58 protein-coding genes and 1 tRNA gene (2 of these 59 only partly in view) are annotated in these 55,795 nt (G+C 65.0%); 20 read left to right on the top strand and 39 right to left on the bottom strand.

Features of this window, described 5'->3' with window-relative positions; genetic code table 11:
* The 5 genes from NP825_RS04820 to NP825_RS04800 all read right to left on the bottom strand — a co-directional run.
* Positions 1–743: the 5' end (the start) of a TonB-dependent receptor gene (locus NP825_RS04820; protein WP_257548972.1), read on the bottom strand. It extends 1,801 nt beyond the left edge of the window; 743 of the gene's 2,544 nt are visible here — the first part of the coding sequence; its start codon is at positions 741–743; its stop codon lies off the left edge, out of view.
* Between the two features lie 610 nt (positions 744–1,353).
* Entirely contained in the window at positions 1,354–2,283 is a 930-nt protein-coding gene (locus NP825_RS04815) for a 3-keto-5-aminohexanoate cleavage protein (protein ID WP_011415056.1), read from the bottom strand.
* A gap of 13 nt (positions 2,284–2,296) precedes the next feature.
* Positions 2,297–3,088, bottom strand: a complete 792-nt coding sequence (locus NP825_RS04810) for a cyclase family protein (RefSeq protein WP_011415055.1) — start codon at positions 3,086–3,088, stop codon at positions 2,297–2,299.
* 16 nt (positions 3,089–3,104) lie between these two features.
* Positions 3,105–5,255, bottom strand: a complete 2,151-nt coding sequence (locus tag NP825_RS04805; protein WP_231729059.1) for a TonB-dependent receptor — start codon at positions 5,253–5,255, stop codon at positions 3,105–3,107.
* A 238-nt stretch (positions 5,256–5,493) separates the two neighbouring features.
* Positions 5,494–6,912, bottom strand: coding sequence for an amidohydrolase family protein (locus NP825_RS04800; protein ID WP_058454905.1), 1,419 nt, complete (start codon positions 6,910–6,912; stop codon positions 5,494–5,496).
* A 122-nt stretch (positions 6,913–7,034) separates the two neighbouring features.
* Here NP825_RS04800 and NP825_RS04790 point away from each other — a divergent pair, with 122 nt between their 5' ends.
* Positions 7,035–7,742 (top strand): TetR/AcrR family transcriptional regulator, encoded by a 708-nt coding sequence (locus NP825_RS04790; protein WP_058454906.1) that lies wholly within the window; start codon positions 7,035–7,037, stop codon positions 7,740–7,742.
* Positions 7,743–7,961: 219 nt separating this feature from the next.
* Here NP825_RS04790 and NP825_RS04785 read toward each other — a convergent pair whose 3' ends face one another.
* The 9 genes from NP825_RS04785 to NP825_RS04745 form a co-directional block, all read right to left on the bottom strand.
* On the bottom strand, positions 7,962–9,470 hold the full coding sequence (locus tag NP825_RS04785) for an integrase arm-type DNA-binding domain-containing protein (protein ID WP_232003457.1): 1,509 nt from the start codon (positions 9,468–9,470) through the stop codon (positions 7,962–7,964).
* 7 nt (positions 9,471–9,477) lie between these two features.
* Positions 9,478–9,554, bottom strand: a tRNA-Met gene (locus tag NP825_RS04780).
* A gap of 406 nt (positions 9,555–9,960) precedes the next feature.
* Positions 9,961–10,710, bottom strand: a complete 750-nt coding sequence (locus NP825_RS04775) for an alpha/beta fold hydrolase (protein ID WP_257548959.1) — start codon at positions 10,708–10,710, stop codon at positions 9,961–9,963.
* A complete protein-coding gene (locus tag NP825_RS04770; RefSeq protein ID WP_257548958.1) occupies positions 10,710–11,852 on the bottom strand; it encodes a hypothetical protein in 1,143 nt (380 codons plus the stop codon). Before NP825_RS04770 ends, NP825_RS04775 begins: the two co-directional genes overlap by 1 nt.
* Positions 11,853–11,891: 39 nt before the next feature.
* The gene (gene mltG, locus NP825_RS04765) at positions 11,892–12,830 is read right to left on the bottom strand and encodes an endolytic transglycosylase MltG (protein WP_257548957.1); all 939 of its coding nucleotides are present in this window, start codon (positions 12,828–12,830) and stop codon (positions 11,892–11,894) included.
* A 190-nt stretch (positions 12,831–13,020) separates the two neighbouring features.
* A complete protein-coding gene (gene fabF, locus NP825_RS04760; RefSeq protein ID WP_257548956.1) occupies positions 13,021–14,280 on the bottom strand; it encodes a beta-ketoacyl-ACP synthase II in 1,260 nt (419 codons plus the stop codon).
* 170 nt (positions 14,281–14,450) lie between these two features.
* On the bottom strand, positions 14,451–14,687 hold the full coding sequence (locus tag NP825_RS04755; protein ID WP_003039428.1) for an acyl carrier protein: 237 nt from the start codon (positions 14,685–14,687) through the stop codon (positions 14,451–14,453).
* A 235-nt stretch (positions 14,688–14,922) separates the two neighbouring features.
* Positions 14,923–16,671, bottom strand: a complete 1,749-nt coding sequence (locus NP825_RS04750; RefSeq protein ID WP_257548943.1) for a M48 family metallopeptidase — start codon at positions 16,669–16,671, stop codon at positions 14,923–14,925.
* A gap of 507 nt (positions 16,672–17,178) precedes the next feature.
* Positions 17,179–17,706: a DUF3617 domain-containing protein gene (locus NP825_RS04745; RefSeq protein WP_257548941.1), complete on the bottom strand. Its 528-nt coding sequence runs from the start codon at positions 17,704–17,706 to the stop codon at positions 17,179–17,181.
* Positions 17,707–17,809: 103 nt separating this feature from the next.
* On the opposite strand from NP825_RS04745, the gene uvrB reads away from it, so the two are divergent.
* Entirely contained in the window at positions 17,810–19,996 is a 2,187-nt protein-coding gene (gene uvrB / locus NP825_RS04740; RefSeq protein ID WP_257548938.1) for an excinuclease ABC subunit UvrB, read from the top strand.
* Positions 19,997–20,091: 95 nt separating this feature from the next.
* Positions 20,092–21,606 (top strand): S10 family peptidase, encoded by a 1,515-nt coding sequence (locus NP825_RS04735; RefSeq protein WP_257548936.1) that lies wholly within the window; start codon positions 20,092–20,094, stop codon positions 21,604–21,606.
* Between the two features lie 32 nt (positions 21,607–21,638).
* Here the strand turns inward: NP825_RS04735 and NP825_RS04730 are convergent, their stop codons facing one another.
* Positions 21,639–22,076: a hypothetical protein gene (locus tag NP825_RS04730; protein ID WP_257548934.1), complete on the bottom strand. Its 438-nt coding sequence runs from the start codon at positions 22,074–22,076 to the stop codon at positions 21,639–21,641.
* Positions 22,077–22,208: 132 nt separating this feature from the next.
* Between NP825_RS04730 and NP825_RS04725 the strand changes: the two genes are divergently transcribed.
* Complete coding sequence (locus NP825_RS04725; protein ID WP_257548932.1) at positions 22,209–22,904, top strand: NRDE family protein; 696 nt, start codon at positions 22,209–22,211, stop codon at positions 22,902–22,904.
* A 137-nt stretch (positions 22,905–23,041) separates the two neighbouring features.
* Here NP825_RS04725 and infC read toward each other — a convergent pair whose 3' ends face one another.
* Both infC and NP825_RS04715 read right to left on the bottom strand, forming a co-directional pair.
* Positions 23,042–23,578 (bottom strand): translation initiation factor IF-3, encoded by a 537-nt coding sequence (infC, locus tag NP825_RS04720; protein ID WP_257548930.1) that lies wholly within the window; start codon positions 23,576–23,578, stop codon positions 23,042–23,044.
* A 170-nt stretch (positions 23,579–23,748) separates the two neighbouring features.
* Entirely contained in the window at positions 23,749–24,933 is a 1,185-nt protein-coding gene (locus tag NP825_RS04715) for a penicillin-binding protein activator (protein WP_257548928.1), read from the bottom strand.
* A gap of 10 nt (positions 24,934–24,943) precedes the next feature.
* Here NP825_RS04715 and rsmI point away from each other — a divergent pair, with 10 nt between their 5' ends.
* From rsmI to NP825_RS04695, 4 genes are all read left to right on the top strand, one after another.
* Complete coding sequence (rsmI, locus tag NP825_RS04710; protein ID WP_257548926.1) at positions 24,944–25,804, top strand: 16S rRNA (cytidine(1402)-2'-O)-methyltransferase; 861 nt, start codon at positions 24,944–24,946, stop codon at positions 25,802–25,804.
* On the top strand, positions 25,801–26,151 hold the full coding sequence (locus NP825_RS04705) for a YraN family protein (RefSeq protein ID WP_257548924.1): 351 nt from the start codon (positions 25,801–25,803) through the stop codon (positions 26,149–26,151). Before rsmI ends, NP825_RS04705 begins: the two co-directional genes overlap by 4 nt.
* Positions 26,152–26,306: 155 nt before the next feature.
* Positions 26,307–27,257, top strand: a complete 951-nt coding sequence (gene gshB, locus NP825_RS04700) for a glutathione synthase (protein ID WP_257548922.1) — start codon at positions 26,307–26,309, stop codon at positions 27,255–27,257.
* 24 nt (positions 27,258–27,281) lie between these two features.
* Positions 27,282–27,881, top strand: coding sequence for a DedA family protein (locus tag NP825_RS04695; protein WP_257548920.1), 600 nt, complete (start codon positions 27,282–27,284; stop codon positions 27,879–27,881).
* 6 nt (positions 27,882–27,887) lie between these two features.
* Here the strand turns inward: NP825_RS04695 and NP825_RS04690 are convergent, their stop codons facing one another.
* From NP825_RS04690 to NP825_RS04665, 6 genes are all read right to left on the bottom strand, one after another.
* Positions 27,888–28,778, bottom strand: a complete 891-nt coding sequence (locus NP825_RS04690) for a tyrosine recombinase XerC (protein WP_257548919.1) — start codon at positions 28,776–28,778, stop codon at positions 27,888–27,890.
* Between the two features lie 108 nt (positions 28,779–28,886).
* Positions 28,887–30,032 (bottom strand): radical SAM family heme chaperone HemW, encoded by a 1,146-nt coding sequence (hemW, locus tag NP825_RS04685; protein WP_257548918.1) that lies wholly within the window; start codon positions 30,030–30,032, stop codon positions 28,887–28,889.
* A 51-nt stretch (positions 30,033–30,083) separates the two neighbouring features.
* Positions 30,084–30,599, bottom strand: coding sequence for a DUF2239 family protein (locus NP825_RS04680; protein WP_257548917.1), 516 nt, complete (start codon positions 30,597–30,599; stop codon positions 30,084–30,086).
* A gap of 48 nt (positions 30,600–30,647) precedes the next feature.
* Positions 30,648–31,274 carry an RdgB/HAM1 family non-canonical purine NTP pyrophosphatase gene (gene rdgB, locus NP825_RS04675; RefSeq protein ID WP_257548916.1) on the bottom strand — a complete coding sequence of 209 codons (627 nt, stop codon included), beginning with the start codon at positions 31,272–31,274 and terminating at the stop codon, positions 30,648–30,650.
* Between the two features lies 1 nt (position 31,275).
* On the bottom strand, positions 31,276–31,992 hold the full coding sequence (gene rph, locus NP825_RS04670; protein ID WP_257548915.1) for a ribonuclease PH: 717 nt from the start codon (positions 31,990–31,992) through the stop codon (positions 31,276–31,278).
* A 46-nt stretch (positions 31,993–32,038) separates the two neighbouring features.
* A complete protein-coding gene (locus NP825_RS04665; protein WP_257548914.1) occupies positions 32,039–32,839 on the bottom strand; it encodes a dienelactone hydrolase family protein in 801 nt (266 codons plus the stop codon).
* A gap of 259 nt (positions 32,840–33,098) precedes the next feature.
* Here NP825_RS04665 and hrcA point away from each other — a divergent pair, with 259 nt between their 5' ends.
* Both hrcA and grpE read left to right on the top strand, forming a co-directional pair.
* On the top strand, positions 33,099–34,145 hold the full coding sequence (gene hrcA / locus NP825_RS04660) for a heat-inducible transcriptional repressor HrcA (RefSeq protein WP_257551304.1): 1,047 nt from the start codon (positions 33,099–33,101) through the stop codon (positions 34,143–34,145).
* 4 nt (positions 34,146–34,149) lie between these two features.
* The gene (gene grpE, locus NP825_RS04655) at positions 34,150–34,692 is read left to right on the top strand and encodes a nucleotide exchange factor GrpE (RefSeq protein ID WP_257548913.1); all 543 of its coding nucleotides are present in this window, start codon (positions 34,150–34,152) and stop codon (positions 34,690–34,692) included.
* A gap of 167 nt (positions 34,693–34,859) precedes the next feature.
* Here the strand turns inward: grpE and def are convergent, their stop codons facing one another.
* The 3 genes from def to recR all read right to left on the bottom strand — a co-directional run bounded on the left by def (position 34,860) and on the right by recR (position 36,239).
* Positions 34,860–35,393, bottom strand: coding sequence for a peptide deformylase (def, locus tag NP825_RS04650; protein WP_257548911.1), 534 nt, complete (start codon positions 35,391–35,393; stop codon positions 34,860–34,862).
* Between the two features lie 31 nt (positions 35,394–35,424).
* The gene (locus tag NP825_RS04645; protein ID WP_257548908.1) at positions 35,425–35,577 is read right to left on the bottom strand and encodes a hypothetical protein; all 153 of its coding nucleotides are present in this window, start codon (positions 35,575–35,577) and stop codon (positions 35,425–35,427) included.
* Between the two features lie 65 nt (positions 35,578–35,642).
* The gene (gene recR, locus NP825_RS04640) at positions 35,643–36,239 is read right to left on the bottom strand and encodes a recombination mediator RecR (RefSeq protein WP_257548906.1); all 597 of its coding nucleotides are present in this window, start codon (positions 36,237–36,239) and stop codon (positions 35,643–35,645) included.
* Between the two features lie 225 nt (positions 36,240–36,464).
* On the opposite strand from recR, the gene fmt reads away from it, so the two are divergent.
* Positions 36,465–37,385, top strand: coding sequence for a methionyl-tRNA formyltransferase (gene fmt, locus NP825_RS04635; RefSeq protein WP_257548904.1), 921 nt, complete (start codon positions 36,465–36,467; stop codon positions 37,383–37,385).
* Positions 37,386–37,500: 115 nt separating this feature from the next.
* Positions 37,501–38,241: a tRNA pseudouridine(38-40) synthase TruA gene (truA, locus tag NP825_RS04630; RefSeq protein ID WP_257548902.1), complete on the top strand. Its 741-nt coding sequence runs from the start codon at positions 37,501–37,503 to the stop codon at positions 38,239–38,241.
* 119 nt (positions 38,242–38,360) lie between these two features.
* Here the strand turns inward: truA and NP825_RS04625 are convergent, their stop codons facing one another.
* Positions 38,361–38,891: a CarD family transcriptional regulator gene (locus NP825_RS04625; RefSeq protein WP_257548901.1), complete on the bottom strand. Its 531-nt coding sequence runs from the start codon at positions 38,889–38,891 to the stop codon at positions 38,361–38,363.
* 316 nt (positions 38,892–39,207) lie between these two features.
* Between NP825_RS04625 and NP825_RS04620 the strand changes: the two genes are divergently transcribed.
* Positions 39,208–40,020 (top strand): SDR family NAD(P)-dependent oxidoreductase, encoded by an 813-nt coding sequence (locus NP825_RS04620; RefSeq protein ID WP_257548898.1) that lies wholly within the window; start codon positions 39,208–39,210, stop codon positions 40,018–40,020.
* 96 nt (positions 40,021–40,116) lie between these two features.
* Here the strand turns inward: NP825_RS04620 and NP825_RS04615 are convergent, their stop codons facing one another.
* The 5 genes from NP825_RS04615 to hisG all read right to left on the bottom strand — a co-directional run bounded on the left by NP825_RS04615 (position 40,117) and on the right by hisG (position 46,087).
* The gene (locus NP825_RS04615; RefSeq protein WP_257548896.1) at positions 40,117–42,231 is read right to left on the bottom strand and encodes a sodium-translocating pyrophosphatase; all 2,115 of its coding nucleotides are present in this window, start codon (positions 42,229–42,231) and stop codon (positions 40,117–40,119) included.
* Between the two features lie 246 nt (positions 42,232–42,477).
* Positions 42,478–43,410 (bottom strand): thiamine-phosphate kinase, encoded by a 933-nt coding sequence (gene thiL, locus NP825_RS04610; protein WP_257548894.1) that lies wholly within the window; start codon positions 43,408–43,410, stop codon positions 42,478–42,480.
* Positions 43,411–43,565: 155 nt separating this feature from the next.
* Complete coding sequence (gene nusB, locus NP825_RS04605) at positions 43,566–44,015, bottom strand: transcription antitermination factor NusB (RefSeq protein ID WP_257548892.1); 450 nt, start codon at positions 44,013–44,015, stop codon at positions 43,566–43,568.
* A 136-nt stretch (positions 44,016–44,151) separates the two neighbouring features.
* Entirely contained in the window at positions 44,152–45,444 is a 1,293-nt protein-coding gene (hisD, locus tag NP825_RS04600; RefSeq protein WP_257548881.1) for a histidinol dehydrogenase, read from the bottom strand.
* Entirely contained in the window at positions 45,431–46,087 is a 657-nt protein-coding gene (gene hisG, locus NP825_RS04595; protein WP_257548879.1) for an ATP phosphoribosyltransferase, read from the bottom strand. Before hisG ends, hisD begins: the two co-directional genes overlap by 14 nt.
* A 38-nt stretch (positions 46,088–46,125) precedes the next feature.
* Here hisG and NP825_RS04590 point away from each other — a divergent pair, with 38 nt between their 5' ends.
* A complete protein-coding gene (locus NP825_RS04590) occupies positions 46,126–47,208 on the top strand; it encodes a DUF2332 domain-containing protein (RefSeq protein WP_257548877.1) in 1,083 nt (360 codons plus the stop codon).
* A 91-nt stretch (positions 47,209–47,299) separates the two neighbouring features.
* On the opposite strand, the gene NP825_RS04585 is transcribed toward NP825_RS04590, so the two are convergent.
* The 3 genes from NP825_RS04585 to NP825_RS04575 form a co-directional block, all read right to left on the bottom strand.
* Positions 47,300–47,755 (bottom strand): hypothetical protein, encoded by a 456-nt coding sequence (locus NP825_RS04585; protein ID WP_257548875.1) that lies wholly within the window; start codon positions 47,753–47,755, stop codon positions 47,300–47,302.
* Positions 47,756–47,824: 69 nt separating this feature from the next.
* Entirely contained in the window at positions 47,825–48,292 is a 468-nt protein-coding gene (locus NP825_RS04580) for a DUF1465 family protein (protein ID WP_257548873.1), read from the bottom strand.
* Positions 48,293–48,486: 194 nt separating this feature from the next.
* On the bottom strand, positions 48,487–48,684 hold the full coding sequence (locus tag NP825_RS04575; RefSeq protein ID WP_257548871.1) for a YdcH family protein: 198 nt from the start codon (positions 48,682–48,684) through the stop codon (positions 48,487–48,489).
* A gap of 140 nt (positions 48,685–48,824) precedes the next feature.
* Between NP825_RS04575 and NP825_RS04570 the strand changes: the two genes are divergently transcribed.
* Positions 48,825–48,983, top strand: coding sequence for a YdcH family protein (locus NP825_RS04570; protein WP_105998073.1), 159 nt, complete (start codon positions 48,825–48,827; stop codon positions 48,981–48,983).
* A gap of 49 nt (positions 48,984–49,032) precedes the next feature.
* Here NP825_RS04570 and NP825_RS04565 read toward each other — a convergent pair whose 3' ends face one another.
* From NP825_RS04565 to NP825_RS04550, 4 genes are all read right to left on the bottom strand, one after another.
* Positions 49,033–49,416 (bottom strand): PilZ domain-containing protein, encoded by a 384-nt coding sequence (locus NP825_RS04565; RefSeq protein ID WP_257548869.1) that lies wholly within the window; start codon positions 49,414–49,416, stop codon positions 49,033–49,035.
* A 94-nt stretch (positions 49,417–49,510) separates the two neighbouring features.
* Complete coding sequence (dksA, locus tag NP825_RS04560; protein WP_257548867.1) at positions 49,511–49,972, bottom strand: RNA polymerase-binding protein DksA; 462 nt, start codon at positions 49,970–49,972, stop codon at positions 49,511–49,513.
* Positions 49,973–50,240: 268 nt separating this feature from the next.
* On the bottom strand, positions 50,241–50,582 hold the full coding sequence (locus tag NP825_RS04555; RefSeq protein WP_257548864.1) for a hypothetical protein: 342 nt from the start codon (positions 50,580–50,582) through the stop codon (positions 50,241–50,243).
* A 60-nt stretch (positions 50,583–50,642) separates the two neighbouring features.
* The gene (locus tag NP825_RS04550; RefSeq protein ID WP_257548862.1) at positions 50,643–51,641 is read right to left on the bottom strand and encodes a hypothetical protein; all 999 of its coding nucleotides are present in this window, start codon (positions 51,639–51,641) and stop codon (positions 50,643–50,645) included.
* Between the two features lie 29 nt (positions 51,642–51,670).
* Between NP825_RS04550 and NP825_RS04545 the strand changes: the two genes are divergently transcribed.
* The 5 genes from NP825_RS04545 to NP825_RS04525 all read left to right on the top strand — a co-directional run.
* Positions 51,671–52,015, top strand: coding sequence for a helix-turn-helix transcriptional regulator (locus tag NP825_RS04545; protein WP_257548860.1), 345 nt, complete (start codon positions 51,671–51,673; stop codon positions 52,013–52,015).
* Positions 52,012–52,473, top strand: a complete 462-nt coding sequence (locus NP825_RS04540) for an SRPBCC domain-containing protein (protein WP_257548857.1) — start codon at positions 52,012–52,014, stop codon at positions 52,471–52,473. The genes NP825_RS04545 and NP825_RS04540 overlap by 4 nt, the downstream gene beginning before the upstream one ends.
* 144 nt (positions 52,474–52,617) lie before the next feature.
* Entirely contained in the window at positions 52,618–53,892 is a 1,275-nt protein-coding gene (gene serS, locus NP825_RS04535) for a serine--tRNA ligase (protein WP_257548855.1), read from the top strand.
* A gap of 108 nt (positions 53,893–54,000) precedes the next feature.
* On the top strand, positions 54,001–54,777 hold the full coding sequence (gene surE / locus NP825_RS04530) for a 5'/3'-nucleotidase SurE (protein WP_257548853.1): 777 nt from the start codon (positions 54,001–54,003) through the stop codon (positions 54,775–54,777).
* A gap of 33 nt (positions 54,778–54,810) precedes the next feature.
* Positions 54,811–55,795 carry the 5' portion of a TrkA family potassium uptake protein gene (locus NP825_RS04525; RefSeq protein WP_257548840.1) on the top strand. Its footprint extends 113 nt past the window's final position, so only the first 985 of its 1,098 coding nucleotides appear in the window; it begins with the start codon at positions 54,811–54,813; its stop codon lies beyond the right edge, outside the window.

The following is a 55,795-nucleotide window of genomic DNA, read 5'->3' as shown; positions in this document are numbered from 1 at the left end:
CCCCATGGATCGTCCTTCGCGGCATAGAGCTTCAAATTGATGTCGAGATCGGGATCGGGCCGGAAGCGGATCGAGATGCGACCGCCGATCGTATCGGTGGTCCCTAGGTCGCGCTCATTCCCAGGCAGTACATTGCGCTGCCAACCATCCCCTTTTGCAAAAGTACCGGCGACGCGGACGCCCAAGATGTCGGGAACCAGCGTCGCTTCAGCGGCGCCCTGCACCGTGAAAGTGTCGTAATTGGCATAGCCGGCGGTCAGATAGCCATTGGCCTCTCCCAGATCCGGCTTGCGCGTGAAGAAGCTGATCGCGCCACCCGTGGTGTTGCGACCGTAGAGTGTTCCTTGCGGTCCGCGCAGTACCTCGACCCGGTCGATGTCATAGAGTTGCAGGCCATGGCTCGCCCGGAAGCTCTGATAGACTTCATCGACATAGACGCCAACCGGCGACGCAGTGGAGGCGGAAAATTCGTTCGCCACTGAAATCCCGCGCAGCGAGAAATTCGGTTGGGTGCGACCATAGGGAGTGGTGACTTGCAGGCTGGGGATCGCGCCCATCAAGTCTGAGGTCTCCGTGATGCCGCGCGTGCGCAGCGTCTCGCCGCCTATGGCGGAAACGGCGGCCGGAACATCCTGCAAATTCTGTTCGCGCTTCTGCGCCGTGACGACGATTGTCTCAAGGCCACCTTCCTGCGCCTCGGGCTTTTCGCCCTGCGATGCAGCGTCCTGGGCATGTGCCGGCACTGCAAGCGCACACGCGATCGATAGCGCGGTGGCACAAAGCAAATTTGTCCTAAAGGCTGTGACCATGACTGTCCTCCCCACGGCATTTTTTGATTTGGCGCCATTTGCCGCGCCTTGGGGCTCATCGTCCAATTCAATTTGTTGGCGAACTATTCCTTCCACTCATTGATTGAGGATTGTTGAGCCTGCACCGGCGACGTCTCGTGGCGGAGCAAATGACCCCATACACTTCATTGGAATAGTCACGCTGAGCGCGCCCAGCGGGACGGATGCGCGCGCGCGAGGCGTTCCAATCCAGCTTTTCCAAACGGTGTATCGGTGTAATCGGCGGTGCCAACGGTTTTCCCTTGCCGAGTAGCAAAGGAAATCAGCTATTCGGGTGACCGTGAATGCACCATCTCTGTCGCCGTGAGCGGCGACAGCGCGCCTTGAAAGCAGCCCCGTCGACATCCGCGTATACGGGGCTGTGCATTGTGCCGTTGTTGGATCATGAAGATGAGGTACGAATTCATCTGGCGATACGGATTCTCAGGCACGCCAAAGGGCCGTGTCTGGACGGCCGAATCGGTCGATGACCGAAGCCCTCATTCGCTTGCTTCCTGTGCACGGCTCAGAAGGCGACGCGGTCACTGCCCTTGAGACCGAGGATTTCCCTCGCTTCGGCGGGGCTCGCGGGTTCGTGACCCATTTCGGCGAGGATGCGCTTGATCTTCTCGACCTGCTGGGCATTCGAAGCCGCAAGGACGCCGCGTTCGATGAAAAGGCTGTCCTCGAGCCCGACGCGGACATAGCCGCCGAGCAACGCCGCCTGCGTCAGAAAGGGCATCTGGTGCCTACCCGCGGCGAGCACCGACCAGCGGTAATTGCCGCGTCCGAAGAGGCGATCGGCGGTTTCCTTCATATAATGAAGATTTTCGAGATCGGCACCGATGCCGCCCAATATGCCGAAGATCATCTGGACGAAGAAGGGTGGCTTCACCAGGCCGCGATCGACGAAATGGGCGAGATTGTAGAGATGGCCGACGTCATAGCATTCATGCTCAAATTTGGTACCCGCCTCCGCCATCGTCGTGAGGATCGTCTCGATATCGCGGAAGGTGTTGCGGAAGATATAGTCGTCGGAGCCGGTGACATAGTCCTTCTCCCACGCGTATTTCCAGTCGGCGATGCGCTTCGCGGCGGGGAAGAAGGCGAAATTGAGCGAGCCCATGTTGAGCGAGCAAAGCTCGGGCTTGAAACGCGCAGAGGCGGCGAGGCGCTCGGCGACCGGCATGGTGGCCGCACCGCCCGTCGTGATGTTGATGACGGCGTCGGTGCGCTGCCGGATCACGGGCAGGAAGCGGGCATAGACCTCGGGATCGCCGGTCGGCCTACCGTCCTCGGGGATGCGGGCATGGAGATGCAGGATCGCCGCGCCCGCTTCGGCGGCGGCGATCGACTGCTCGGCGATCTCCTCGGGCGTGACCGGGAGCGCGTCCGACATCGTCGGCGTGTGCGCCGATCCCGTCACCGCGCAGCTGATGATGACCTTGTTGCTCATGGCCAGACTCCATTCAATCGTCGAGGACGGCGACCGCGCGGGTCCAGCCTGCCGAAGCGCCTTTGATCTTGGTCGGGAAACACATCACGGTGAATCCGGAGGATGGAAGCGCTTCGAGATTATGCAGCTTCTCCAGATGGCAATAGCCGATTTCCCGACCCGCTTTGTGCCCCTCCCAGATCAGGTCGGCATTCCCGGTTTCGGCATATTTCTGCGCCGTGTAAGTGAACGGCGCGTCCCATGACCATGCATCGGTCCCTGTCACCCGGACACCGCGCTCAAGCAGGTGAAGCGTGGCTTCGCGGCCCATTCCACACCCCGCGTTGACATAGTCATCCGTGCCGTAGGCCGAACCGGCCCGCGTGTTGATGACCACGATGGTCAGCGGGCTGAGCTTGACGCCGATCCGATCGAGTTCAGCCCGAACATCCTCGGCGGTCACCACATAGCCATCGGGGAAATGCCGGAAATCGAGCTTGACGCCTGGTTGGCAGCACCAGTGGAGCGGAACCTCGTCGATCGTGATCGCCCGCTTGCCCCCATCCATCGTCGAATGAAAATGGTAAGGTGCGTCGAGATGCGTGCCGTTGTGCGTGATCAGCTCGACATGCTCGATCGCCCAGGCCTCGCCATCGGGCAGGTCGCTGGCCGTCATTCCGGGGAAGAAGGCCAGCATCTGTTCTCGTGTATCATCGTGCCCGAAATATCGGACCCGTGGACGAAAGGCCGCCGGATCCGATACGATATCATTCTCGATGGGCATCGAAATGTCGATGATGGACTCGGCGGTGGGAATCGTGATCATGAGAATATATTCCCGGCTAGAACTTATACCCGATGGTCACGCCATAGGTTCGCGGCTCCTCGAGGAAGCCGTTGACGCCAAATCCCACGATGCTGGAGCTGACAAAGGCGTTTGAGATGTACGTCTTGTTGGCGAGATTCTTGCCGTAGACGGTCACGCTCCAGCGATCGCCCGGATCGGTGTAGATCAGCGAGGCATTGAGCTTGGTCTTTGCCGGCTGCGACACCTGCGGAACGTTGAAGGCACTGAAATAGACCTTATCGACCCACAAGACCTCTCCGCGAAGGGCAAAGGATCCATGGTCCGAGCGCACGGTATATTGTGCCATGGCGTCGACCGTCCATTTGGGGGCTTGCGGCAGGCGGTTGCCGGCGTTGTTGAAAGCCGGTGCGCCGGTCGCCGGGTCGACGGTGCGCCCGTCACCTCCGGGTCGCGCGGGATCGATACTGATGAAACTGTCGAACTTGGCGTTGAGATAGGAGCCGGTCAGACCCAGTTCTAAGTCGGGCGTGGGGCGCGCGCGCAACTCGAGCTCGGCACCGTAGATCGTCGCTGTCGCCGCATTCTCCAGCGCGAGTGACGCGTTGACCACCTTGCCGACCTGGAGATCCTTGTAATCATAATAAAAGCCGGCAAGATTTATGCGGAGCCGCCGATCGAGGAATTCCGATTTCAGGCCCCCTTCATAGGCCGTGACCTTCTCCGGCTTCACGGGCGGCTGCACGCCGCCGACATTGTAGGTGCCGCTTTTGAAGCCTCGCGAAACCGAGGCGTAGAGCAAAGCGTCGGGCGTGATTTGATACTCGAGCGCCACTTTCGGCGTGAAGGATCGGAAGGTCTTGTGCGGTTGGCAGGTCGGGACCGATGGGATATCGGCTCCGCACTGGGCGAGCGGCGCGACGGGATTGGCGGGCGAATAGGGTCGCGCGAGGTCGAACTGAAGCTGTTCGGAAATGCCTTTTCGCTCGATGCTGTAACGGCCACCGACGACGAGGTGAATCTCCGGGGTCAGATTGTAGGTCGCTTGCCCGAAGATGGCGCCGGCATCAGTCTCGAGACGCCCGCCGGCATAATAGCCCTGGCGGATGACGCCGGGACCGCCGAAGCCAATATCATTGTAGGGAATGATGATCGCGCCGGCGTCATTTTCGTGGAAATAAAATGCCCCCAGCAGCCATCGGAACCGGTCGGATTCGGACGAGAGCTGAAACTCCTGGCTGAACTGTTTGTCGTCTTCGTTCTGGAAGATCGGCGCGAGACGAAAACTGGTGGAATCGAGGTCCGATCCGGTAATGTATTTCGTGCTGCGATAGGCCGTGATCGACTTGGCTGTGACGCCGCCGAATCGATATGCAATCTCGCTGCTGACACCCCAGATCGTGCGCCGGTTGAACGGATCGGCTTCGTTTGCGATATCGCGCGGATTGCTTGCGGTGACGCCGCCGAACTGAATGCCGAAAGGTGTGATTGTCTGGCCGCTGGCAGTCTGGCCCGCGGGTCCGAAATAATGATAGCCGTTCGCGTTGTCATTTTCTCGATGATAGTCGGCGATCAGAGTGATGGTGAGATCGTCGGCGGGTAAAAGCTTCAGCGTACCACGGATCGAACGGGCATTGGTGTCGTCGATCCTAGTGCCGGTCGTGATGTTTCGGCCATAGCCGTTGCGGTCGTCCGTCGAGAAAGCGATCCGCGCGAGCACTTTATCAGAGACAATCGGGCCGCTGACGGCGCCGTCGAACGCCAAACGACCATAGTTGCCGACCGTGACATCGCCATAACCCGAAAACGTGTCGGTGGGCTGGCGCGTTATGAGGTTGATTGAGCCGCCGGTCGCGTTGCGGCCATAGAGCGTGCCCTGTGGCCCGCGCAGAACTTCCACGCGATCGACGTCGTAGAATGCGCTGAGCGCTGCGGCGCCGCGCGAAATGAACGCGCTGTTGAGGTGGAAAGCGATACTTCCCTCGGCGCCGGTGCTGAGGTTGTCGAGGCCGATGCCGCGCAGCGAGATTCTCGCGACGCCGAGCTGCTGGCCGAGGTTGAGATTGGGGACGGCGGCCTGCAGACCCTCGATGCTGTTGATGCCCGCCTTCGCGAGGTCATTGCCGGATAGGGCCGTCACCGCGAGAGGAATTTTCTGCACCGACTCGCTGCGCTTCTGCGCAGTCACGATGATGTCCTGAAGACCGGCGCCCTGATCCTGTGCGGCGGGCGTCGATACGGCCTCCGGCTGCGGAGTGCTCGCAGCCGATGAAGCCGGCTCAGTCTGTGCGTAAGCGCTTGTGCCAACGACCGCAGGCAAAAGAAGTCCGATCCGCGCGGCGCGCGGCCAAAGCTTATCCATTTCGTAATCCCCTCCTCGTTGGACGCCGACGCGGTTCATGCGGCGCCTTTGGTTTCCTACCCCGCTATGCGGCCAGGTTCTGGCGCGCGGTCTCCTCCATCTCTGCCATTGCCGTGGTGTTGGGCGGCGGAACGAGCGGACCGCGACGCAGGGCCTGCTCCATGATCCGCTCGCGCGAGCCCTCCGCCATGCGGAGCAACTGCTTGAAGTCGACGCCAGTCAAGCGACCGTGGCGCTTCACGACCTCGCCGCGCAGGACCACCGTATCGATGTTGGAAACGTTAGCCTGCAGCACGACCGCGCCCACCATGTCGTTCAGCGGCATGAGGTTGAAGTCGTTGGGCGCGATGAGAACGATATCGCCATCCTTGCCCGGCGTGAGCGATCCCGTGCGATGATCAAGACCCATCGCTTCCGCGCCGTTGATCGTCATCCACGCGATCGCGTCACGTACCTTGAATGGGATATCCTCAGGCATCCGACCTTGCGCATTGACCGGATCGTTGGCCAGGACGCGCGCGTCTTGAAGACCGAGGCGTGCCTGCGTGAGTAGGTCGCCACCGTTGCAGGAGATAACGTCGGCCCCAAGTGTAGGCTTGATGCCGACATCGTGGGCGCGGCCGATCAAGGGGTGGCCCATGCCCATCTGCAGTTCCGTATCGGGCGTGCATGAAACCTTGGCGCCATTATCGGCGAGCAGGCGAAGTTCGTTGTCTGTCACGGAATTGCAATGCACATGGACCTGGTCGGGTCCAAGGAGTCCGGCCGCCGCGAGTTCCTCTATACCGCTGCAAAAAGCGGAGCCCCAGAAACAGTTCGTGTGAATTGTTTGCTGCACGCCAAGTCGGCGGCCTGTCATGATCTCCTTACGCGTCGAATCGAACGGATACATCCCGACCTCGGTGATCGCGACCGCCATGCCCAGCCGCTGATCGTCCGACGAAAAATGCTGCGTCCTTATCCGTTCCGCATCGGCGATGCGTTGGTCGACGCTCGTAAAATAAGGCCGGTCGACCGGTGCTGGATAGAAGCCGTAGGCATAGAGGCCAGCAATCCGGGCGTCCCGCAGGCCGCGGATGGCCTCATCGGCATGTTCCGGACTGTGCGACGTATGTGAGAAGTCATAGAGCGTCGTGATCCCGGCGTTCAGAGCTTCTAGGGCGCCGATATAATTGCCCACATAGACATCTTCTGGCGTATAGACGGGCGAGATGTTGAAGCGGATGCAGCGCATATACTGCATGAGGCTCATGTCGGCGCAAATCGCGCGTAGCTGAGTCTGCCAAGTATGCCGATGCGTATCGACCATGCCTGGCATTACAATCGTGCCGGTCGCGTCGATCTCCTCTGCCTCATCATGGTGAAGGTTTTGACCGATCTCAGCGATGCGTCCGTTCACGATCAAAACATCCCCACTGGGCACGTCGCCGATCGCAGGATCGCCGGTGATGACATAGCCGTTACGGATCAGGATCGGTCTCACAGTTTCGTTCCCCTACCATCTATTTTTGTGACGGAAGCCAGCGTAGGCTGCGCGTCCTTGATCGAGTGATACGAACGTTCCACTCACATGTCAATTCGGGGCGCTTTTGGGGGAGAAGATGATTGAAATTACCAGATATTAAGCCAAAAAAGGCAATCTCCAAGCCGCAAACGGAACGACCGGATCTGCGCGAGCAGATCCTGGACGCCGCCGAGTCGCTGTTCGCGGACCGGGGCTATTTCGGCGTTTCGGTGCGAGAAATAACGGATGCAGCGTCCACACGGCTCGCCGCTGTGAATTATCATTTTGGAACCAAGGAAGCGCTGTTCACGGAAGTCATAGAACGCCGCAGCGCGTGGTTGAACGAAGAGCGGCTGCGAAGGCTTGCGGAGCTGGACCTCGATCCAGATCGCCCGGAAGCATCGGCTCGACTTCTCATCCGCGCATTTTACGGCCCCCTCTTGAGCCGTTTTGAATCCGGTGAGCCGGGGTGGATGAATTATTGTCGCCTCATCTCACAGATAGCAGGCGTGCAACTCTGGATGGACGAAATAGTTGCACCGCTATTTGATGAAATATCTCGCCGATATGTCGAGGCGATGATATCTATCAAACCAAAGTCATCGCGCGATGATGCCTTGCAGGCCTATCAGTTTATTCTGAGCTGTACGCTGTACACATTCGCCGACAATCGCCGGATCGATCACATGTCGGGTGGGCGACTTTCTTCACGGAACATCTCGGTGACCCTGAAGGCCATGGAGGACTTTTGCGTGGGGGGATTGTTATCGTGTCTTAGGGTACAGGGCATTGGCAAGCTCGATGGTTGATGCCGCTCACCGTGATTGCCTGCTTGATTGAACGAATGTCCGCCATGAGGGCGCTCTTCCGACGTAGGTGAATTTGTGACGTAGGGCATGGTAGGATATGATACGATACTGCTTCTTATTGTTCAGTCCCACTATTCACGGATGCATCTAAGTAACTGACGTTTATAATAATTATGGTGGAAAGCCGCGCTCTTAATCAGCGGTTCCGAGCCGTGACGCTTATCGCGAAGCCGCCCAACGAGGGCGCTGCCAATACGGCTGTCTCCGGTCGCTCGGCGGCAAGCGCTGGATGGGCGCAGAACAGCCCGTGAGCTGTGAGAACTCGATAGGATCCTTCTCGACATCCGACACTGCGGTTGCCGCGTCGATCACGTCGGCCCAATCTTGCAGCATCCGCCTTCGCGGGGTGAGATAGAGCGCGCTGTTATAGGCGCCGCGCACTTCGTCCTCATCCTCGTGGGCGAGCGCCATCTCGATCCAGTCGGGCTTGTAGCGTTCGGCTTCGTTCGCCCAGGTCGAGCCGAGCCCCCGAAACCCATGCACCGTCTGCCGGCCAAGATAGCCCATGCGGTAGCAGGCATAGATCATGGTGTTCTCGGAAATAGGCTTTCCAGGCTTGGCTCCGGGAAAGAGGAACGCATCGTTCGTCGCCTGCAAGCGGCGCTGAACGATCATTGCGGCCTGGCGGGACAGCGGAACAAGATGCTCACGTTCCATCTTCATGCGCTCCGGCGACAGACGCCATAGCGGGTTCGGTCCATAGAGATCCTCGAACTCGTCCCTGGCCGCGAAGCGGGTTTCGCTGGTTCGGACCCATGTGAGCAAGGTGAACAGCAGCGCGTCACGGGTGATCTCGCGGCGGCGCGGCGTGTCCTCGCCGTCATAGGCGAAGATCGCCCGCACCAGCTTCGGAAACTCCGCGAGCGGCACGCGCGCCATGTGCCTGACGGGCGGCTTGGGCTTGAGCGCATCGTTGAGGCCGAGCGTCGGATCGATGGTCGCCCAGCCGCTCGCGATCGCGAAGCGATAGATCTGGCTGACGTTCTGCTTGAGGCGACGGGCGATATCGAGGGCGCCGCGCGCTTCGACCGCGCGGATCATCTCGAGAATCTCGGGCGGGTCGATTTCCGTGATCGGACGCTTCCCGATGACCGGAAAGACGTCGCGCTCCATCCGGTTGATGACGCGCAGGGCATGGGCCGAGTCCAGCCCTTCAATACGATTGGCGTGCCAGGCCCGCGCAATCTCTTCGAACAGCTTGAGCGCGGCCCTCTGCTTCTTCGCCCGCTTCCTGGCCTCGGCGGGGTCCTCACCCTGATCGAGCAGCCGCTTGGCTTCGGTCCGCTTCTCGCGGGCGATCGCCAGCGTGACGGTCGGATATTTGCCGAAGCTCAGCAGTTTTTCCTTGCCGTCGAAGCGGTATTTCAGGCGCCAGAGCTTCGATCCGTTCGGCTGGACGAGCAGGTGCAGGCCTTCTCCATCGGACAGCTTGTAGGGGCGCTGCCGCTTGGTGGCGTATTTGACCTCAAGTTCTTTCAAAGCCATCTGGGGGTATCGCCTGTTTTGGGGACAGCCGAAAAATACCCCCAAAATACCCCCAATCCAAATCGCCGTGGGTGGCCGCAGCGGGTCGCACCGGGACGCCGGCGTACGCAACGGGACGCGAAAAATATTTGATTTTCCTCGAAAAATGTCTGCCAGTGGCCTCAGTGGGCCACCGGTGGACAATCCGGGATGGTAGCGGAGGAGGGACTCGAACCCCCGACACGCGGATTATGATTCCGCTGCTCTAACCTGCTGAGCTACTCCGCCCCGAAGGGTCGCCGCGTCGGGCGAGCCGCGCCTATAGGCAGGCTGTCCGTTCCGGTCAATATCATGTGCGCAAGCCGTGAAAATTGCAGGCAAAGGCGAGCTCCCACGGGCCGTGGATGAGCGGGAAACAGGCTCCGCAGCCAGCCGAAAGGTGTTGGGCGGTCGGCCGCGCCCATCACTGCAATCACAATGATGGGCGCGGCGCCAGAGACCCGGAAGGGAGGGGGAAAGCCCGGGTCGGTTGGCTCGAGACGGGATGGACGCGGCGATCGGGGGGAGGATGTGCCGTCGTCCATGGGACGCGCTTTCTCGTGACCGCGCCAATGACGCAAAGGCGGCGCGCGATCTAATCGATTAATATGGTCACAATGATCGGCCGCGCCGATGGGCCAAAAAAGCGCAGACTTTACAATCGACTCCAGAAAGTGCGCAGCGCCGTCGCGACTTCGGCCGGACATTCGGCGATCGCCCAATGCCCCGCCCCTTCGATCACCGTCAGCGGTACGCCGGTGCTCGCGGCGAATCGCTCAGCCACCGACAATTCGACATAGGGATCGCCCGCGCCCCAGATCAGCGCGCCGTTCGCGGGCAGCTTGTCGATGTCGCGCGCCCAATCATGTTCGAAGCTGAGCCCCTTTGCCGACCGATAGAGCTTCAGGATCGCGCGCCTCTTGTCCTTGTTTGCCCATTGAGCGGCTTCCTCCGCGGCGATATCCGCCGGCATGCCTTGCGTCGCAAGCCCTTGAGCAAGCTTCGCGGGCGCGCTCAACGCCATGAAGATTTCACCGAGGATCGGCGTGTTCCAGATTCGCGCGATCCGGTGCCCGCGATAGTCGGGATCGATCACGGCATTCGAAACCGCCCAGCTTCGGATCAGGTCGGGACGCAGCATCGCCACGCGCTGCGCGATCAGCGCGCCCCAGTCGTGGCCGACGATATCGATCGGGCCGTGCTGCGCGCACAATGCCTCCGCCTCGCCCACCGCCCAGTCGGCGTAAGCCTCCTTGGTCGCGGCAAAACCTGCGGGCAATGGCCCGGTAAAGCCGGGCAATGCAGGGACAGCGACGGGCGTGTCGCCGAGATCGAGTCGGTCAAGCAGCGGGCGCCAGATCGCCGGGCTGTCGGGTACGCCGTGAAGAAAAAGCTTTGCGGCCATCAGCTTGCCCCTTTCGGTAAATGGATGATCCAGCTGCGGTCGGTCGGCTCGATCCGCCCCTCGCGATAGCCGCCCGCGAGCAGCGCACTGCTCGCCCCCGCGCGCGCCAGCGTCATATAGTTCCACTGGCCGCCAAGGTCATAATCGAGCCGCGTTCCGCGGCCGCTCGCGAGATCGAAGATTTCGGGCGCGGCATCGCCCGCGGCGACGAGCACGCGGTTGCCGGGCAGCAGCAGCAAGCCATCGGCGATCTTGAAGCGCGGATCGGCAAGCTGCCCCGCCGGCACGAAACGGCCGGCAGCGACGTCGAACCGTTCGACCGAGCGGAGCTTTCCTCCATAATCGCGTTCGTCCGACCCGCCGACGACCAGCACGTCGCCATTGGCCAGACGAACCGCGCCATGTTTGTAGCGCGCGGTCGCCAGCGCGCCGGCGGGCTGGAAGCGTCCCTCGACCGGATCGAACAGTTCGGCGCTCGCCAGCGCCCGGCGCGGTTCGCGGTCGGGGCGTCCGCCGCCCGCGACGAGGATGCGGCCATCGGCGAGCAAGGTGCCCGTCGCGCCGCTGCGCGCGGTCCGCAGCATGCCCGTTGCCAGCAGGTGCCCCGTCGCGGGATCGAAGATTTCGGCGTCGGCGCGCACGTCGCGCCCGTCATAGCCGCCCGCCACCAGGATGCGGCCATCGGCCAACCTGGCGACGGTGGGCGCATTTCGCGGCGCCGCCATCACCGGGCCCGCGATCGATGTTCCGGTCTTCGGATCGAAAATTTCGGTCGTCGCCGACACCCGTCCGTCGACCCAGCCGCCGAGGATGAGCACGCGCCCATCGGGCAAGGCCGCCGCCGACGGCTGGATCCGTTCGGCGAGCAACTGCCCGTGGCGCGAGAGGCGCATGGCCGCGCCATCGATGATATCGACCGTCGCGCTGTCCGGCCCCGCCTCGCAATTCACGCGCACGCACCCGCCGATCGCCAGCAATGTTCCGTCACCGGTCGCGACAAGCTGATGCGTTGCACGCGGAGCGCCGAGCCGCGGCCCCGTTTCGATGCGGACATCGGCGGCGGGCCGGTCAGCCGCGCCGCCGCCGTTCATGCAGGCCGCAAGCCAGAATATCCCGGCGGAAAGCCCCAAAAAGCGACGCATCGCGTCTCCCCTCCTCGCGGCAACCGTCGGCCGCTTGTCCTACATCTCTCCGCGCTCGCGGCGCAGTTGATACCATTTCTGGACGTTCGCATTATGCTCGGCCAGCGTGCGCGCGAAGACGTGGCCGCCGTCGCCTTTGGCGACGAAATAGAGATAGTCGTTCGGTTCTGGGTCGAGCACCGCGGCGATCGACGCCTTACCGGGGTTGGCGATCGGCCCCTTGGGCAGGCCGATCATGCTGTAGGTGTTGTAATCGTTCACCGCGAGGATTTCGGAGCGCAGGATGCGGCGACCGAGCGGTTTGCCCCTGGTGATCGGATAGATGATGGTGGGGTCGGCCTGCAGCTTCATACCGACCGCGAGGCGGTTGGTATAAACGCCCGCGACGGTGCGGCGCTCGGCCGGAACCGAGGTTTCCTTCTCGACGATCGAGGCGAGGGTCATCGCCTCATTGCGATCCTTCGCTGCGGTGCGCGGGCTGCGTTTCGCCCAGAGTTCGGCGAACGCCCTGTCCATCGCCGCCTGCATCCGCGCCACGACCGCGGCGCGGCTCTCGCCGGTGGTGAAGGCATAGGAGTCGGGAAGGATGCTCCCTTCGGCGGGCACCGGTATGTCGCCTTTCAGACGCGGCTCCGCCATCAGCCGGTCGCGGACCATGATCGAGGGCATGCCCTGCGGGATCATGATCAGGCGCTGGATGGTCTTGCCCGACTGGAGAAGGCGCAGGATGTCTCCCGCATCCATTCCCTTTTCGATCTTATACTCGCCGGGCTTGATCGGATCGCCGCCGCCGAAGAGGCGCGCGTGGTTGCGAAAGCTCGACGCCGACACCGCGCCCGCCTTTTCGAGGATATCCCCTGCCTTGGCGATGCTCGCACCGGGCGGGATGACGACCTCGGCATCGCGCGGCGCGCCGCCCGAACAGGCGGCGAGCAGCAAGGCCAAAATCGCCGTCGTCAGCCAGCGGAACGGATGCACGCACTTCTCCCCGTTGGTCTCCTAAGGAGACAAAGGATACGGATGCACAGGTCCGGATTGTCTCCTTTGTCGCTTTAGGCCGATGCCCGACGACACGGTGATAGAGCATGGCCGCGCCATGTAGGAAAGAGGGATTTGCAGCTCGTCATTGCGACCCCGGACTTGATCCGGGGTCGCAATGACGACGTTATCAGTCTACCGCCTTGACGATCAGGCTGGCGTTGGTGCCGCCGAAGCCGAAACTGTTGTTGAGCGCGGCGCGAACCTTGCGCTTCTTCGCCGTGTGCGGGACGAGGTCGACGCCCTCGGTGCCCTCGTCGGGATTGTCGAGGTTGAGCGTCGGCGGGACGATCTGGTCGCGGATCGCAAGGATGCAGAAGATCGTCTCGACCGCGCCGGCGCCGCCGAGCAGATGGCCGATCGCCGACTTGGTCGAGCTCATCGACACGTCGCCGATCGCATCGCCGAACAGGCGCTTGACCGCACCGAGCTCGATCGTGTCGGCCATCGTCGACGTGCCGTGGGCGTTGATATAGTCGATGTCGGCGGGGGTCATGCCCGCCTTTTTCAGCGCCATCTCCATCGAACGATAGGCACCGAAGCCGTCGGGGTGCGGCGCGGTGACGTGATTGGCGTCCCCCGAAAGACCGTAACCGACGACCTCGGCATAGATTTTCGCGCCGCGCGCCTTGGCATGCTCATATTCCTCGAGCACCACGACGCCCGCGCCCTCGCCCATCACAAAGCCGTCGCGGTCCTTGTCATAAGGGCGGCTCGCCTTTTCGGGCGCGTCATTGCTGCTCATGTTCAGCGCGCGCGCCTGCGCGAAGCCGGCGATGCCGATCGGGCAGATCGTCGATTCGGCGCCGCCCGCAAGCATGATATCGGCGTCGCCGTCGCGGATCATCCGCGCGGCATCGCCGATCGAATGGGCGCCGGTCGAGCAGGCGGTGACGACGGCGTGATTCGGCCCCATCAGCCCGTATTTGATGCTGACCTGGCCCGAGATCAGGTTGATCAGGCGGCCGTGGACGAAGTGAGGCGAAACGCGGCCCGGCCCCTTTTCAGCGAGCAGCAGGCTTTCGCTCTCGATTCCCGGCAGGCCGCCGATTCCCGAACCGATCGAGCAGCCCGCGCGCAGCTTGGTTTCCTCGTCCATCTCGGTGAGGCCGGCGTCTTCGAGCGCCTGGCCCGCGGCGTCGATGCCATAGACGATGAAGGGATCGACCTGGCGCTGGACCTTATGATCGACACGCTTGCCGGGGTCGAAGCCATATTCATGGTCGGCGGGCTTTACCTCGCATGCGATCGTGCATTTCTGATCCGACGCATCGAAACGCGTGATCTGCCCCGCGCCCGATTTGCCGGCGATCAGATTTTTCCAGGTGGTTTCCACGTCGGCGCCCAGCGGCGTCACCAAACCCAATCCCGTCACCACAATCCGGCGCATAGACATTCCTTTCGTCGGCCCCTGCCCCCGCAGGCCGCCGCATCAAATTCGTGGACGCACATCCATAAAAAAGGCTTCCCAGCCACTGCGCGCGAACGCTCGGGGCCGGGAAGCCGGAAATATGCGGGCGGCTTGAGCGCCCATATCCGGCTATGCCGGACAGGCTCGCCTTAGCCCTTGTTCGCTTCGATATAGTCGATCGCGTCCTTGACGGTGGCGATCTTTTCCGCCGCGTCGTCAGGGATTTCGACACCGAATTCTTCCTCGAACGCCATCACCAGTTCAACGATGTCGAGGCTGTCGGCGCCCAGGTCGTCGATGAAGCTCGCCTCTTCGGTAACCTTGTCGGCTTCGACGCCCAGATGTTCGACGACGATCTTCTTAACCTTTTCGGCCGAATCGCTCATGCACAGTTCCTTTTTTCTGACTATGTCGTGAATGTTGGAATTTGCCCTAGTGCCCAGCGGCTGGGCTGGCAAGAGGGCTGGCGCCTAGCAGTGAGGCGAAAGGTTTCGGTCCGACCGGCGTTCGCTCATCGCTCCCGGCCAGTTTCCCCCTTCCCGTCTTCCGGTGCCCGCGTCGAAAATAGGAAGGGCAAGGGCCGCCCGCAAGTCTTTGCGCAACCGGCCGTCGCGTCCGGCGTCAGCGCGCCGCCGCCGGCGCAACGATGCCCGATTCGCGCACCGCCGCCGACGCCCGCTCGATCACGGCGGGCGTGATCATGAACTGCCCCAGCACCACTTCGGGCGCCGCGTTCGCGGGCTGTTTCGTAAAGGCGAGCAGCCGCTGCCAGCCCGCGCGCGCTTCTGGCAAATGTCCCTGACGCGCGAGCACGATCGACCGGATGAGCAGATATTGCGGCTCCATCTTGCTGGGCGACGGGACGCGATCGAGAATGGCCATCGCCCCCTCCTGATCGCCCGCCTGCGACCGGACGAACGCCAGCGTCACCGCCGGCACGCCCGGATAGGAGGAATCGAGGTCGAGCGAGCGCTGCAACAGTTGCTCTCCCTCCGCGCCATGGCCGCACGCCAGCTTGAACAGCCCCATGAACCCGGCCAGATCGGCATCATAGGGGTTGAGCCGCAGAGCGCCGTCGCCCATCGCCAGCCCGCCCGCGCAATTGCGCCCGTAAAAATTCGCACGCGCCATCGCGAATAGGCCCGCCGCCGTGCCCGCGCCATTTTCATAGGCGCGCAGCGCCAGCGACCGCGCCTCGGCGAAGGCCTTGGCCCCATCGGGCGTGTTGCGGCGCGCCTGCCAGTCGCCGAAACGAAGCAGCGACAGCGCATTCAGCGCGACCGGGTCGTTCGGCTTGCGGTCCAGCGTCGCGCGCAGGCAGGCGTCGATCTGCCGCACCCCCTGCGGGTTGCGCATCTGCCGAATCCGGTTGAATTGCGCGAGGCAGGGATAGCCGGGGGCGAAATCGTCGGGGTTCCGCTGAACCTGATCGCGCACGATGATGCCATAATCGCCTGCGACCTGGGCGATCGCGGGATCGATCGCGGCGAATTCGGGCATTTCAGCCTTGGCCAGGTGGAATTGCTGCGACCAGATGGTGCGCTGATCGACCAGGCGATTGAGCACCAGCGTGACGTCGGCGGGTCCATCGATCGTACGAACGATCGATGCGTCCAGCCGGTAATCGGCGCGCGCCGACGATGCCGCGCCGGCGGGCGCGGCGCTTCTGAGATCGACCAGGTCGAAGCGGCGCAGCCCGTCGCGAAGCCGGCTTTCGAGCGCGCGGGCCAGCGCGCGCGATACCGGCGTGTCGCCCGATTGAGGCATCGCAATCTCGAGCAGCGGCACCGGCCGCGCGGCGGAATGCGTCAAGCGCCCCCAATTGGCAGAGGCCCACCATCCCGCCGCCAGTGCGAACGCGACGAGCGGAACGATCCAGAGCCAACGAAATCCCCGCGAACGACGCGCCGACACGGTGCGGTCGTCGGGGCGCGATGGCGGCAGGGCCTCGTCAGACCCGTCAACCGACGATACGCCGTCATCCCCGGCCGCGGGCCGCACCGGAGGTGAGGCGCGGCGCTGAACCACGATCTCATAACTTCCCTGCGGCACGCGCAGGCGATGGACCCATGCGGTTTCGGCATAATAGCGATCGAGCAGCGTCCGAAGCCGTCCCACCATGACACGCGGATAGCTGTCGACGGCGGGGTCGAAATCGGCGTTGCGACCCAGCGCCTCGGTCGCAATGGCATAGGCCTTGGGCGCGCTCCGCCCGCCGTTCAGACGATGCTCGACCAGAAACTGGAGCAAGCGCGACAGAACCGGCGACCGCGTGAACAGCGGCGACGCGCGGAGCCGCTCATGTTCGGCCGCGATAATCCGGTCGTCATCATCGCGTCCCGGAAGCTGGTTCGTTGTCGTGCGGTCCATGCAACCCTCAAATGCCCTTTGCGTGGCGCGCGGTAGATACGCCATTCGACGGGGACGGCCACCGATTTCCCAATGATGTAACGGTAACAGGCGACCCCGGCCTTATAACAAAATCACGGCGTTGCTCCAAATGGCCCGGAAATTGGGGCGCAATGGTAAAGAAAACCTTACCATCCGGCTACACGCCGCGACGTGACCCATTGTAACTGTCCTCCTGCCCCGGTGCATGAGATCGTTCAAGGGTCGCGGCACGCCCTTGGCGGTCGTGGTTCGGATCGGGCCTCGTGCCCGACCCGAACAAATGGGGTCGCAAGACCGAAGGGTGCGAGCTGGTCCCTGGCGCCTTTCGAAACGTCTCGCGGTTCCATTGAACAGAGACTTCGCCGGAAGGGGAGCAGCCCCACCTGCATCCCTTCCGGCAAGTCCATCCCTCCCCGATGCCTCCCAAAGAAAAAGGGCGCCGATTTGCATCGGCGCCCTTCGGCTTTTCGTCAGCGACGCGAGCGCTCAGCTCTTGGTCGTCGCCGCGCCGTCCTTGCACGGGCCGGTGTGCGTGCTCGTCATCTGGAGCACCATTTCCATATCACCCTGCCCGTTCGGCACCTTGCCCTTGGTCGTGATCGTCACGTCGGTCTTCTTCGCTTCCATCGTGCCGTTCATCGCCATATCGACCGTCTGGCCGTTGGCGGTGCAGGTGCCCGCGACGTCGATCTTGCCGCCGCTGACATCCTTCTTCGACCATTTGCACTCGCCGCCGTTGCCGGGACCCTTGGCGAGTTCGGAGGCAATATCCTCCTTGTCGACCTGCTCCTGCGTGAAGCACTGGTCCATGCCGCTGGCGCCTTCCATCATCTTCGCCATGCCGTCCTTCATTTCGGCCGGCATGCCGGGGACTTCGAATTTCACCAGCTTGACGTCGGTCTTCCAGTTTCCGGCTTCGCGCTTGACGGTGCCGCCGGCATTATTTTCGCTCTTGCCGCAGCCCGAAACGGCCAGCGCGACCCCGAGAGCCGCAATCGTCACAAATTTTTTCATGGAATTCATCCTCCTGTTGAGCAGATCGGAAACTCGAACGCGACCAATTGGTTGCCCAGCATATTATTTGTGGTTGAGCCCCATCGATACCATATTGCCGTCAATGGCAATCCAGATTCGCACATCGCTCGACGAAATCGACACCAGCGCGGCCTATGTCCCGCACCGCCCCGCGCGCCCCGACAAGGTCGAAGGCGGCAAGCGATTCGAACTGGTTAGCGATTATCAGCCCGCCGGCGACCAGCCGGCGGCGATTCGCGAACTGGTCGATACCGCGCTCGCCGGCGAGCGCGACCAGGTGCTGCTCGGCGTCACCGGATCGGGCAAGACCTTCACCATGGCGAAGGTCATCGAGGAATTGCAGCGCCCGGCGCTGATCCTTGCCCCGAACAAGATTCTCGCGGCGCAGCTCTATGGCGAGTTCAAGAGCTTCTTTCCGAACAATGCGGTCGAATATTTCGTCAGCTATTACGACTATTACCAGCCCGAGGCCTATGTGCCGCGCTCCGACACCTACATCGAGAAAGAGTCGAGCGTGAACGAGGCGATCGACCGGATGCGCCATTCGGCAACGCGCGCGCTGCTCGAACGCGACGACGTGATCATCGTCGCGTCGGTGTCGTGCCTCTATGGCATCGGGTCGGTCGAAACCTATTCGGCGATGATCTTCGATTTGAAGAAGGGTCAGGTCGCCGACAGCCGCGAGATCATCCGCAAGCTCGTCGCGCTTCAGTACAAGCGCAACGACCAGGCGTTTGCGCGCGGCAATTTCCGCGTGCGTGGCGACAGCCTGGAGATTTTCCCGTCGCACTATGAGGACATGGCGTGGCGCGTCAGCTTCTTCGGCGACGAGATCGAGGAAATCACCGAATTCGACCCGCTGACGGGCAAGAAGATCGCCAACCTGAATTATGTCCGCGTCTTTGCCAACTCGCACTATGTGACCCCCGGCCCGACGCTCAAGCAGGCAAGCGAAGCGATCCGCCACGAACTCGCCGAGCGGCTGAAGGAACTCGAGGCCGAGGGGCGGCTGCTCGAGGCGCAGCGGCTCGAACAGCGTACCAATTTCGACCTCGAAATGATCGCCGCAACCGGAAGCTGCGCCGGGATCGAGAATTACAGCCGCTTCCTCACCGGCCGCCTGCCCGGCGAGCCGCCGCCGACCCTGTTCGAATATCTCCCCGACAACGCACTGCTCTTCGTTGACGAGAGCCACCAGACGATCCCGCAGATCGGCGCGATGTCGAAGGGCGATCACCGCCGCAAGATCACGCTGGCCGAATATGGCTTCCGCCTGCCCTCCTGCATCGACAACCGGCCGCTGCGCTTCGCCGAATGGGACATGATGCGCCCACAGACGGTCAGCGTGTCGGCGACCCCGGGGACGTGGGAGATGGACCGCACGCAGGGCGTCTTCGCTGAGCAGGTGATCCGCCCCACCGGCCTCATCGACCCCCCGGTCGAGATCAAGCCGGTCGAGGAGCAGGTCGACGACCTGATCGCCGAAGCGAAAAAGACCGCGGCCGCCGGATACCGCACGCTGGTTACGACGCTGACCAAGCGGATGGCGGAGGATTTGACCGAATTCCTCCACGAAGCCGGCCTCAAGGTCCGCTACATGCACAGCGACGTCGAGACGCTGGAGCGTATCGAGATCATCCGCGACCTGCGCCTCGGCGTGTTCGACGTGCTCGTCGGCATCAACCTGCTGCGCGAGGGGCTCGACATTCCCGAATGCGGGCTCGTCGCGATCCTCGACGCCGACAAGGAAGGATTCCTGCGCAGCGAGACCAGCCTCGTCCAGACGATCGGCCGCGCCGCGCGGAACGTCGATGGGCGCGTCATCCTCTACGCCGACCGCATCACCGGCAGCATGGAACGCGCAATGCGCGAAACCGACCGCCGCCGCGAGAAGCAGCAGGCGTATAACGACGAACACGGCATCACGCCGACGACGATCAAGCGCAACATCGGCGACATCATCGCGCATGTCGCGTCAAAGGATCAGGTGACGATCGACCTCGGCGACGACAAGCCCGACCATATGGTCGGCCACAATCTGCGCGCCTATATCGCCGACCTCGAAAAGAAGATGCGCGACGCCGCCGCCGACCTGGAATTCGAGGAAGCCGGCCGCCTGCGCGACGAAATCCGGCGGCTGGAAGCGGACGAACTCGGGTTACCAGCAGACGAGCAGGTGGCGCCCCGCGTGGGCCGCAGCAACGAGGGCAAGCCAGGCACGCGCAAAGGGCGCTTCGGGAGGCAGAGCAAGACCAAGTGGGGGCGTTGACGATCGCTTCGACCAAGTGCCATTGCACGCCGACCAGCAGCCTTGCCGCCCCTTCCCGTCCCGCTTAGTGTTTTCCTCTCAACGGGGAGAAAATCATGAAAACGGGTCTGTCGATCATCGCGCTGGCGCTCGCCGCCGCTGCGCCTCCCATGCTGCATGCGCAGGATGCGCCGGCCGATAAGGCAGCGGACAAGGCGAAGGCCGAAAAGCCCGCCGACTATGAACCGCAGGTCCACACCACCAAGCTGTCGGGCACCTTCGGCGGGCAGCGGATCAATTACGCCGCGACGATCGGCGAGACGATCCTCAAGAATCAGGACGGCGTAGCCGAAGCCGCGATCGTCACCACCGCCTATATCAGGGAGCCGCGCGACCCGAACCGGCCGGTGACCTTCCTGTTCAACGGCGGGCCCGGGTCGGGCACCGTGTGGCTGATGATGGGGGCCTTTGGCCCCAAGCGCGTCGCGATTCCCGGCAATGGCACCGACGACGGCGCGCCGCCCTATCCCCTCGTCGACAATCCCGACGCGCTGCTCGATGTCACCGACATCGTCTTCATCGACCCGCCGGGCACCGGCTTTTCGCACCTGATCGGCAAAGCCGATCCCAAGAATTATTACGGCATCACGCAGGATGCGAAGGCGGTCGCCGAAGTGATCCGGCGCTGGCTCAATGAAAATGGCCGCTGGAACAGCCCCAAGTTTCTTGGTGGCGAAAGCTACGGCACGACGCGCTCGGCAGCTGTCGCCAATCAGTTAATGAACGAAACCTTCAACGACGTCGGCCTCAATGGGATCATCCTGATCTCGACCGTGCTCGACTTCGCCGCAGGCTCCGACGCGCCGGGGAACGAGCTCGGCTATATCACCAACCTCCCCTCGATGGCGACCACCGCGCTCTATCACGGCAAGGCGAGCGCACCGTCGGTCGAGGCGTTCGCCGAGGAAGCGCGGCAATGGGCGATCGGTCCCTATGCCGCCGCGCTGCTGAAAGGACAGAAACTGCAGGGCGAGGAGCGCGCCGCGATCCGCCGCGACCTCGCACGCTTCACCGGCCTGTCGGAGGATTTCCTCGAGCGCGCCGACCTGCGCGTGACGCCCGGCCGCTTCTACAAGGAGTTGCTCCGCGACCGCGGCCTGACCATCGGACGGCTCGACAGCCGCTATACCGGCAAGGATTACGACAATGCGGGCGAGGAGCCCGACAATGATCCCAGCTTCTATGGCATCGACGCGGGCTATACCGCCGCGATCAACAGCTGGGCGCGCGATACGCTGGGGTTCAAGACGGATCGCGAATATCAGTCGATCGGCAATGTCGGCCCGTGGGACTGGCGGATCGGCGGGCGCGACAGCAACGCCTATCTGAACGTCGCGCCCTATATCGGGCAGGCGCTGCGCGAAAATTCGGGCCTGCGCGTCTTCGTCGGCCAGGGTTATTATGATTTCGCAACGCCCTTTTTCGCCGCCGAATATGCGCTGTCGCGCACCGGAATCCCGCAGGACCGGATCGAGTATAAATATTATGATGCAGGGCACATGATGTACATCCGCGACGAAGATCGGCACAAATTGGCCGAAGATATCCGAGCTTTCATTCGGGCGCGGTAGGATGGGGGCGCCCGCAGACACCCCTTTTCAAGTCAGCGCAGGACGCCCTTCGCCTTCATCGCGCGGGCGTAGAAAAGCAGCGCGAGCATTATGACCCAAATGGTCAGCGTCACGAACAGGGCGACGTTCTGGAACAACTGCCTCGTCGTCTCCCCGTTCAGGATATGCTGATACAGTGTCGAGCCAGCGAGCCCGATGATCGACACGATAAAGGCGGTGACGGCGTGGCGCGACCGCATAAGCAATAGCAGCGAACCTACAAAGGCGCCGAAGCCACCGAGCGCCCAGGAAACGTCCGACCAAAGCGGCGCGCCAAGGATGAAACTGCGCTGTGCATCGTTCAGCGGTGACAGCCAGAATTCATTCTGCAAATTGGTCAGCGTAAAATCGGCGACCGGAAAGGCGTTGATCAGCAAGGATACTGCCCCGACCACCCAAAGGTGCCAGGGCGTCTTCACAGCATTGCTCATATTCACCTCCCCCTTCAGAAAGATCGGCGGAGGCTATCATCATTCCCCCGCCTCGGCAATGAGTGACATATCGTTGCAATACACCGAGATGGCGGCTTGGCAAAGGGGTCGCGGCGACCGATATGCGCCTGCATGTGCGTCGTCGCCCTTGCCCACCGCGTCCATCCCGACTGGCCGTTGATCCTGATCGGGAACCGCGACGAGTTTCACGAGCGCCCCGCCGCGCCGCTCGCCGAATGGACCGACGGCGGCGGCATCGTCGCGGGGCGCGATCTTCAGGCGGGCGGGACGTGGCTCGGCGTGCATCGGCCGAGCGGGCGCGCCGTGGTGGTCACCAACGTACGTGGCGCGATACCCGATCCGGCGAAGGATTCGCGCGGCGCGCTCGTCGTTGACATGCTGCGCGGCGAAGGGCGCTTCGCCGACCCGACCGCCGCCGATCTCGATCGGTTCAATGCCTTCAACCTGTTCGCCGCGGACGGAACCGCCCGGCTGCTTACCAATCGGCCGCAGCCCCTGATCGCGACGCTGGCGGACGGCATTCATGCTCTCGCCAACGAACCCATCGATAGCCCTTGCCCCCGCGCCGAACGGCTACGCGCGGCGCTGGCCGCGGTGGTCGAAGCCGGCGCCGACCCCGAAGGCCTGCTCGACACGCTGACCGCCGAGGGCGACCCGGCGCTGTTTCTGCTCGGCGACGTCTATGGCACGCGCGCATCGACGCTGGTCGCTGTGTCGGCCGCGGGCGATGTCCATATGGTTGAGCGCCGCTATGTCGGCGGCGGTCGCCCTGCGGGGACGACGGTGCTGGATTTCAGGATCGGATGAGAAAAGATTGAAGCCCCTCCGCTTCAGAGGAGGGGTTTGGGGTGGTGGACGTCTGTGCTGAGCACCACCCCGCTGCGAGTAGCGAGCAAGCTCGCAACTCTCGCTGCCCCTCCTCTGAAGCGGAGGGAATGGGTAACTCACTTCGGCGCGAGCACCATCAGCATCTGGCGGCCCTCGGTGCGCGGATGCGCCTCGACCTTCGCGATCTCGGCGGTCATTTCGGCGACGCGCTGAAGCACATTGAGGCCAAGCTGGGTGTGGCTCATCTCGCGGCCGCGGAAGCGCATGGTCATCTTGACCTTGTCGCCCTCACCCAGAAAATCGAAGACCTTCTTCATCTTCACGTCGAAATCATGATCGTCGATGTTCGGACGCATCTTGATCTCTTTGATTTCCTGTGTCTTCTGGCTTTTGCGCGCCAGGTTTGCCTTTTTCTGGGCTTCGTATTTGAACTTGCCGACATCCAGGAACTTGCACACCGGCGGATCGGCGTTCGGCGACACCTCGACCAGATCGAGCCCGACCTCGGCCGCCTGCTCGATTGCTTCGGCCGTCAGCATCACGCCCAGATTCTCGCCTTCCTCGTCGATCACGCGGACCTTGGGCGAAGCGATGAATTCATTGTATCGCGGGCCGTTTTTGGGCGGCATGGGCGCCATCGAGCGGCGAGTCATCGGCGGTGGTATAGCTGTATCTCCTGGTCGTTTTAGGCAGGCGTGCGGAATCGACGCGATCCACGTGCGCCCCGCTCATATAGTGAAGCCGGGCGCGGCGTAAAGGCCGCCCGTGGCAGAAAGATGACGCTTTTCGTCCGACTGTGGCGGTCAAGCCACGCCGCGGCGCCTCACCACTTCGCCGGCGCCGGGTCGATGACGCGGAAGCCGCCCGCCCCGACCTCGCTCACTTCGAGCGCGCGCTCGGCGATGCCGCGATTGTTGAAGCGGAAGATACCGTCGATGCCGCCGAACCCGTCGGCGGCGAGCAGGCGCGACGCCGGGAAATTCGTCCCCGGCTTCCAGTCGCGCGCGATACGCACCGTCAGCAGCACCGAATCATAGCCGAGGCTGGCGAGCCGGTAGGGCGCCTTGCCGTAGCGCGTGCGATATTTGGCGGCGAGCTGGCCATAGAGGCCGTCCGACACGCTGGCGAACCATGCCCCGCGCATCGCGGCATTGCCGCCAAGCGCGGCATCGGTGTTCCAGAGCTCGGTGCCGAGGATCTGCTTGCTGCCGCCGCTCTTCACCACCGGCACGGCGCGGATCGCGTTGCCGCCCGAATCGGCGATCAGCACCGCGTCGATCGCGCCCGCATTGGCGAGCCGCCGCGCCGCGCCGGTCAGCGCGGTCGCGCTGCGGTCATAGCTTTCGATCGACACCAGCGTCCCGCCCGCGGCCGCCACCGCGGCGCGGAAAGCGGCGGTCGAGCGCTCGCCATAGACGGTCTTGGGAACGAGCGCGCCGAAGCGCTGATGTCCCTTGCTCCGCGCGTAGGCCACGACGCGCTCGACCGACTGGCCGGGGACGAAGCCCATGATGAAGACGCCGTTGCCCGCGACGCTGCTGTCGTTCGAGAAGCTGAGCACCGGCACCTTCGCCGCGCGCGCGATCGGCGCGACCGCGGCGACATCCTCGCTGAGCAGCGGGCCGAGGATCAGCTTGTTGCCGTCGGCGACCGCCTGTCGCGCCGCCGCAGCGGCGCCGAGCGCGGTGTCATAGGTGGTGATGCGGACCTTTTCGGTGCGCGAATCGAGCAGCGCCATCGTCGTCGCATTGGCGATCGCGGTGCCGACGTCGGCGTTGGTGCCGCTCTCCGGCACCAGCAGCGCGACGCGGTGACGGTCGGTATCGGTCGGCAGGCCGGGGCCGACATTGTCGCCGGCGGGCGGCGGCGGCGGAGTCGCGGGGCCGCTGCTTTTCGGCACCACCTGGCACGCAGCGAGAAAGCCGGCCATCGCCATGACGCCGAGCCCGCGCAGCAATTGCCGGCGGAGCGGCGCATTCTCTTGGCGCTGCGGGGCAGTTTCTGCCATTTTCGGCTCCATGCCGGATTCGACCATCTCAAAATCTCCCTTGCCCGGTCTCTATATCGTTGCGACGCCCATCGGCAACCTCGGCGACATAAGCGCGCGCGCGGCAGCGATACTCGCCTCCGCCGACGTAATCGCGGCCGAGGATACGCGCGTGACCGCGAAGCTGCTGTCGCATCTGGGTTTGCGTGTGCCGATGACCCCCTATCATGATCATAGCGACGAACGCGCCCGCGCCGCCTTGGTTGCGCGCATGGAAAACGAAGTCGTCATTCTGGTATCCGACGCGGGAACGCCGCTGATTTCGGACCCCGGCTACAAACTCGTCCGCGATGCGCGGGCGGCTGGCCGGCACGTCACCACCCTGCCCGGCCCCTGCGCCGCGATCGCCGCGATCACTTTGTCGGGACTGCCCAGCGACCGCTTCCTGTTCGCGGGCTTCCTGCCGAACAAGGCGAAAGCGCGCGCCGATACGATCGCGGAGTTCGCCGCGCTGCGCTCGACTTTGGTCTTCTACGAAAGCGGGCCGCGGCTCGCGGCGGCGCTGGGCGCGCTCGCCGAAGGGCTCGGCAACCGCGACGCGGCGGTCGCGCGCGAAATCAGCAAGCTCTACGAGGAATGCGTGACGGGGACGCTGAGCGAGCTTGCCGCACGCTATGCCGATGTACCGCCGAAGGGAGAGATCGTAGTCGTCGTCGGCCCGCCGGACGAAGCGGCCGCCGAAATCGCCGACGACGCCACCCTCGACGCCGCGTTGCGCGCCGCCATGGCCGACAAGCCCGTCGCGCAGGCGGCAAAGGCGGTCGCGAAGCGATATGGCCTCGACCGGCACAATGTCTATGCACGCGCGCTCGCCCTCAAGGACCGGGCTTGAACCGCGCCGCCGCCGAAGCGCGCGGACGCAGGGCCGAGCGGCGCGCGGCGTGGTGGCTGCGGCTGCACGGCTGGCGGATCGTCGGCGAGCGGCTGCGCGTGAGCGCGGGCGAAGTCGACCTCGTCGCGCGGCGCGGGCGCACGCTCGCCTTCATCGAAGTGAAATGGCGCGAGCGGGCCGGGGACCTCGATCTGGCGATCGACGAATGGCGGCTGCGGCGCGTCGCCGCGGCGGCGGCGATGCTGGCTCCGCGCCTCGCGCGGCCGACCGACGACATCCGGATCGACGTGATGCTCCTTGCGCCGAAGCGATTGCCTCGCCATCTGGTCCACGTCTGGCAGCCTTAATGCCGGACCGGGTCTGCTCCTTCCTCCGTTCGTGCTGAGCTTGTCGAAGCACCGTCCTTCTTTCGGGCGCTGGAGAAAGGCAGTACGGCCCTTCGACAAGCTCAGGGCGAACGGTTCTTGATCGAACCCTCTGGTTGCCCCGTAAGGAGAAAGACATGACCCTGCGCGCAGCCGTGCAAATGGACCCGATGGATACGGTCAACATCAATGGCGACAGCAGCTTCCACCTGATGCTGAAGGCGCTCGAGCGCGGCTATCCGCTCTATCATTACGACGTGCGCGGCCTGACGTGGGAGGCGGGGCGGCTGACCACCAAGGCGCACCGCGTCGTCGAGGCGAAGCGCGAGCCGGGCAGCCACTACAAATTCGGCGAGCAGGTCACGCTCGACCTCGGCCGCGATGTCGACGTCGTGCTGATGCGGCAGGACCCGCCCTTTGACCTCGGCTATCTGACCGGGACGTGGCTGCTTGAACGCATCAAGGACGAGACGCTGGTCGTCAACGATCCGGTGTCGGTGCGCAACGCCCCCGAAAAAGTGTTCGTGCTCGACTTTCCCGAATTCATGCCGCCGACGATGGTGACGCGCGACCTCGACGCGGTGAAGGATTTTCAGGCGCGTTACGGCGCCGTCGTGATCAAGCCGCTCCACGGCAACGGCGGCAAGGCGGTGTTCCGCATCGACGCGGACGGGGCGAACCTCGGCGCGCTCGTCGAGCTGTTCGGGCAGGTCTGGCCCGAGCCTTTCATGGTCCAGCAGTTCCTGCCGAGCGTCAGTCAGGGCGACAAGCGTATCGTGCTGATCGACGGCGCGTTCGCGGGCGCGATCAACCGCAAGCCCGGCGAAGGCGAGTTCCGGTCGAATCTCGCGGTCGGCGGCTATGCCGAAGCGGCGGCGTTGACCCCGCGCGAGCAGGAGATTTGCGACGTCCTCGGTCCCGCCTTGCGCGAACGCGGGCTGCTGTTCGTCGGCATCGACGTGATCGGCGGCGAATGGCTGACCGAAATCAACGTCACCTCGCCGACCGGGATTGTCGCGATCGACCGCTTCGATAATGTCGATACCGCCGCGATGATCTGGGACGCGATCGAACGACGGATCGGTTGACGCAGCCCTTGCGTTGAACCCTGCATGACCACCCTCATTCTCGACCTGATCCAGGGCTGGGGCTATCTCGGCATCTTCGTGCTGATGGTCCTCGAGAACGTCTTTCCGCCGATCCCGTCCGAAGTCATCATGGGCCTCGGCGGCATCGCGGTCGCGCAGGGGCGGTTCGACCTCTGGACGCTGATCGCGGTCGCGGTCGCCGGGACGACGGCGGGGAACTGGGTCTGGTATGCGATCGGGCGCTGGATCGGCTATGAGCGGCTGAGACCCTTCATCGACCGGCATGGGCGCTGGCTGACGCTCGACTGGGCGGAGGTCGAGCGATTGCACGGCTTTTTCCTGAAATATGGTCCCGCGATCGTCTTCGTCGCGCGCTTCATGCCGGTGGCGCGGACGATGGTATCGCTTCCCGCGGGCATGGTGCGGATGAATCAAGCGAAATTCCTGGTCTGGACCGCCGCGGGCTCGACGATCTGGATCAGCGCGCTCGCGGGCGCGGGCCACTGGTTCGGCAGCCGCTTCGCCAATCTCGACGCCTTCGTCGGGCCGATGGCGCTGGTCGCGATCGGGTCGCTGGTGCTGATTTATCTGTGGCGGGTGTTCACCTGGAAACCGCGCGGCTGATCCCCGTCAGGCTCGCGGGTGCGCGCTGCGATAAATGTCGAGCAGATGCGCCGCGTCGACCGCGGTATAGATTTGCGTCGAGGCGAGGCTCGCATGGCCGAGCAATTCCTGAAGGCTGCGCAGATCGGCCCCGCCCGCGAGCAGATGCGTCGCAAAACTGTGGCGCAGCGCATGCGGCGTCGTGCGTTCGGGCAGGCCCAGCGCGCGCCGCGCCGAACGCACGCTCGCGCGGATCACCCCCGGCGCCAGCGGGCCGCCGCGCGCGCCAAGGAACAGCGGCGTCTCCTTGCCGATCGGCCACGGACAGGCCTCGACATAGCGCGACACCGCTGATGCGACCGCGGGCAGGATCGGGACGATGCGGGTCTTGTTCCGCTTGCCCGTGACGCGCAGCGTGTCGCCGAGCGGCAGCGCCGCGCCGGTGAGGCTCAGCGCTTCGCCGATGCGGAGCCCCGCGCCGTACAGCAGCAGCAGCAGCGCAAAGTCGCGCGCGCCGACCCAACCCTCGCGGGCATTGTCTTCGACATCCTGCGCGAGCTGGAGCGCTTCTGCGGGCGCGACGGGGCGCGGCAGCCCTTTCTTGACGCGCGGCCCGCGAAGCTGCGGCACGCTGGCATTCGAGCCGCCGACGAAGCGCAGGAACGTCCTGAGCGCACTGAGTTCGCGCGCCGCCGACGCATTGCCCAGCCCTTCGGCGCGGCGGTCGGCCAGATAAGAGCGGAGGTCGTTCGGCGTCAGGCTCCTGAGCATTGAGGCATCGACCGCACCGCCGCGATGCTGCGACAGAAAGGCGCAAAAGCGTGTCGCGGTCGCGACATAGGCGCGGCGCGTATGCTCCGACCGGCGCTTCTCATGCGCCAGATGGGCGTCCCAGTCGCGGATCAGTCCGTCTGCCAACCAATATTCCGTTCAGGCTGAGCTTGTCGAAGCCCCGTCCTTTCTTCCAGCCTCGAAAAGGAAGAACGGCCCTTCGACAGGCTCAGGGCGAACGGGCTTTTGAAATGTCTAGCCGATCCGCACCACCTCGGAAAGGATGCTGTCGAGCAGCAATATCCCCGCATCGGTCACCGCCAGCCGGTCGCCGTCCTGCACCAGCAGCCCCTGCCCCGCCAGCGGGGCTACCGCGTCCGCATCGACGAACGCCTCGCGACCCAGCCCGCTCCGTTCCTCGACGCGCGCCAGATCCACACCTTCGGTCAGACGCAGCCCCATCAGCATCGCCTCGGTCGCGCGTTCGTGCGACGGCAGGTCGGTCTCGACCTTGAGCCCATGGCCATTCCGCCCGACCGCCGCCAGGAAATTTTCGGGCTTCCGGTGCCGCTCGGTCGCCTGCGCCAGCCGCCGCCCGTGCGCACCGGGTCCGATGCCCGCATAGTCGCCATAGCGCCAATAGGTCAGATTGTGCCGACTCTCCTCGCCCGGTGCGGCGTGGTTTGACACCTCGTAGCGCGGCAGGCCCGCGGCGCGCGTGATCGCCTGCGTCGCGTCGAACAGGTCGGCAGCGGCGTCACCGTCGGGAATGACGAGATCGCCCTTCGCGGCGAGGGTCGCGAAGCGCGTGCCGGGCTCGATCGTGAGCTGATAGAGCGAAAGATGCCCGGTGCCGAACGCCAGCGCCGCGCCAAGCTCGGACTCCCACGCCGCAAGCGACTGGCCGGGCCGCGCATAGATCAGATCGAAGCTGACGCGCGCGAAATGATCCTGCGCCGCCGCGATCGCGCGGCGTGCCTCATCTCCGCTGTGCGCGCGCCCCAGGAAATCAAGGATTTGCGGATCGAAGCTCTGAACGCCGATCGATACGCGGTTGACCCCAGCGGCGGCCAGATCGGCGAAATTGGCGACCTCGACCGAATTGGGGTTCGCCTCCAGCGTGATCTCGACATCGTCCGTCATCCCCCACGCAGCATCCGCTGCCGCGATCACCGCCGCGACGGTCGCGGGCGGCATCAGGCTGGGCGTGCCGCCGCCGAAGAAGATCGACGAGATCTTGCGGCCCGGCAGCAGCGCCGCCTCATGCCGCAGGTCGGCCAGCAGCGCCGCGCGCCACGCCGCCTGATCGACGCGCTCGCGGACATGGCTGTTGAAGTCGCAATAGGGACATTTCGACACGCAGAACGGCCAATGGACATAAAGGGCGAGCGGTTCGGCCATGGCGCCCCCTACTCCCATTCATCGGCCCGGCGAAAGGCGGAATCGCGTGCGTCAGCGATGGAGCAGGTGGCCGATATGGGTGCGGACGTCGTCGGGCCACGCCGCCACGATGGCGTCGAAGGCGCCATCTTCGTCGCGGTAGAGCGCGCGCAGCGCTTCTTCATAACCCGGGCGGTCGCCGCACATATGGCTCATGAAATGATAGGCCGCATCGCGGCGCTGCGCGAGGCTGGGGGCCTCCCGCACGGCGCTTTCGACCAGCCGGCGCAAGGCAGCCGACGCGCCGCCGGGCTGCGCCGCCAGCCAGTCCCAATGGCGCGGCAGCAGCGTGACTTCGCGTGCCTTCACGCCCAGACGCGGGCGCCCCGCGGATGGAACTGGCACGGTCTTCGCCGCGTCCCAATAATCGAGGTCGGTCAGCTTGCCGCTGGCATCGTCGAACACGAGGATCGATCCGAGGTCGCCGGGATAGCGATCCTCGAGCGTGCGGGTAACGGCCTCGCGGCTGCCCGAAGCGAGTTGCGTATCGCCGAGAAAGGCGGTGACGGTTTCGGAACGCTCTGTCATGGCGCCCCATTATATCCGGGTAAAAAAAGTCAATTCACCCGGATATAATTAGTCGAAAGCCCCCGTCACCAGCTTGGTGAAGGCGTCGGCGCGATGACTGATCGCATGTTTTTCGGCCGGATCGATTTCCGCATAAGTCAGTGATTTGCCGATCGGAACGAAGACCGGATCATAACCGAATCCCAATGTCCCGCGCGGCGGCCAGGTCAGGTCACCCTCCGCGGCACCTTCGTAAACATCCGCATATCCATCCGGCCAGGCCAGCGCGAGCGTGCACACGAAGCGCGCGCTGCGGTCGACGTCCGGCCCCTGCTCGGCGAGCAGCCCTTCGACCTTGCCCATCGCCATATACCAGTCGCGGCCCTTCTCGCCCTCGAACCATTGGCGCTCGGCCCAGTCGGCGGTGTAGACGCCCGGCCGCCCGCCGAGCGCCGCGACTTCGAGCCCGCTGTCGTCGGCAAGCGCGGGCAGCCCAGCCGCAGACGCGCTCGCGTGTGCCTTGAGCAGCGCATTCTCGCGGAACGTCGTCCCCGTCTCCTCCGGCTCGGGCAGGCCCAGGTCGCCCGCCGACACCGGCTCGATCCCGAAGGGTTCGAGCAGCGCGCGAATCTCGCGCACCTTGCCCGCATTATGGCTTGCGATGACGAGTTTGCCGGGAGCGAGCTTGCGCGTCACCTCAGCGCCCCACCGCCTTCGCCTGCGCGGCGAAGATGTCGGTGCAGCCGATGCGCGCGAGGCGGAGCAGGCGCAGCAGGCCTTCCTCGTCATAGGTCGCGCCTTCGGCACTCGCCTGCACTTCGACGATCTGGCCGCGGCCGGTGAGGACGAAATTGCCGTCGGCTTCGGCAACCGAATCCTCATCATAATCGAGGTCGAGCACCGGCGTGCCGTTGTAGATGCCGCACGAGATCGCCGCGACCTGATCCTCGATCGGGTCGGCGGCGAGCGCCTTGCTTTCGAGCAGCTTGTCGACCGCAAGCCGCAGCGCAACCCACGCGCCGCTAATCGACGCGGTGCGCGTGCCGCCGTCGGCCTGGATGACGTCGCAATCGATGACGATCTGGCGCTCGCCGAGCTTCTTCATATCGACGACGGCGCGCAAGCTACGCCCGATAAGTCTCTGAATTTCATGCGTTCTTCCCGACTGCTTACCCTTCGCCGCTTCGCGACTGCCGCGCGTATGGGTCGCGCGCGGGAGCATCCCATATTCGGCCGTCACCCAGCCCTGCCCCTTGCCGCGAAGAAAGGGCGGCACTTTCTCCTCGACGCTGGCGGTCACCAGCACCTTCGTATTGCCGAACGACACAAGGACGCTGCCCTCGGCATGGATGGTGAAGTTGGTTTCGATGGCGATGGAGCGCATCTGGTCGGGCGCGCGGCCGGAGGGTCGCATGGGAATCCTTTCAGGTGATGAATGCGCCGCCCTTAGGCCGCCGTCCTCAACCGCTCAAGCGCATACGGAAGAAATCGAGGATTTCGTCGCGCGCCGCGCGTGTCGGCTGACCTTCCTCGTCGATCAGGTGGAGCGTGACGACGCTGTGCGGATTCGCCATCGGGCTGTCGGGATTGGCGGCGCTGTCAGGCAGCACGCGGCCGACGAAGCGGTCGCCGAGCGCGGCCTCATAGGCGGCGAAGCGCGCCGCCTTGCAAAATTTGTCGCCCTCGAAGCGATAGGCGAGCACGGTCAGATCCTCCGCCTCCATACGCGCCTTGACCGCCGCGAGCTCGTCGGGGGCGATGTGCATCCCTGCCGCGTCATTCAGCGGCAGCGACGGCTGCGACAGCACCGGCGCGAGCACCGCGGGTTCGAGCATCATCGACAGCGCGAAATTGCCGGTGAAGCACATGCCGATCGCGCCGACGCCCCGGCCGCCGCACTCCTTGTGCGCGAGCGCCGCGAGGGCGCGCAGCCACTGGACGGCGGGCGAGCTTTCATTCGCCTGAAAGGCGCGGAACTGGCGACTGACGCAGCCGCCGATCATCGTGAACAGCGCGCCGGGCATCCGCGGCACCGCGCCGTCGCGCCCGAAGATATGCGGCATATAGACGGTGAAGCCCGCATCGCGGACCCAGCGGGCGAAGCGCGCGACATGCGGGCTGATCCCCGGCATTTCGGTCATCACGACCACCGCGGGGCCGTTGCCCATCGTGTAGACGCGGTGCGGGCGGCCGAGCAATGCGATGGTGCGATGCTCGAAATCGTCGAGCGGGTCGTCCTCGGTCAGTGGGCGTGTGGTCATACGGTTTCTCCCCCGTGAGGAGGCTATGCACAAGCCAGATCAAATGCACCCACTTTCGTCATTCCCGCGAAGACGGGAATCCAGCTTGCTCATTCTTCGCGCCTTTGCGTGAAATCGGAAAATCTCACGCAAAGGCGCAAAGGCGCGAAGAGACAGTTGGAAAAGAGCTGGATTCCCGCCTTCGCGGGAATGACGAAGGGAATGACGGAAGGCGAGCACGATGCTTGCCCCTCCCCCGCGCCGCCCCTACATCCTCGGCATGACCAATCCGCCGATCACCGAACTCACCACGCGCGCCCGCGACGTGTTCCGGCTGGTCGTCGACGCCTATCTCGAAACCGGCCAGCCGGTCGGGTCGCGCACCCTGTCGAAACTCGCGGCGCTCAACCTGTCGCCGGCGTCAATCCGCAACGTCATGCAAGACCTCGAGGAATATGGCCTGCTCGCCAGCCCGCACACCAGCGCGGGGCGGCTGCCGACCGAACAGGGTCTCCGCCTCTTCGTCGACGGGATGATGCAGGTCGCCGAGCCTTCAGCCGAGGACCGCGCGCAGATCGAGGCGAGCCTTGCCGACGGCGGCGGGCCGATCGAAAGCGCGCTCGCGCAGGCGACCGCCGCGCTGTCGGGCCTGTCCGCCTGCGCCGGGCTCGTCCTCGTCCCCAAGCATGAGCGGGTGCTGAAGCAGGTTGCCTTCGTGCCGATGTCGGGAACGCAGGCGCTCGTCGTGCTCGTCGCGGGCGACGGCACGGTCGAGAATCGCGTCATCGACGTGCCCGCCGGGCTCAACCCCTCGGCGCTCGTCGAGGCGGGCAATTATGTCAGCGCGATGCTTGCGGGGCTGACGCTGTCCGACGCGATGGCGCGGGTGCGGCGCGAGATCGAGGCCGAGCGCATCGCGATCGATCGCGCCGCCGCCGACCTCGTGTCGCGCGGGCTCGCCATCTGGTCGTCGGACGGCGCCGACCGGCCCGTCCTCATCGTGCGCGGCCAGGCAAATCTGCTCGACGAAAGCGCGGTCGGCGACCTCGACCGGGTGCGGCAACTGCTCGACGAACTCGAAACCAAGCAGGAAATCGCCGGCTTGCTCGACAGCGCGCGCGAGGGCAGCGCGACGCGCATTTTCATCGGGTCGGAGAACAAGCTCTTTTCGCTGTCAGGATCCTCGGTTATCGCCGCCCCTTATCATGGCAGCGACGGCCGCGTGGTCGGCGTGGTGGGGGTGATCGGCCCGACGCGCTTGAACTATGCGCGGATCGTTCCCATGGTGGATTTCACCGCACAATCTCTCTCCAGACTGATACGATAGGATTATGACGAACACCGAAAACGATACGCCCGTCGAAGAGGGTCAGGCCGCAGACAGCGCAACCACGGCACCGGAGGCGCAGGACGAAGCGGCGGCGCTTGCCGAGCAGCTTGCGGCACTCCAGCAGGATCTGCTCTATGCGCGCGCCGAGACGCAGAACGTCACGCGCCGCAAGGACAAGGAGATCGCCGACGCGCACGCCTATGCGGCGACCAAATTCGCGCGCGACATCTTGTCGGTCGCCGACAATCTGGGCCGCGCGCTGGCGTCGCTCAGCGAAGAACAGCGCGCCGACGAGGCGATCAAGCCGCTGCTCACCGGCCTCGAAGCCACCGAGCGCGAGCTGATGAGCGTGTTCGAGCGCAACGGCATCACCCGCATCGCCGCGATCGGCCTGCCGCTCGACCCGAATCAGCATCAGGCGATGCTCGAAATCCCGAGCGACAAGGAAAGCGGCACGATCGTGCAGGAAATGCAGGCGGGCTATATGATGAAGGACCGGCTGCTGCGCCCCGCGATGGTGGGGGTCGCGAAGAAGGCGGATTAAGTTTTTCCCTCTCCCGCTTGCGAGAGAGGGCAGCGAGACTTGCGGACTTGTCCGCTAGTCGCAGCGGGTGAGGGTTTGCTCTGCCAACGCGGGTCACCCTCACCCAGCTTCAGCTAGGCAGCAAGCTGCCAAACTTGCGCAACCCTCTCCCCCAGGGGAGAGGGATATTACGCCGCCTTGCGCATCTTCGCGAGCTTCTTCAGCACCATCTCGCGCTTCAGCCGCGACAGATGGTCGATGAAGAGAATGCCTTCCAGATGGTCGTGCTCGTGCTGGATGCACGTCGCCATCAGCCCGGTCATGCGTTCCCGATGGTGCTTGCCGTCCACGTCCTGCCAGTCGACGGTGACTTCGGCTGGGCGCGTCACATCGGCATATTGCTCAGGAACCGACAGGCAGCCTTCCTGATAGACGCTGTGCGCCTCGCTCTCGTCGGAGAAGACGGGGTTGATGAAGACGCGCGGGTCGCGGATCACGCGCTTGCCCTCTTCATCCTCGGGATCGGGTTCCTGAAGGTCGATGACGAGGATGCGCTTCGCGACCCCGACCTGAATCGCCGCCAGCCCGATGCCGGGCGCGTCGTACATCGTCTCGAACATGTCGGCGACCAGCGTCTTCAATTCGGCGTCGAACGTCTCGACAGGCTTCGAAATGACGCGCAGCCGGGGATCGGGGGTCTCTATGATGGGTAACAGGGCCATGGGTGCGATTTAGGTAGGCGAAGCCCGCGGGTCAATGATCGGAGCGCCGTCCGAATTCGATCAGTGTGACCAGCCCCATCGCCGGCAGCGCAAACAGAGCCCAAGTTATCGTGACCAGCAGATAGAGATCGCTAGTATAGCCGGGGTTGGCAAACTCCCCCTGCGGATTATGATCGAGCGCCATGCTACCGACGGCGATAGCGGGCACGGCGGCCAGGAAAGCGCAGATAAGGATTTGCGCACCAAGTCTCATCCCACTGGTCTTCTCGCCCGCAGCGCCTGCGCCAGCGTTCCTTCATCCAGATAGTCGAGTTCGCCCCCCACTGGCAGGCCGTGCGCGAGTTGGGTCAGCCGCACCGGATAGCCCTCCAGCCGCTCGGCGAGATAATGCGCGGTCGTCTGCCCCTCCAGTGTCGCGTTCATCGCCAGCACGACCTCGTCGATGCCGCCCGCGGCGACGCGGTTCACCAGCGCGTCGATGCTGAGGTCCTGTGGCCGCACGCCTTCCAGCGCCGACAATCGCCCGCCCAGCACATGATATTTGCCCGGAAACAGCCGCGACTTGTCGAGCGCCCAGAGGTCCGACACCTCCTCGACGACGCACAGGCTGCGCGCGTCGCGGCGCGGGTCGGCGCAGATCGCGCACGGATCCTGCGTGTCGACATTGCCGCAGACGGTGCAGGTGACGAGCCGTTCCGACACCGTCTGCAGCGCGGCGAGCAGCGGCGCGAAGCTGCTCTCGCGCTTCTTCATCAGGTGCAGCACCGCGCGCCGCGCCGACCGCGGGCCGAGCCCCGGCAGGCGGGCAAGTTGCTGGACGAGCGCTTCGATTTCGGTGGAGGCCATACAGAGCACCTATCGCGCGACGCGAGCGCATACAATCCTCTCCCCTTGCGGGAGAGGATGCCGGAGCTTGGCGCGGAGCGTCTAGCGGAGGCTGGAGAGGGGTTGCGACGGCGCGGCCCCCTCACCCGCTGCGACTAGCCAGCAAGCTGGCCAGTCTCGCTGCCCTCTCCCGCAAGGGGAGAGGGATACTTGCGCAACCCCGCATCCTCCGCCAAAGCGCCGCCCATGCGCATCGCCTTCATGGGAACGCCGCCCTTTGCGGTGCCAACGCTCGCCGCGCTTCACGCGGCAGGGCACGAAATCGCCGCCGTCTATACCCAGCCGCCGCGCCCGGCGCAGCGCGGCAAGAAGGTGCAGCAGAGCGCTGTGCACGTCTGGGCCGAAGCGCATGGCCTGCCCGTCCGCACCCCGAAGAGCCTGAAATCCGCCGAGGAACAGGTGGCCTTCGCCGCGCTGAACCTCGATGTCGCCGTGGTCGCGGCTTACGGCCTGATCCTGCCGCAGGCGGTGCTCGATGCGCCGCGTGAGGGCTGCCTCAACGTCCATGGCTCGATCCTGCCGCGCTGGCGCGGCGCGGCGCCGGTGCAGCGCGCGATCCTGGCGGGCGATACCGAGACCGGCGTGACAATCATGCAGATGGACGCCGGGCTCGACACCGGCGCGATGCGGCTGGTCGATACGACCGTGATCGCGGGCAAGAGCGCGGGCGAGCTCACCGACGAACTCGCCGAAATGGGTGCGCGGATGATGGTGACGGTGCTGAGTGATCTTTCCGTCTTCGCGCCCGTGTCACAACCCGAAACAGGCGTCACCTATGCCGCGAAGATCGACAAGAGCGAGGCGCGGCTCGATTTCCTGACCAGCGCGGTGCAGGTCGAACGCCAGATCCGCGCCTTCAACCCGGTGCCGGGGGCCTTCTTCGAGCTGGACGGCGAGCGTTACAAGATTTTGGCGGCCGAGGTCGTGCATCCGGCGGAGACGGTCGCGGGCGCCACACCCGGTGTCACGCTTGGCGATGCGCTGACGATCGCCTGCAACCCCGGTGCGATCCGCGCGACGCGCGTGCAGCGCGCGGGCAAGCCCGCGATGGATGCCACCGAACTGCTGCGCGGGCGGGCGATTCCGAAAGGGGTGCGGCTCGCATGACGGCCCCCTCAATAAACAGGGACAGTCCCTATTTTTCGATGCGCATCGGCAATCGACGCAGCGTCGAGAAAAGAAAAATAGGGACTGTCCCTATTTATTGTCTCACTGCGTTTGCATGACCCGCTTCGCCCTCACCATCGAGTTCGACGGCCGCCCCTTCATGGGCTGGCAGCGGCAATCGCACGGCCCCAGCGTCCAGCAGGCGCTGGAGGAAGCAGTCACGCGTATCACCCGCGAGGAAACCCCGGTGCATGGCGCGGGGCGGACCGATGCGGGCGTGCACGCGATCGCGATGCGCGCGCACGTCGATATCGAGAAAACGATCGAGCCCTTTCGCCTGATGGAAGCGCTCAACGCGCAGCTTCGCCCCGCCCCCATCGCGGTGCTCGCCTGCGAGACGGTCGCGGACGACTGGCACGCGCGCTTTTCGTGCATCGGGCGCGCCTATGAATATCGCATCGTCAACCGCCGCGCGCCGCTGACGTGGGATAAGGGGCTGTCGTGGCAATTCGCCAAGCCGCTCGATGCCGGAGCGATGCACGGCGCGGCGCAGGCGCTTGTGGGACGGCATGACTTCACCACCTTCCGCTCGGTGCATTGCCAGGCCGAAAGCCCGGTCAAGACGCTCGACCGGATCAGCGTCAGCCGCCACGGCGACGAGATCGTCATCGAAACCGCGGCGCGCAGTTTCCTGCATCATCAGGTACGCTCGATGGTCGGCTGTTTGTCCATGGTCGGCGAAGGCAAATGGTCGGCGCGCGATCTGAAGGCCGCGCTCGACGCCGCGGATCGCAGCGCGCTCGGGTTGAACGCGCCGCCCGACGGGCTCTATTTCGTAGCGGCGCGCTATCCCTGATCCACTCCTCTTCCCGTCACCCCGGATCAAGTCCGGGGTGACGGGAAGAGAGGGTCGCCCTGAAAAAAGGGCGGCCCTTTAAGGACCGCCCTTTCATTCCCCCTTTGGAATGCGCGGCGTCAGACCGCCTTTTCCAGATAATATTTCGGCGCGTGCTCGTTGAGGATCTGAAGAATCTTCGCCTGTGCGGTCTTTTCGTCGCTTTCCTCCATCGCGCCCAGTTCGCGCGCGAGGCGGCTCGACGCCGCTTCGAAGATCTGACGCTCCGAATAGCTCTGCTCGGGCTGGTCATCGGCGCGGAACAGGTCGCGGGTCACTTCGGCGATCGACACGAGGTCGCCCGAATTGATCTTCGCTTCATATTCCTGCGCGCGGCGCGACCACATGGTGCGCTTCACCTTCGGCTTGGTGGTCAGAACCTGCAGCGCTTCCTTCAGCGTCTTGTCCGACGACAGCTTGCGCATCCCGACGCCTTCGGCCTTGTTGGTGGGAACGCGAAGCGTCATCTTTTCTTTTTCGAAACGCAGAACATAAAGTTCGAGCTGCATCCCGGCGATTTCGGATTTCTGCAATTCGATGACGCGCCCCACGCCATGCTTCGGGTAAACGACATAATCTCCGACTTCAAAGACGAGCGTGTTTGCGGACATGCAAGTTCCTTTCTTGGCCTTGCCGGTGGGCTGGGAAGCGCAAAAAGCCGGGTGCATCCTGCCCTTGTCGAAAGGGGGATCGGCAATTTCGGGCGGCGCTAGCCAGTCAGAGTGACAAGGGATATGGCTCCATAAGGACGCCGTCAGTACCCTGGCGCCCGGCGGGCGGGAGGCGAACTATCGACGCGTTGATATTTATTATAGCAGAGTCGCAACAAAATTGCCACCCCCTGCACGGAAAACCGTGGGATTGGCCGCTTGACGCCGCTTTACACCCGTTTCAAGCTGCAACCGATAGCTAAATGGGGATGCCGATATGAAAGATCAAATCTGGTGGGTTACCGGCGCATCGTCGGGCATCGGCGCGGCGCTGGCGCGGGGACTTGCGGGCCGGGGTGCGCGGCTGATCCTGTCGGGCCGCAACGTCGCGGCGCTCGAAGCGGTCGCGAAGGACTGCAGACCCGGCACGATGATTCTGCCGTTCGAGGCGACCGATTACGCCGCATTGCCAACGCTGGTGCAGGAAGCCTGGGACTGGTGCGGACGGATCGACGGGCTCGTCAATAACGCCGGCATTTCGCAACGCAGCCTGGCGATCGACACCGATTTTTCGGTCTATCAAAAGATCGTCGATGTCGACCTGCTCGCGCCGATCGCCCTTACCCAGCAGCTTTTGCCGCGGATGATCGAGGCCGGCGGCGGACAGATCGTCGCCATCTCCAGCGTCGCGGGGATTCTGGGCGCACCGCTGCGCAGCGCCTATTCGGCCGCCAAGCACGGGCTGATCGGCTATCATGACAGCGTCCGCGTCGAAAATGAGCATCGCGGGCTGAAAGTCCTCGTGGTGGCGCCGGGGTCGGTGCGCACCAACGTCAGCCGCAACGCGCTGAACGCCGACGGCAGCACGCGCGGGACCAGTGACGCGGTGATCGAGAACGGCATGTCGCCCGAAGATGCCGCGACGCAGATTCTTGACGCCATCGCGGCGGGAAAGCGCGAGATCGTCGTCGCCGAAGGTGCCGAAGCCGATATGGCCCGCCTCCGCCGCGCCGACCCCGACGCGCTGTTCGACCGGATGAGCGCCACGGTGCAGGCCGGCCTGGCGGCGCAGTTGAAGACCGGGGAATGAATTCCCGCCATCCCGGCGAAGGCCGGGAAGCGAAAAGAAAAGCCCCGCCGGATCGCTCCGGCGGGGCCTTTCTTTTGCCCGCGCGGGCAGCGCGGCTTACACCGCGCCGTGCGCCAGTGCCGCGAGTAGCAGGATCGCCACGATATTGGTGATCTTGATCATCGGGTTGACTGCCGGACCCGCGGTGTCCTTGTAGGGATCGCCGACGGTGTCGCCGGTCACCGCGGCCTTATGGGCCTCGCTGCCCTTGCCGCCGTGATTGCCGTCCTCGATATATTTCTTGGCATTGTCCCATGCGCCGCCGCCCGAGGTCATCGAGATGGCGACGAACAGGCCGCCGACGATCACGCCGAGCAGAAGCGCGCCGAGCGCTTCGAGCGCCTCGGCCGGACCGGCCACGGCGCGAATGACGAAGAACACCACGATCGGCGCCAGCACCGGCAGCAGGCTGGGCACGATCATTTCCTTGATCGCCGCCTTGGTGACCAGGTCGACGGTGCGGGCGTAGTCGGGGCGGCTGGTGCCGTCCATGATGCCCTTGTTGTTCGCGAACTGGTCGCGAACATCCTTCACCACGTCGCCCGCCGCCTTGCCGACCGCGGTCATGCCGAGCGCGCCGAACAGATACGGCAGCAGCGCGCCGAGCAGCAGTCCGACGATGACATAGGGCGACGACAGCGAGAAGGTCAGCGGCGCATCGAGGCCGAGCTTCGCCGAATATTCGCTGATGTCGGCGGTATAGGTGCCGAACAGCACCAGCGCCGCCAGCCCCGCCGAACCGATGGCATAGCCCTTGGTCACCGCCTTGGTGGTATTGCCCACGGCGTCGAGCAGGTCGGTCTTTTCGCGAACGCTGTCGTCGAGACCGGCCATTTCGGCGATGCCGCCGGCGTTGTCGGTGACCGGACCATAAGCGTCGAGCGCGACGACCATGCCGGCGAGCGCCAGCATCGCGGTGGCGCCGAAGGCGATGCCGATGATGCCCGCGATCTGATAGGCAACGATGATGCCGACGCAGATCACCAGCGTCGGCAGCGCGGTCGATTCAAGGCTGATCGCCAGCCCCTGGATGACGTTGGTGCCGTGGCCGGTTTCCGACGCCTTGGCGATGCTGCGCACCGGACGATAGTTGGTGCCGGTGTAATATTCGGTGATCCAGATGATCAGGCCGGTGATGACGAGGCCGACCAGCGAGCAATAGAAGAGGCTGCGGCCGTTGAAACCGGTCCCCGCGATCGTCGCTTCCATGTCGCCGAGCGCATATTGCGTCGAGAACCAGATCGCCGGGATCGAGAGGATCGCGGTGACCAGAAAGCCCTTGTACATCGCGCCCATGACATTCGTGCCGCCGCCAAGCCGCACGAAATAAGTGCCGATGATCGAGGTGATGATGCACACGCCGCCCATCAGCAGCGGCAGGGTCATCAGCGGCAACAGCATGTCGCCCGCGCCCTTCAGCAGCAGCGCGATCAGCACCATGGTGGCGCCGACGGTGACGACATAGGTTTCGAACAGGTCGGCGGCCATGCCGGCGCAGTCGCCGACATTGTCGCCGACGTTATCGGCGATCACCGCGGGGTTGCGTGGATCATCCTCGGGAATCCCCGCCTCGACCTTGCCGACCAGGTCGGCGCCGACATCGGCGGCCTTGGTGAAGATGCCGCCGCCAAGACGCGCGAAGATCGAGATGAGCGAGGCACCGAAGGCGAGCGCGACGAGCGCATCGACGACGGTGCGGTCATCGCCGCCGACGCCATAGCCGCCGGGGCCGGTCAGATACCAGAAGAAGACCGAGATCGCGAGAAGCGCGAGGCCCGCCACCAGCATGCCGGTGATCGCGCCGGCGCGGAACGCCATCGTCAGCCCTGCCTGCAGTCCCTTCTGGGCCGCGGCGGCGGTGCGGACGTTCGCCTTCACCGAAATGTTCATGCCGACGAAACCGGCAACGCCCGACAGCACCGCGCCCAGCACGAAGCCGGTCGCCGAGATCGGGCCGAGGAACCAGCCGACGAGGATGGCGACAACGATGCCGACCATGGCGATGGTGCGATATTGGCGGCCGAGATAGGCCTTGGCGCCTTCCTGGATGGCGCCGGCGATTTCCTGCATCTTCTCATTCCCCGCCGATGCGCCGAGCACCTGCCGCGAGGTAATGAACCCATAGAGCACGGCCAAAAGGCCGCACGCTATCGCGATCAAAACCGGATTCATGCGTGTCTGTTCCTTCCCCATCGAGAAGGGCGAACGCAAAGATAGCAGTCGAACGTCCGACTTATTGATGCCGGCTCGCTCTCTCCCCTGATGCGACCGCCCCAAATTGGACGCGGGGGTTATGGGAAGAAAGAAAGCCGAGGGCAAGCCTGCATTAGCGTCATCCCGGCGAAGGCCGGGATCTCGACCTTGCGCCATGACGCACCGGCGAGATCCCGGCCTTCGCCGGGATGACGGGAACAGGATTTAATGCATGAACCCCAGCCGCTCGGGCAGCGCGATCCGCTGCGCCCGGTGGACCAGCGTGACCCCCTCGCCCACCCCGGCGTGACCGACCGGGGTCACCGCGACGCCGAGTCCCGCCGCGATCTCGCGGATCGCGGCCGCCTCGCCCGGATCGGCCGCGAACAGCAGTTGATAATCGTCGCCCGCGGTCGCCGCGGCGAGACGCGTGTCGAGGACGTCGGGGCGCACCGCGAGCAGCGCCGCCGACAGCGGCACCGTCTCGACCATCAGCGTGACGTCGCAGCCGCTCGCCGCCGCCATGCGCTCCGCGTCGATCAGCAGGCCGTCGGAGACGTCCATCATCGCATGGACGTGCGGCACCAGCGCCTGCCCCAGCGTGAGCTGCGGCTGCGGGCGGCTGTAGGCGGCGAGACAAGTCTCGTTGGCGTCGATTTCTCCGAGCCGCATCGCCAGGCCGACCCCGGCGTTGCCGATCGTGCCGCTGACCCAAAGCTGATCGCCCGGGCGCATCCCGCTGCGCGACGGCACGCCCTCGAGCGGTGCCCTGCCGATCGCGGTGAGGCCAAGGCTGCGCGGCGCCCCTGCCGGCACGCCGACGGTATCGCCGCCGAGCAGCGGCAACCCGTAACGCCGCAACACGATGTCGAGGCCGTCGGCAAAAGCGGCATCCCAGTCCGCGTCGCCCGCCAGGCTGTAGCCGAGCAGCACCCCGACCGGCACCGCGCCCTTCGCGGCGAGATCGGAGAGATTCACCGCGACGAGTTTCCACGCGACATCCTGCGGGCGTTCGTCGGGAAGGAAATGGACGCCCTCGACGATCATATCGTGGGTGAGGACAAGGCCCTCGAACACCGCGACATCATCGGCGAGCCCGCGCGCGGCGGGGTCGGTCGCAATGCCGCGCAGGCGGGCGATGAAATCGGCTTCGGTCATGGCGGAAATCGTAATGGATCGTGCGCGGGCATAAAAGATACCATAGCAGCGTGTCCCCGCGAAGGCGGGGACCCAGAGCGCATTTGCGCAACCGTTGGGCTTATTTCCGCTCTGGGTCCCCGCCTTCGCGGGGACACACGCGGTTGACGGGAGCGCTATTTCGCCCGCACATCCTTGCCGATCGCGTCGAGCAGGCCGTTGGCGAATCCCGCCTCGCGGCCATCGAAGAAGGCTTTCGCGACATCGACATATTCGCTGACCACCGCGCCGACCGGCACGTCGCCGCGCGCGATCAGCTCATAGGCGCCGGCGCGCAAGATCGCCTTCATCGTGCGGTCGAGCCGGTCCATCGTCCAGCCGCTCGCGAGCCGTGCGGTGATCGCGGCATCGACCTCGTCCGCGCGGGCGAGCGCGCCCTTTACGATGTCGTCGAAGAAGGGGATGTCGGCGTCGGCATATTCGGCGTCCTCGATGATCTTGCCGATGCGATGCTGGTGGAACTCGTGGACGAGCTGCGCGACCGGCGTGCCCTCCATCTCATGCTGATAGAGCGCCTGCACGGCGGCGAGGCGGGCGGCGGAGCGGGACTGAGTGCGTTTGTTCATGGCGTGTCGCTTTATCTTAAATCGTCATCTGCTCAAATCGTCATCCCGGCGAAGGCCGGGATCTCGCCGGTTGCTCATTACGCAAGGTCGAGATCTCGGCCTTCGCCGGGACGACGAATGAAGGTCAAGGTCGGCTCTATTTCAATCTGTTCTGAACGCTGAGCGCATGCGCGGGCAGCCCTTCAGCCGTCGCGAGCGCGACCGCAGCGGGGCCGATCGCCGCCAGCGCGCCTTCATCCAGCGCAAGAAAGCTGGTGCGCTTCATGAAATCGGTCACCGACAGCCCGCTCGAAAAGCGCGCGCGGCGGCCGGTGGGAAGAACATGGTTGGGACCGGCGACATAATCGCCGATCGCCTCTGGCGTCTGGCGGCCGAGGAAGACCGATCCCGCGTGGCGCACCTTGGCGAACAGCGCGTCGGCCTCGGCCGCATCGACTGCGAGTTCGAGATGTTCGGGCGCGAGCCGGTCGCAGAGCGGAATCGCATCGGCCAGCGTCGGCACGACGATCACCGCGCCGTTGTCAGCCCAACTCGCCTCCATCGTGGCTGCCGTCGAAAGCGCGGGGATAAGTTCCGCCACCGCCGCCGCGACCGCATCGGCGAAATCGCCGTCGTCGGTGAACAGGATCGACTGGCTCGTCGGGTCGTGTTCGGCCTGGCTGAGCAGGTCAGCAGCTATGACGTGCGGCTCGTTCCGGCTGTCCGCGACGACGACGATCTCGCTCGGCCCCGCGACCATGTCGATGCCGACCACACCGTAAAGCTGGCGCTTGGCCTCGGCGACCCAGGCGTTGCCGGGGCCGGTGACGACGTCGACCGGCGCGATCCGGTCGGTGCCATGGGCCAGCGCGGCGATCGCCTGCGCGCCGCCGACGCGCCAGATTTCGTCGACTCCACCGATATGCGCCGCCGCCATCACGACCGGGTTCGTCGCGCCGTCGGGCGTCGGCGTGACCATCACGATCCGCTCGACCCCCGCGACCTTGGCGGGAAGGATGTTCATCAGCACCGACGAGGGATAGGCGGCCCGCCCGCCGGGGACATAGACCCCCGCGGCATCGACCGCGCTCCAGCGCGCACCGAGCCGCGCGCCCGTCGTGTCGCGATAGTCGCGATCCTCGGGACGCTGCGCGGCGTGATAGGCGCGGATACGCTCGGCCGCGAGATCGAGCGCGTCGCGAAGTTCGGGCGCCAGCGCGTCATAAGCAGCGGCGCATTCCCCCTTCGAGATGCTCCAGCCGCTGGCGTCCAGATCAAAGCGATCGAACCGCGCCGTATAATCGGCGAGCGCCGCATCGCCCTCGGCCTTCACCCGTGCGACGATCGCGGCGACATCGGCCGAGACGTCGGACGCGCTCTCGCGCCGGTCGCTCACCAGCGCGTCGAACGCCGGCGCGAAACCGGGCTCGGAAGCGTCAAGCCGCCGCATGGCCGACCGCCTGCCGGAATTTCTCGACCAGCGCGGGTATTTCGGCCGAGCGCAGCTTGAACGCGGCGCGGTTGACGATCAGCCGCGCGGAAACCTCGCTGATCACCGTCTGCTCGGCAAGCGCATTTTCGACCAAGGTCCGCCCGGTCGAAACCAGATCGACGATGTGCGAGGCGAGGCCCAGCTTCGGCGCAATCTCCATCGCACCGTTCAGCTTGATGCATTCGGCCTGAATTCCCTGCCCCGCGAACCAGCGGCGCGTCGTCGCGGGATATTTGGTCGCGACGCGGATATGGCTGGACCCGATTCCCGGCGGCGCGGTGCCTTCAGGCCCCGCAAGCGACAGGCGGCAATGGCCGATGCCGAGATCGACCGGCGCGTAAAGTTCCGAATAGTCGAATTCGTCGATGACGTCCGACCCGACGATGCCGAGCTGCGCTGCACCGTGCGCGACGAAGGTCGCGACGTCGAAGGCGCGCACGCGGATCAGCGAGATATGCGGCTGGTTCGTCCCGAACACCAGCGCGCGGCTCTTCTTGTCGAAGAAATCCGCCGCGGGCTCGATACCGGCGGCCGCGAGCAGCGGCAGCGCCTCGTCGAGGATGCGGCCCTTGGGGATGGCAAAGATGATCGGTTCGGGCATAAGCGCCGTGCCTTTAAGCGGCGACGGGAGAAAGGGCAATGAGCGAGCGTTACGAGTTCATCGACATGGGCGCGACCGGCGCGGGCGCGGTGCGTACCGCCTTCGCGAACCAGGTCGCCTATTGCCGGGCGAGCGAAGCGCCGGTGACGGCGCGGATCGTCGCGGCGCTCGCGACCTTGCTCGACACGCCCGCGACCGGATTTGCCCGCCGCATGGCCGAATGGCAGGGCGCGCCGCTTGCCGACGCGCTGCCGCTGCGCGCCGCGGGCGGGCTCCATGCGCTCCACCTCGCGGGCGCCGCACCCGAACTCGCGCCCATCTATGCCGATGCCGAGGATATCAACGACGCCGCGATCGTCGCCGGAGTCGTCCAGCGGCAGGAAGCGGCGTTGCTCCCCTGGCTCGACGGCCCGCCGCAGACCAACGAGGCGGGGCGCTCGTCGAATTTCATCGCGGCGATGCTGTGGCTCGCTGATCAGGGCCTGCCGCCGCGCTTCGACTGTATCGAGATCGGGTCGAGCGCGGGGATCAACCTGATGCTCGATCGCTATCATTACGACCTCGGCGGGGTGCAGGTCGGGCCCGAGCCGGGCGCGATCGCCTTCACCCCCGATTGGCGCGGGGTTCATCCGCCGCAGCATGGAATCGAAATCGCGGGCCTCAAGGGCTGCGACGTCGCTCCGGTCGACCTCACCGATCCAGCGCAGGCGTTGCGCCTTAAGGCCTATATCTGGCCCGAACACCATATCCGCTTCGCGCGGATGGAGGCGGCGATCGCCGCGGCGCGCGAGGCGAAACCGAATCTCGTCCGCGCCACCGCCGCCGACTTCGTCGAGGCCGAACTCAAAAGGCCGCAGGAGGAGGGCACGACGCGCGTCCTGATGCATTCGATCGTCTGGCAATATGTCCCCGAGGACCAGCAGATGCGGGTGACGACCGCGATGGAGGAAGCCGGCGCCGAAGCGACCGCCGACCGTCCGCTCGCCTGGATCGCGGTCGAGGCGAATCGCGCCGCGCATCATCACGAACTGGTCGTGCGCCATTGGCCGGGCGGCGAAGCGGGCCGCACCCTCGCCCGCTCGCATCCGCATGGCGCGTGGATCGAGTGGGTCGCCGGTTGATCGTCACCCCGGCGCAGGCCGGGGTCTCACCGTCACGCTGCATTGCCCCGTCGAGATCCCGGCCTTCGCCGGGATGACGGAAGATATCAAGCTACACCCCTGCTCCAACCGCATCCTCGGGCAGCAAATCGCGGCATCCGGTGAAGATCGCGCCCAGCCGTTCGCGAATCTCCGCCCACACTTGCAGTTCAGCAGCCGCGTCCGCGGGCACCGTCCCGGCGATCACGTCGATCGCAGCGTCGACCAGCCCCTGATACCAGCCGAGCGGCACCTCGAGGGTGAAATGATGGTGCGGCACCGAATTTTCGAGCAGAATCTCGATCTCGGTCGGGCGTTCGAGACAATACATCAGGCAATAGAGGCAATTCTCGATCATCTCGCCTTCGAGTGCCGCGGTCTTGCCGAGCCCATGATGCTCGAAACTCGCCGCGGCACCCGGATGCCGCGCATAATAGAGCGTCATCACATGCGGCGTGACGTCGCCCAGCACCTCCGCCGCGCGCGTCAGACTCGCTTCGAGCAGCGCGAGCTTTTCGGCACGATCCATCATCCGCTCTCCCTTCACGGAAAAGAGTATTTCATATACTTCTTTTAGGGCAAGCGATTTTGGCGAAAATTACAGCCGCGCCGAAAGCTGCGCGAGCATCGTCTGCACCGGAGTCGCCGCCTTGTGCGCATCCCAGCCCGCCTCGATCGTCGCGATGCGTTCGAACAATCGCTCGCTCGCCGCGACGATGCGGCGAAGCGGCTCATCGAACCGCGCACAGATAGCCCAATCGGCAACCACCGGCGCGCCGATCCGTGCCGCGCTGTCGTTCGGACCGGCGCCGGGGTCGCCCGCGATCATCGCGCGGCGGTGCAGCAGCCAGGCGATGATGTGCATCAGCCGCGTCGTCGTCTTGAGCGATTCGCAGGCGAGCCCGATCCGTAGCAGGCTGTCGTCCTCCGCGCGGCCGAGATCGCGCTGCGCGGCAAAGGCGGCATGCGCTTCGTCGGCGAGCAGCATCGCGTCGACATAGAGATTTTCGACCTGCGCGCGCTGCACCGGAAGGCTGGCCGCGCCCGCATCTGTCCGTCCCGTCACCATGGCGCAGGAGATGGCATGACGTGAGCGGGGGCCGCAATGGCGCTAACCATGAAATTGGTGAGTGCCGTGTCCCGTTTTGAATCAAACCTCGTCATTGCGAGCGCAGCGAAGCAATCCAGAGCGGTTTACGCACACTCTGGATTGCTTCGCTGCGCTCGCAATGACGATGCATTTATGCGCCCGCCCAGCCTTCACGCGATGATATCGGGAAGGAGTTGATCCTCGCACCAGGTGATTTCGTCGCGCAGGCGGAGCTTGCGCTTCTTCATGCGCGCAAGCTGAAGCTGATCGGGAACCGCCGCCTCGCCGAGCGCGATGATCGCGGCGTCGAGGTCGCGATGCTCGAGGCGAAGCAGTTCCAGGCGCTGGGTGATTTCCTCGGCGTTCACGCCCCGCCTCCTGCCACGATCATGGCTCGTCCGCAACGGGCTGTCCTTGCGGGTAACCGACTGGCCGAATCGCGACGACAAGGGATGCGATTCGTGATTTACTCGGTCCTGCCAACACGAGTCGAAAAGGAGAATGGCCCATGAGCTTGTCGCACCTTTCCGCCCTGAAGTCCCGCCACGCGGACCTCGACGCGAAAATTGCGAATGAAGAGCGCCGCCCCAGCCCCGATACGGCATTATTGGCGCAAATGAAAAAGCAGAAGCTGCGGCTGAAAGAAGAAATGGCCGCGACCGCCTGAGCGTCGCAGACCGCTACCGCCCCGCTGACGCCCTCCCCTGCGGAACGCTTCAGCGCCGGCGGTAGGACGGTCGATTGAGCGCCGAGATATGCGGCGGAACTTCCATCCTTTGAACCACCTGACGGCGCACCGCCTGCGGATCGATGGCGCGATCGAAAGCGATGCCGAATTTCCCCTCGCCGACCCAGACGACACGGCCCGGCACGAAACCGACGTTGCGCAATTCGACCTCGATCGCCGCGCCCTGCGCGACACCGCGAACCGGCGCCTCGGCCAGCATGCCGCCCGCCGACAGGTTGCGCACGCGCACGACGAGCGGCGCCGACTGGCCAGGCAGCAGAAGATTGGCCTGCATGAACAGGCTGTCCCGATCAGCGCCGCGCGACAGCGCCGCCACTTCCTCGTCGACCGATAGCGATTCCTGCGATTCCATTGCGACCTCAATCCCCGCGCTGCATGTCAGGCGGCGAATCTAGATCGCAGCGATTGCGGAAACGTAAATAAGACCCGGCCTGTCCCGGCGCGGATCAATCCTCGCGCGAGATGCGCTCGTTGCGCTCGTGACGCTCCTGCGCCTCCAGCGTCATCGTCGCGATCGGGCGCGCCTGCAGCCGGGCGAGCGAGATGGGCTCGCCAGTGACGGCGCAATAGCCATATTCGCCTTCGTCGATCCGGCGCATCGCGGCGTCGATCTTGGCGATCAGCTTGCGCTGGCGGTCGCGGGTGCGAAGCTCGATCGCCCAGTCGGTCTCGCTCGACGCGCGGTCGGCGAGGTCGGGCTCGCGCAGCGGACCATCCTGCAGGTGCGCCAGCGTCGATTCGGCTTCGGTGAGAATCGATTTCTTCCATGCGAGCAGCAGGTTGCGGAAATACTCCTGCTGCCGCTCGTTCATAAATTCTTCGTCGTCGCTGGGGACATAGTCCGAATCGAGATTGGACTTGGCTTCCAGGAGCGCGTCGGCGCCAACATCGGCGATCTGGGTTGGCATAAAGGGATTCTCGCGTCCTTTCCTGTCTCCTCAGCCGCCCGGGACGGACGACCAGGGGAATGCGCCGCGCCTATAACCACCCCCAAGGAACGACACAAGCGCCGAAGCCGCGACTAGCGACGAAGCGCTGAAGCCAGGGTGAACCGGGCCGGCATTCATGACCTCTCGTCTTTCGCCAAATTAACCGATGGGACCGAATCGAAGGGATTTCCGTTCTGATTTGGGACAGTTATGCGTATTTTCCTTGATTCCGGGGGCGGTTTCCCGCTCACGGACAGGTAAACGCAGTTAACGCCATGGACGCGTTCACAAAGCTTTGTCCTTTTGGCTTTAGCGGGAGGTGCAACAGGAAACGCCTGTCGCGCCTGCAACGGGAAAGAGAGAACGGGAATATGTCTGTCCGAATGGCCCTCGCCAAGCTTTGTGCCTGCACCTGCGGCGGCGCCCTCATCGGGGGCGGCGCGATGCAGATCGCCGACGTGCCGAAGGCGCGGGCATCGACCGTACAGTCCTGCACGCCGTGCGGCGCGAAGAAGGTCGTGCGCAAACGCCACGCCGCGCGCAAGCCGGTAAAGCGCATCCGCCGCGTCGTCACGACGAAGCGAATCATCCGCACCGTCACCCCGCAACAGCAGGTCGTGACGCAAACGATCCCCCTGCCTCCGATTCCCTATGCTCCCTTCCCGCAGCGCGGCTGGGAAGGCGGCGGCGGCAGCGGCGGCGGCGTCACGGTGATCGGCGGCGGTTTTGGCGGCGGCTTCGGCGGCGGCTTTTTCGGGGGCTTCTTCGGCGGCAGCTCGGGCGGCAGCAGCGGCAGCGTCGTCGTAACCTCGACCACGACCGGCGGCGTATCGACCTCTACCAGCTCGACCTCGGGCGGCGTGTCGACCTCTACCGGCAGCGTTTCCACCTCGACCTCGACCGGGGGCGTTTCGACGTCGACGGGTAGTGTCAGCACCTCGACCGGCGGGGTCTCGACCTCGACGGGCAGCGTCAGCACGTCTTCGGGCAACGTCTCGACCTCGTCGGGTAACGTCAGCACTTCGTCGGGCAATGTGTCGACCTCGACCGGCGGCGTCAGCACCTCCTCGTCGAGCAGCAGCTCGTCGTCGAGTTCGTCGTCCTCCTCTTCCTCCTCGTCGTCGAGCTCTTCCTCATCGGGCGGCGGCAGTTCGCACGGCCATGGCAGTTCGGGCTGGGGCAGTTCGTCGAAGGGCAGCTCCGGCTGGGGCAGTTCCTCGCACGGCGGCAGCTCGTCCTCCTCGTCGAGCAGCAGTTCCTCTTCGTCGTCGAGCAGCAGTTCGTCGAGCGGCGCCACCTCGTCGGGCGCGACCGGCGGCAGCAGCAGCTTCGGCAGCACCAGCAGCTCTTCGTCGTCGAGCTCGTCTTCGTCGAGCTCGTCTTCCTCCTCGTCGTCCAGCTCGGGCGGCAGCACCAGCAGTTCGTCGGGCGACCCGACCCCCGTGCCGGCGCCGCCGATGATGCTGTTGTTCGGGGCCGCCGCTGCCGCGCTCGTCGCGCGCCGCCGCGCCGCGAACCGCAACGACGAAGAAGCCGACGCGGCATAGATCCACTGGCGGTTGCGGGCGACCGAAGCCCGCACCACCTGACTGAGGGCCGTCCCGCGGGGCGGCCCTCTCTTCATGCGCGGCACAATATAGTTTGCCAATCGGTGAACTATATTCTATGGTTCACCATATGGCGAACCAACAAATGGCTCTCGACACGGTCTTTCACGCACTCGCCGACCCGACCCGGCGCGCGGTGATCGGCCGCCTGCTGAAAGGCGCGGCGCCGGTGACGCGGCTTGCCGAGCCGTTCGCCATGGGCCTTCCCGCCTTTCTCAAGCATCTCGCGGTGCTCGAAGCATCGGGGCTGATCCGGTCGGAAAAGCGGGGCCGCGTGCGAACCTGCCAAATCGATGCCGACCGGCTCGCCGCCGCCGAAGGCTGGCTCGCCGAGCAGCGCGCCATCTGGCAGGGTCGTACCGACCGCCTCGCCGCTTTCGTCGAATCGCAGAATTCACAGGAGAAAGCATCGTGACGAGCGACACCGAACTGACCATCTCACGCCTGATCAAGGGGCCGCCGTCGGCGGTATGGGACGCGTGGAGCGACCCGGCCAAGCTCGCTTCATGGTGGATTCCCGCCCCGATCCTGTGCCTCGTCGATACGCTCGACCTCCGCCCCGGCGGCGGCTTCGTGACCCGGATGCGCGAAGGCGACGGCGACTGGCAGCCGCATGTCGACGGCTGCTTCCTCGAAGTCCTTCCCGAAAAGCGGCTCGTCTTCACCACCGTGATGACCGAAGGCTGGCAACCCGTCGAACCTTGGCTCGCGATCACCGCGATCCTGACCTTCGCGGCGCAGGACGGCGGCACCCTCTATTCGGCGCGCGTGCTCCACAAGAGCCCTGAGGACAGCCGCAAGCATGAGGAAATGGGCTTTCAGGACGGCTGGGGCACGACGCTGGGGCAATTGGCGGACATGCTGGAAGGCTGAACGTTCGTCGCCCCCGCGAAGGCGGGGGCCGCCATCGGCCTTTCCCCTCGTCGCTGCGCAAACCGCCAGCAGCCCCCGCCTTCGCGGGGGCGACGAACGGGATCAAGGCTTGCACCGCCCGCGCTGCCCCGCCATAGCGCGGCCATGCACGATATCCGCCTGATCCGGGAGAATCCCGCCGCGTTCGATGCCGGGCTCGCACGTCGCGGCCTCGAACACCTGTCCGCCGAAATCCTTGGCCTCGACGCGTCGCTGCGCGCCTTGCAGACCGACATTCAGGCCGCGCTCGCACGCCGCAACGAAGCGTCAAAGGCGATCGGCCAGGCAATGGCAGCAGGCGACAAGGAAAAGGCCGAAGCGCTGAAGGCCGAGGTCGCCGCCCTCAAGGCCACCCTCCCCGCAAAGGAAGAGACCGAGCGCGAGCAGCTTACCGCGCTGCACGACAGGCTCGCCGCGCTGCCCAACATTCCCGCCGCCGACGTTCCCGATGGCGCGGACGAGGATGCCAATGTCGAGATCGCGCGCTGGGGCACGCCGCGGACCTTCGACTTCGCACCGCAGGAACATGCCGACTTCGCTCCAGCGCTCGGGCTCGATTTCGAGACCGCGGCGAAGATGTCCGGCGCGCGCTTCGCTTTCCTGCGCGGCCAGATGGCGCGGCTCGAACGCGCGCTCGGCCAGTTCATGCTCGACAGGCAGACCGGCGAGCCCGGCTATGTCGAATGCGCGACGCCGCTGATGGTGCGCGACGAGGCCGCGTTCGGCACGACCCAGCTCCCCAAGTTCCGCGAGGATCTGTTCCAGACCACCGACGGCCGCTGGCTGATCTCGACCTCCGAGATGAGCCTGACCAACGCGGTGCGCGAAGAGATATTGCCCGAGGCCGAGCTGCCGATCCGCATGACCGCGCTCACTCCCTGCTTCCGCTCGGAAGCCGGTGCGGCGGGCCGCGACACGCGCGGTTATATCCGCCAGCACCAGTTCTGGAAGGTCGAACTCGTCTCGATCGTCCGCCCCGAGGACAGCGACGCCGAACTCGAACGCAAGACAAGAGCGGCAGAGAAAATATTGGAAGAATTGGATCTTCCCTATCGCAAGATGCTGCTGTGCAGCGGCGACATGGGCTTTTCGGCGCGCAAGACCTATGATCTCGAGGTGTGGTTGCCCGGTCAGAACGCCTATCGCGAGATTTCGAGCTGCTCGAACTGCGGCGACTTTCAGGCGCGGCGCATGAACACCCGCTTCCGCCGCGAAGATGCGAAAGGCAACGAGTTCGTCCACACGCTCAACGGCTCGGGCCTCGCGGTCGGGCGCACGCTCGTCGCGATCCTGGAAAATTACCAGCAGGCCGACGGCAGCGTCGATATTCCGGCGGCACTGCTGCCCTATATGGGCGGGATTACCAAGCTTACCCCTTAATCCGTTCGTGCTGAGCTTGTCGAAGCACCGTCCTTCTTCTTACAGCGCCAAAGAAAAGAACGGCCCTTCGACAAGCTCAGGGCGAACGGAGGTTGAGAAAGACAAGACATGCGCATCCTCCTCACCAACGACGACGGCTATCACGCCCCCGGCATGGCGGTCCTCGAAGCGATCGCGCGCCAGCTTTCGGACGACATCTGGGTCTGCGCGCCGTCGGAGGAGCAGTCGGGCGCGGGCCATTCGCTCACCCTCTCGCGCCCCGTGCGCATTCGCCAGCACGGCGAGCGGCGCTGGTCGTGCACCGGTACCCCGACCGACTCGGTGATGATGGCGGTCGGCAAGCTGATGCCCGAAAAGCCCGACCTGATCCTGTCGGGGGTCAATCGCGGCGCGAATCTGGGCGACGACATCACTTACTCAGGCACGGTTTCGGCGGCGATCGAGGGTGCGCTCGCGGGCATTCGCTCGATCGCGCTCAGCCAGGTCTATGCACGCGAAGGCATGGGCGACAGCGTGCCGTTCGAGGCGGCCGAGGCGTGGGGCGCGAAGGTGCTGCGCCCGCTGCTCGCGCTCGACATGCCGCCGCGCACGCTGATCAACGTCAATTTCCCCGCGATCCCCGCCGCCGCGGTCAAGGGCATCCGCGTCACGCGGCAGGGCTTTCACGATTACGGCCGCGGCTCGATCGTCGAGGGCACCGATCCGCGCGGCTATCCCTATTACTGGTTCGGCCTGCACGGAATCGAGCACAGCCTGGGGCACGACAGCGACCTCGAAGCGATCGACGACCATCATATCTCGGTCACTCCGCTCCAGCTCGACCTGACCCACGACGCCTCGCTCGCGACGCTGCGCGGGGCCTATGCGGCGGAGTTTGCGGGCTAGCCTTCGCTGCAAGCCTTTGGCAAAAGGACCGCAATGAGCCGGCGGCCCAATCCGAAGCTGAAACTGCAACAGGGTTTCCAGACGCTGCGCCGCGCGGCCAAATGGCCGGTCTGGGCGGACCTCGGCGCGCGGCTCGGTCTCGCCTTCGCGCTGATTGCGATCGTCATCCTCGTCCACTGGATCGACCGCGCGGGGCTCCACGACAGCCACGACGGGCAGATCAGCTTCCTCGACGTCGTCTATTTCACGATGATCTCGGTCACGACGACGGGCTTCGGCGACATCGCCCCGGTATCCGACCGCTCGCGGCTGATCGAGGCGGTGATTGTGACGCCGATCCGCATCGCGATCCTCTTCATCTTCCTCGGCACCGCCTATAGTTTCGTCATCAAGCGCACATGGGATAAATGGCGTATGGCCCGCATTCAGGCAAAACTCACCGACCATATCGTCGTCCTCGGCTTCGGCGTCAGCGGCAGCGAGGCGGTCAAGGAACTGATCGCGCGCGGCACCGACCCCGCGTGCATCGTCGTGATCGACCCGTCGCGCGGCCGGATCAACGCCGCCGAGGCGATGGGCTGCAATGTGATGGAGGGCGATGCATCGAGCGACGAAACCCTCCTCGACGTGCGGATCGCCGAGGCGCAGTCGGTGCTGGTGTCGGCGGGGCGCGACGACACCTCGATCCTGATCGTGCTGACCGTCCGCCACCTCGCGCCCGAGGTTCCGATCAGCGTCGTCATCCGCACCCAGGACAATGAACTGCTGGCACGGCAGGCGGGGGCGAGCAACGTCATCAATCCGGTCAGCTTCACCGGCCTGCTCCTCGCGGGATCGGCGCAGGGCGAGCATATGGCCGATTATATGGCCGACCTCGCCGGGACGGGCGGGCGCGTGCAGCTTCGCGAGCGGCCGATCAGTTCCGAGGAGATCGGGCGCGGCCTCGACCAGCTCGCGAGCGGCGGCCGCGGCCTGCGCGTCTATCGCGGCGGCAAGCCCTATGGCTTCTGGGAGCCCG

Source organism: Sphingopyxis sp. DBS4 (genome assembly GCF_024628865.1).
Taxonomy (GTDB): domain Bacteria; phylum Pseudomonadota; class Alphaproteobacteria; order Sphingomonadales; family Sphingomonadaceae; genus Sphingopyxis.
Note: the sequence above shows the minus strand (reverse complement) of the source record. Positions and strands in the feature narration are given on the sequence as shown.

What these genes read in the sequence shown, in the direction of transcription:
- NP825_RS04815 (WP_011415056.1), bottom strand. Translation starts at nt 2,283, where the DNA reads ATGAGCAACAAGGTCATCATCAGCTGCGCGGTGACGGGATCGGCGCAC.
- NP825_RS04810 (WP_011415055.1), bottom strand. Translation starts at nt 3,088, where the DNA reads ATGATCACGATTCCCACCGCCGAGTCCATCATCGACATTTCGATGCCC.
- NP825_RS04775 (WP_257548959.1), bottom strand. Translation starts at nt 10,710, where the DNA reads ATGGCCGCAAAGCTTTTTCTTCACGGCGTACCCGACAGCCCGGCGATC.
- NP825_RS04770 (WP_257548958.1), bottom strand. Translation starts at nt 11,852, where the DNA reads ATGCGTCGCTTTTTGGGGCTTTCCGCCGGGATATTCTGGCTTGCGGCC.
- fabF (WP_257548956.1), bottom strand. Translation starts at nt 14,280, where the DNA reads ATGCGCCGGATTGTGGTGACGGGATTGGGTTTGGTGACGCCGCTGGGC.
- NP825_RS04755 (WP_003039428.1), bottom strand. Translation starts at nt 14,687, where the DNA reads ATGAGCGATTCGGCCGAAAAGGTTAAGAAGATCGTCGTCGAACATCTG.
- NP825_RS04750 (WP_257548943.1), bottom strand. Translation starts at nt 16,671, where the DNA reads ATGGACCGCACGACAACGAACCAGCTTCCGGGACGCGATGATGACGAC.
- NP825_RS04745 (WP_257548941.1), bottom strand. Translation starts at nt 17,706, where the DNA reads ATGAAAAAATTTGTGACGATTGCGGCTCTCGGGGTCGCGCTGGCCGTT.
- uvrB (WP_257548938.1), top strand. Translation starts at nt 17,810, where the DNA reads ATGGCAATCCAGATTCGCACATCGCTCGACGAAATCGACACCAGCGCG.
- NP825_RS04735 (WP_257548936.1), top strand. Translation starts at nt 20,092, where the DNA reads ATGAAAACGGGTCTGTCGATCATCGCGCTGGCGCTCGCCGCCGCTGCG.
- NP825_RS04730 (WP_257548934.1), bottom strand. Translation starts at nt 22,076, where the DNA reads ATGAGCAATGCTGTGAAGACGCCCTGGCACCTTTGGGTGGTCGGGGCA.
- NP825_RS04725 (WP_257548932.1), top strand. Translation starts at nt 22,209, where the DNA reads ATGTGCGTCGTCGCCCTTGCCCACCGCGTCCATCCCGACTGGCCGTTG.
- infC (WP_257548930.1), bottom strand. Translation starts at nt 23,578, where the DNA reads ATGACTCGCCGCTCGATGGCGCCCATGCCGCCCAAAAACGGCCCGCGA.
- NP825_RS04715 (WP_257548928.1), bottom strand. Translation starts at nt 24,933, where the DNA reads ATGGCAGAAACTGCCCCGCAGCGCCAAGAGAATGCGCCGCTCCGCCGG.
- rsmI (WP_257548926.1), top strand. Translation starts at nt 24,944, where the DNA reads ATGCCGGATTCGACCATCTCAAAATCTCCCTTGCCCGGTCTCTATATC.
- gshB (WP_257548922.1), top strand. Translation starts at nt 26,307, where the DNA reads ATGACCCTGCGCGCAGCCGTGCAAATGGACCCGATGGATACGGTCAAC.
- NP825_RS04695 (WP_257548920.1), top strand. Translation starts at nt 27,282, where the DNA reads ATGACCACCCTCATTCTCGACCTGATCCAGGGCTGGGGCTATCTCGGC.
- hemW (WP_257548918.1), bottom strand. Translation starts at nt 30,032, where the DNA reads ATGGCCGAACCGCTCGCCCTTTATGTCCATTGGCCGTTCTGCGTGTCG.
- NP825_RS04680 (WP_257548917.1), bottom strand. Translation starts at nt 30,599, where the DNA reads ATGACAGAGCGTTCCGAAACCGTCACCGCCTTTCTCGGCGATACGCAA.
- rph (WP_257548915.1), bottom strand. Translation starts at nt 31,992, where the DNA reads ATGCGACCCTCCGGCCGCGCGCCCGACCAGATGCGCTCCATCGCCATC.
- NP825_RS04665 (WP_257548914.1), bottom strand. Translation starts at nt 32,839, where the DNA reads ATGACCACACGCCCACTGACCGAGGACGACCCGCTCGACGATTTCGAG.
- hrcA (WP_257551304.1), top strand. Translation starts at nt 33,099, where the DNA reads ATGACCAATCCGCCGATCACCGAACTCACCACGCGCGCCCGCGACGTG.
- grpE (WP_257548913.1), top strand. Translation starts at nt 34,150, where the DNA reads ATGACGAACACCGAAAACGATACGCCCGTCGAAGAGGGTCAGGCCGCA.
- def (WP_257548911.1), bottom strand. Translation starts at nt 35,393, where the DNA reads ATGGCCCTGTTACCCATCATAGAGACCCCCGATCCCCGGCTGCGCGTC.
- NP825_RS04645 (WP_257548908.1), bottom strand. Translation starts at nt 35,577, where the DNA reads ATGGCGCTCGATCATAATCCGCAGGGGGAGTTTGCCAACCCCGGCTAT.
- recR (WP_257548906.1), bottom strand. Translation starts at nt 36,239, where the DNA reads ATGGCCTCCACCGAAATCGAAGCGCTCGTCCAGCAACTTGCCCGCCTG.
- fmt (WP_257548904.1), top strand. Translation starts at nt 36,465, where the DNA reads ATGCGCATCGCCTTCATGGGAACGCCGCCCTTTGCGGTGCCAACGCTC.
- truA (WP_257548902.1), top strand. Translation starts at nt 37,501, where the DNA reads ATGACCCGCTTCGCCCTCACCATCGAGTTCGACGGCCGCCCCTTCATG.
- NP825_RS04625 (WP_257548901.1), bottom strand. Translation starts at nt 38,891, where the DNA reads ATGTCCGCAAACACGCTCGTCTTTGAAGTCGGAGATTATGTCGTTTAC.
- NP825_RS04620 (WP_257548898.1), top strand. Translation starts at nt 39,208, where the DNA reads ATGAAAGATCAAATCTGGTGGGTTACCGGCGCATCGTCGGGCATCGGC.
- NP825_RS04615 (WP_257548896.1), bottom strand. Translation starts at nt 42,231, where the DNA reads ATGAATCCGGTTTTGATCGCGATAGCGTGCGGCCTTTTGGCCGTGCTC.
- thiL (WP_257548894.1), bottom strand. Translation starts at nt 43,410, where the DNA reads ATGACCGAAGCCGATTTCATCGCCCGCCTGCGCGGCATTGCGACCGAC.
- nusB (WP_257548892.1), bottom strand. Translation starts at nt 44,015, where the DNA reads ATGAACAAACGCACTCAGTCCCGCTCCGCCGCCCGCCTCGCCGCCGTG.
- hisD (WP_257548881.1), bottom strand. Translation starts at nt 45,444, where the DNA reads ATGCGGCGGCTTGACGCTTCCGAGCCCGGTTTCGCGCCGGCGTTCGAC.
- hisG (WP_257548879.1), bottom strand. Translation starts at nt 46,087, where the DNA reads ATGCCCGAACCGATCATCTTTGCCATCCCCAAGGGCCGCATCCTCGAC.
- NP825_RS04590 (WP_257548877.1), top strand. Translation starts at nt 46,126, where the DNA reads ATGAGCGAGCGTTACGAGTTCATCGACATGGGCGCGACCGGCGCGGGC.
- NP825_RS04585 (WP_257548875.1), bottom strand. Translation starts at nt 47,755, where the DNA reads ATGGATCGTGCCGAAAAGCTCGCGCTGCTCGAAGCGAGTCTGACGCGC.
- NP825_RS04570 (WP_105998073.1), top strand. Translation starts at nt 48,825, where the DNA reads ATGAGCTTGTCGCACCTTTCCGCCCTGAAGTCCCGCCACGCGGACCTC.
- NP825_RS04565 (WP_257548869.1), bottom strand. Translation starts at nt 49,416, where the DNA reads ATGGAATCGCAGGAATCGCTATCGGTCGACGAGGAAGTGGCGGCGCTG.
- dksA (WP_257548867.1), bottom strand. Translation starts at nt 49,972, where the DNA reads ATGCCAACCCAGATCGCCGATGTTGGCGCCGACGCGCTCCTGGAAGCC.
- NP825_RS04555 (WP_257548864.1), bottom strand. Translation starts at nt 50,582, where the DNA reads ATGATTCGCTTCGTCGTGACGACGCGGCGGATGCGCTTTACCGGCTTG.
- NP825_RS04545 (WP_257548860.1), top strand. Translation starts at nt 51,671, where the DNA reads ATGGCGAACCAACAAATGGCTCTCGACACGGTCTTTCACGCACTCGCC.
- serS (WP_257548855.1), top strand. Translation starts at nt 52,618, where the DNA reads ATGCACGATATCCGCCTGATCCGGGAGAATCCCGCCGCGTTCGATGCC.
- surE (WP_257548853.1), top strand. Translation starts at nt 54,001, where the DNA reads ATGCGCATCCTCCTCACCAACGACGACGGCTATCACGCCCCCGGCATG.